Here is a 52,554-nt window from a genome sequence, read left to right as displayed (position 1 = left end):
GCTCCTCCTTCCTCCACCTCCTCGCCCAGGTGAAGCACTCAACCCTCGGCGCCTACGAGCACCAGGACGTCCCCTTCGAGAAGCTCGTCGAGGAGCTGCGCCCCCAGCGCAGCCTCAGCCACACGCCCCTCTTCCAGGTCATGTTCTCCCTCCAGAACACGCCTCAACAGGCGCTTGAGCTGACGGGCCTCTCCATCCGGCCTCTCTCCCTCGACAGCCCTGTCGCCAAATTCGACCTGACCCTTGCGCTCGCCGAGTCCAACGGCGGCTACGACGGCACGCTCAACTACAACTCAGACCTCTTCGACGCCGCGACGGTCCAGCGGATGGCGGGGCACCTGGGGGTCCTGCTTGAGGGCATCGCCACCCATGCGACGCAGCCTCTCTGGCAACTCCCGCTGCTTCCTCTCTCGGAGCGCCAGCAGCTCCTGACGGAATGGAATGACCTGCGCACCCCGCTGAGCCGTGGCCTCATCCACCAGCGCATCTCCGAGCAGGTCGCCCGCACGCCAGAGGCCACGGCCCTGGTCGTCGGTGCCGAGCGCCTCTGCTACCGGGAGCTGGATGCGCGCGCCAACCGGCTCGCGCACCTACTGAAGTCTCTCGGCGTGGGGCCCGACGTTCGAGTCGCCGTCTGCATGAAGCGCTCGACCGAGCTGCTCATCTCCCTCCTCGCCATCCTCAAGGCGGGTGGAGCCTACGTCCCCCTGGACCCCAACTACCCCCGGCAGCGGCTCAACTCCACGCTGAGCAGCGCCACGCCAAGGCTCCTGCTCTCACACCAGGCCCTCCTCGCCTCCCTGCAACTCGACTTCCCGGACGCCAGTGCCATCTGCCTTGACGCACTGCCCTCTCTCTTCGCCACCCTGCCAGCCAGTGCTCCAGACTCCACGGTCAGCGAGGACAACCTCGCCTACCTCATCTACACCTCCGGGAGCACCGGCAAGCCCAAGGGCGTCTCCATCTCCCATGCCAGCGCGGCCGCCTTCCTCGACTGGGCGACTCACACCTTCTCCCCGGCGCAGCTCGCGGGGACGCTGGCTTCCACCTCCATCTGCTTCGACCTCTCGGTCTTCGAGCTCTTCGCGCCGCTCAGCTGCGGCGGCTGCGTTTTGCTCGCCGACGACGCGCTCGCACTCCCAACGCTGCCCGCCGCGCGGGAGGTAACGCTCCTCAACACCGTCCCCTCCGCCATCGCGGAGTTGCTCCGGCTGGGCGCCATTCCCTCCTCCGTTCGCACCATCAACCTGGCGGGTGAGCCGCTCCCGGGCACCCTCGCCCGCGCGCTCTACGTGTCCACCTCCGTCCAGGATGTCTTCAACCTCTACGGCCCCACCGAAGACACCACCTACTCCACCTTCACGCGAGTCCCCGCCGACGTTGTCGAGCCCACCATCGGCGCTCCCCTTACGCAGTCCAGCGCCTACGTCCTCAGCCCCCAGCTCCAGCTCCAGCCCGTTGGAGTTCCGGGTGAGCTCTACCTCGCGGGTGCCGGCCTCGCGCGCGGCTACCTCGGTCAGCCGGACCTCACCGCCGAGCGCTTCGTTCCAGATCCGTTCTCCAGTGTCCCGTGCAGCCGCATGTACCGCACCGGGGACCGCGCCCGCTGGCTGCCCGATGGAGAGCTCGAGTACCTCGGCCGCATCGACTTCCAGGTCAAGCTGCGCGGCTTCCGCATCGAGCTGGGTGAAATCGAAGCCGCGCTCCGGGCCCACCCCGACGTCAGCACCGCCGTCGTCCTCGTCCACGCCTTCTCGGAGAGTGACAAGCGCCTCATCGCCTACGTCGTGGGTTCCGCCTCCGTCGACACCGACGCCCTCCGCCTCTTCCTGCGCGAGCGCCTGCCGGACTTCATGGTGCCGGCCCTCTTCGTCCTGCTTGACGCCTTCCCGCTGACCCCCAACGGCAAGGTCGACCGGAAGGCGCTGCCGACGCCCACTTCCTCCCAGCTTTCCGACTCGCGCGCCTTCGAGGCTCCTCGGACGCCGACCGAAGAGCGGATCGCCTCACTCTGGGCGCAGCTCCTTCGCGTCGACAAGGTGGGCAGGGCGGACGACTTCTTCGCGCTGGGTGGACACTCCCTGCTGGCCACCCAGGTCGTCTCCCGGCTCCGCCGCGAGCTGGGCGTCGAATTGCCCCTGCGTGCCCTCTTCGAAGCGCCGACGCTCGCCGCACTCGCTGCTCACATTGAATCCGGCGCACGTCGTGGTGCTACCGCTCCAGCGCTTCTACCCACCGCTCGCGACGGCCACCTGCCGCTCTCCTTCGCGCAGCAGCGCCTCTGGTTCATCGACCAGCTGGAGCCCGGCAGCGCCGCCTACAACATCCCCACCGCTGTCGTTTTGGAAGGTGACCTCCGGCCTGACGTGCTCCAGCAGGCGCTGGAAGCGCTCACCCTCCGGCACGAGTCGCTCCGCACCACCTTCCCCGCGCACGGTGAGGAGTCGTTCCAACGCATCCTCCCGCGCCTGGAGGTTCAGCTCCCGCTCGTTGACCTGAGCGGGTTGAGGGGTGGCGAGCAGGACGCGGAAACGCGGCGCCTCGTCTCCGAGGAGGCCCAGCGCCCCTTCAACCTCGCTGAAGGCCCGCTCCTGCGCGCCCGCCTCTTCCGCCTCGCTCCCCAGCGACACGTCCTCGTCCTCACCCTCCACCACATCGTCTCCGACGGTTGGTCCATGGGGGTTCTCATCCGTGAGCTCGGCGCGCTCTACCTGTCCCTGGCTCAGGGCACGCCTTCGCCGCTTTCGCCCTTGCCCGTGCAGTACGCCGACTTCGCTGCCTGGCAGCGCGGCTGGCTCCAGGGCCCTGTCCTCCAGGCCCAGCTCGACTTCTGGCGCGACCAATTGGTGGGTGCGCCCCCTGTCCTGGAGCTACCCACCGACAGGCCGCGTCCTGCTGTCCAGACGTACCGGGGCGCCTCCCTGCCCTTCACCCTTCCCCAGCAGCTCGCCTCTCGTCTCAACGCGCTCGCCCAGAGCCATGGCGCCACGCCCTTCATGCTCCTGCTCGCGGCCTGGCAGCTGCTGCTGTCTCGCTACTCCGGGCAGGAGGACGTCAGCGTCGGCTCTCCCATCGCCGGACGCACCCGCTCCGAACTCGAAGGCCTCATCGGATTCTTCGTCAACACCCTCGTCCTTCGCTCTCGCATCGACCCGGGCTCCTCCTTCCTCCACCTCCTCGCCCAGGTGAAGCACTCAACCCTCGGCGCCTACGAGCACCAGGACGTCCCCTTCGAGAAGCTCGTCGAGGAGCTGCGCCCCCAGCGCAGCCTCAGCCACACGCCTCTCTTCCAGGTCATGTTCTCCCTCCAGAACACGCCTCAACAGGCGCTTGAGCTGACGGGCCTCTCCATCCAGCCTCTCTCCCTCGACAGTCCTGTCGCCAAATTCGACCTGACTCTTGCGCTCGCCGAGTCCAACGGCGGCTACGACGGCACTCTCAACTACAACTCAGACCTCTTCGACGCCGCGACGGTCCAGCGGATGGCGGGGCACCTGGGGGTCCTGCTTGAGAGCATCGCCGCGCACCCCGAGCGGTCCGTCTCTTCGCTCTCCTTCCTCTCGGGCTCGGAGCGCCAGCAACTCATCTCGACGTGGAACGACTCCCACCAGCCGTTTCCCTGGGACGGCTGCCTCCACGAGCGCTTCGAGGCCCAGGCGGCTCGCACGCCCGATGCCCTCGCCGTCCTCTCCGACGAAGCCTCCCTCTCCTTCGGCGTGCTCAACCAGCGCGCCAACCAGTGGGCAGCCCTCCTTCGTCAGCGGGGCGTCCGCCCTGAAGTCCGCGTCGCGCTCTGCTTCGAGCGCTCCGCCGACATGCTCGTCGCGCTCCTCGCCGTCCTCAAGGCCGGCGGCTCCTACGTCCCGCTCGACCCCGCCTACCCGCCCCAGCGCCTCGGCTTCATGCTCCAGGACGCGCAACCCCTGCTCGTCCTCTGCCAGCCCCACCTCGCGGAGTCGCTAGCGCCTCACGGCCTCGACGTCCTCTGCCTCGACGACGTCTCCGCCGCCTCCTTCCCTTCCGCCAACCCGGCCCCGCTCGCCTCCGCTGACCACCCGGCCTACGTCATCTACACCTCCGGCAGCACGGGCAAACCCAAGGGCGTTGAAGTCACGCACGCCTCCGTCATGAACCTGCGCGCATCACTCGCGCGCACCGTCTACGCTGGCGTCACCTCGCCCCTTCGCGTCTCGCTCAACGCGCCGCTTGTGTTTGACGCCTCTGTCCAGCAGCTCGTCCAGCTCTCCGACGGGCACTCCCTCTGCGTCATCCCCATGCACGTGCGCGAAGACGTCCGCCTGATGGTGACGTGGTTGGAGCGTCACCAGGTGGATGTCCTGGACTGCTCGCCCTCGCACCTGCGGCTCCTGCTCGATGAAGGACTCGGTGCCCGGCCCATGCGCGTCCTCGTTGGCGGTGAAGCCATCGACGACCCCCTGTGGACGCGACTCGCCTCGCACCCCCACCTCCAGGCCTTCAACGTCTACGGCCCCACCGAGTGCACCGTCGACTCCACCGCCAAGGCCATCCGTGGCGCGGAGCCCCGCCCCTCGCTCGGAGGTCCGCTGGCCAACGCGCGCTTCTATGTCCTCGATGCGCGGCTTCAGCCTGTTCCTGCGGGCGTCCCGGGCGAGCTCTTCATCGGCGGTGCGGGCCTCGCGCGGGGTTACCTCCGCCGTCCCGACCTCACCGCGGAGCGCTTCATCCCCGACTCCTTCAGCGACTCGCCCGGTGCCCGCCTCTACCGCACCGGGGACCGCGTCCGCTGGCTGCCCGATGGAGAGCTCGAGTATCTCGGCCGCATCGACTTCCAGGTCAAGCTGCGCGGCTTCCGCATCGAGCTGGGTGAAATCGAGGCCACGCTCCAGGCTCACCCCGACGTCGGCACCGCTGTCGTCCTCGTCCACGCCTTCTCGGAGAATGACAAGCGCCTCGTCGCCTACGTCGTCCCCACCGCGGATCAGGCGCTGGAAGTGACCACGCTGCGCACCTTCCTTCAGGAGCGGCTGCCCGAATACATGGTGCCCTCCGCGCTCATGGTGCTGGAGGCGTTCCCGCTGACCCCGAACGGGAAGCTGGACCGGAACGCGCTGCCCACGCCCCACGCGTCGAGCACGCGCGCGCACGTGCCCCCGAGAGACGTCGCGGAGCTGGAGCTGGCGCGCCTCTTCGAAGAGGTCCTCGGCGTGCAGCAGGTTGGCGCGCGCGATGACTTCTTCCAACTGGGCGGCCACTCGCTCCTGGCCGTCCGCCTCATGTCGCAGGTCCGCGGGCGTCTGGGCCGCGACCTCCCCATCGCCGCCCTGTTCCAGGCACCCACCGTGGAAGGACTGGCCGCACTGCTGCGGCAGGAACCGAAGCCCTGGTCGCCGCTCGTGCCGTTGCAACCCGAGGGCACCGGGACGCCGTTCTTCTGCGTCCACCCCGTGGGCGGCAACGTCTTCGCCTACGTCGAGCTCGCCCGCCGGCTCGGGCAGGCGCAGCCCGTCTACGGCCTGCAAGCCCAGGGGCTCGATGGCGAGCTGTCACCCCGCGAGTCCCTCACGGACATGGCGCGCGCCTACGTGGATGTCATCCGAACGGTCCAACCGCACGGACCGTACCGGCTCGGCGGCTGGTCGCTCGGCGCGGTCATCGCGTACGAGATGGCCCGGCAGCTTCGCGAACAGGGCGAAGCCGTCGACCTGCTGGCGCTCATCGAGCCCAGCCCGACGGCCCTTGCCATGGGAACCTCCACCGGAGAGGAGTCCTCCGCCGCCGCGCTCTTCGCGCTCGACCTGGCGCGCACCTCGGGCGTTGAGGTCCCGGAGGACGCGACACTGAGCTCCCTCACCCCCGAGGCCGTGCTGGAGACACTGCTCACCCGGGGACGCGAGTCAGGTGTCTTCGTGCCAGAGGTCGGGCTGGATCAACTCCGCACACTCCAGCGCGTCTTCGTCGCCAACCACCGGGCACTGCGGCAACACACCCTGCACCCGTACTCCGGCGCCCTCACCGTGTTCCGCGGAACCGGAACCGAGGCGACGGGGCCCATGAGCGCGGACCGCGGCTGGACGGCCCTCGCGTCAAGCGTGGACGTCGTCGACCTCCCTGGCGACCACTACGGCATCCTGCGTGAGCCCGGGTTGGATGCGCTCGTGAAGGCCCTGGCCTCACTGCTGGATCCCCGCGACACCCCGCCGGACGAGGCGCCCTGACCGCATGACTTCCACGAGCAGGCGCGCCGTCACGAACCCGATTCACGTCTTCAGCCTCATCTGGCTGGGTCAGCTCGTCTCGTCCCTGGGGACCGGGCTGACGCAGTTCTCGGTGGGCGTCTTCGTCTACCAGAACAGCGACTCCGTCACGGAGTACTCGCTGGCGTCCTTCTTCGGGTTCCTCCCGATGATGTTGCTCGCCCCCCTCGCGGGCTCGCTGGTGGACCGGAGGAACCGCCAGCGGGTGATGCTGTTGGCGGACCTGGGCGCCATCGCCACCGTCATGCTGATGTGGGGACTGGTCACCGCGGACCGCTCAGGGCTGTGGAGCTTGCGAAGCTGGCACTTCTACCTGCCGCTCGCGATGGGCTCCGCGTGCAGCACCTTCCGCACGCTGGCCTTCTCCGCCTCCACGGCCCTGTTGATTCCCAAGCAGCACCTGGGCCGGGCCAACGGACTGATTGAGCTGGCCATCGGGGCGGGGCAATTGCTGAGCCCCGTCCTGGCGGGCGTGCTCGTGGTGAAGATCGGGCTCGAGGGCGTCCTGCTCATCAACATCTCAACGTACCTTTGCGCGCTCGGCGCGCTGTTGTGCGTCCTCATCCCGCAGCCACCGTTGGATGAGGACGCCCGGCGCGGGCGGCCCCCCCTTAGAACGGACATCGTCCTGGGCTGGCGCTTCATCCGGGAGCGCCCGGGGTTGCTCGGGCTGTTGGCCTTCAGCTCGGCGGTCAACCTCTTCACGGTGCTGGTGACGGTGTTGATCACCCCCCTGGTGTTGAGCTTCGCGTCGCCCAGCACCCTGGGCTGGGTGGTGACCTGCGCGGGCAGCGGCATGTTGTTCGGAGGCGTGACGATGGGCGTCTGGGGTGGGCCCAAGCGACGCGTCCTGGGCCTGCTGGGCGCCAATCTGGTCGCGGGCATGGCGCTGTGGGCGGCGGCGATGCCCGCGAGCGTGTTCCTCTTCGCGGGCGCCGCGTTCGTCTTCATGTTCACCAGTCCCGTGGCCACCGGCAGCTCGCAAGCCATCTGGCAGACGAAGGTGCCTCCGGCCATCCAGGGCCGCGTCTTCGCCACGCGCCGGATGCTGGCCCTGGCCGCGCCTCCGCTCGCCGCGCTGCTCGCGGGTCCATTGGCCGACCGGGTCTTTGACCCGTGGATGGCCCGGGATGGGCTCCTCGCGGACAGCGTGGGGCGGCTGCTGGGCACCGGTCCAGGCCGTGGCATCGCCTTGCTCTACGTCATCCTGGGGCTCCTGCTGGTGGTCAGCGTCCTGGCGGCCTGCCTCTCCCCAAGGATCCGCGCCGTGGAGGACGAGCTTCCGGATGCGCTGCTGCCTCCGCCCACGCCCCTGCAAGGGCAACACGGCTGAGGTGACAGCCAAAGCCAGGCAGGTGCTCGATCAGCTCGCCCCCAGCTTCATGCCGTGGGGACCGTCCCGCCATCGATGACGAACTCCGTCCCCGTCACCGAACCCGCGCGCGGCGAAGCGACGAAGGCGATGAGGTCGGCCACCTCGCGAGGTTTCGCCGGGCGCCCCACGGGAATGCCACCCCGCGACTGCTTGCCGCCCTCGTAGTCAGTGCCCGTCTGCTTCGCCAGGCGCTCGGCGAGGTGTACGGAGCCCTCCGTCTCGACCCACCCTGGCGAGACGCGCACCACTCGCACGCCTTTGGGAGTCACTTCTTTCGACAGCGCCTTGCTGTACGTGGAGAGCGCCGCCTTCGCCGCCGCGTACGCCGTCGTGGACTCGGGCAGGGCAGCTCGTGCTGGATCGAGGTGACGTGGATGATGACGCCGGAGCCCTGCGCGAGCATCGCCGGCAACAGCGCGCGGTCGAGCCGCACGACGGGCATGAGGTTCAGGTTCAACTCTTTCTGCCAGTGGTCATCCGTGAGTGCCGCGAAGCCGCCGCCCGGGGCGGAGGAGCCTCCCAGCACATTCACGAGGATGTCGATGCCACCGAGGTGCGCCATGGCCTGCCGGGCGACCTCCGCGCTGCCCTCCGCAGTCGTCACGTCCGCCGCGACATAGTGGATGTCCTTCGTGTCGCTCGGCACCGTGCGCGCCCAGGTCCCCCCGAAGGTCGTGTCTGTCTGACAGCTTCCGAGGCGCCTGGTGTTGCCCCCCCCGCCAGACCAGACAAGAGGAGATGGCGCTGGACAGCGACAACGCGCTGTTCCGGTTCCTCAAAATCGCCTGTTTCTTCCAGGCCGACGGCCCTCTCGGCTGAGCATCCTGGAGAAAGGGCTACCCTCCCCCGCTCTTTCCACAGCCAGCAAATGCCAGACCCCGGGTGTTGCCGCAAGCCCCCCCGGCCGTGCTCCACCATCGCCCGTTTCAATCCAGGAACGGGAGGCCGAGATGCACACGGACACGGTAAAACAGCACGCAGTGGTGATTGCTGGAGGGGGCCCGACCGGGCTGATGCTGGCGGCGGAGCTGGCGTTGGCGCAGGTGGACGTGGCCATCGTCGAGCGGCGCACCCGTCAGGAGGTCGCCGGCTCCCGCTCGCGCGGCCTGCACGCGCGCAGCCTGGAGGTGCTCGACCAACGCGGCGTCGTCGAGCGCTTCACCTCGCAAGGGCAAGCGGTCCAGAACGTCGCGTTCGGGCAGGCGCCCCTGGACCTCAGCGACTTCCCGACGCGGCACAACCATGGGCTCGCGCTCTTGCAGGAGCGCTTCGAGGGCATCCTGGCGCAGTGGGTGGGTGAGCTGGCGGTCCCCCTCTACCGTGGGTGCGAGGTGACGGGCTTCGCGCAGGACGACACCGGCGTCGACATCCAGCTGTCCGACGGCCGTGTGCTGCGGGCGAAGTACCTCGTCGGGTGCGACGGGGGACGCAGCCTCGTCCGCAAGCAGGCGGGCATCGGGTTCCCGGGGTGGGACGCGTCCATCAGCTACCTCATCGCCGAGGTCGAGATGACCGGAGCGCCGGAGTTCGGCATCCGCCGGGACGAGAAGGGCACCTATGCCATGGGCCCGCAGGGGGACGGACGCGTAGGCGTCGTGCTGAGAGAGGAGCAGGTCGTCACGGGCGATGCGCCGACCCTCGAAGTTCTGCGCGAAGGGCTCGTCGCGCTCTACGGGACGGACTACGGCCTGCGCAGCGCCACGTACCTCTCACGCTTCACAGACATGACGCGGCAGGCGGCATCCTACCGGGACCGGCGGGTGCTCCTGGCCGGCGACGCGGCCCACATCCACTCGCCCATGGGCGGACAGGGGCTCAACCTCGGCGTGCAGGATGCCGTGAACCTGGGATGGAAGCTGGCCCAGGTCGTGCGCGGCATCTCGCCGGAGAGCCTGCTGGACACGTACCAGGCCGAGCGGCACCCCGTCGCGGCCCGTGCGCTGCGCAAGACCATGGCGCAGACCGCGCTGAGCCGCGGTGACGCGCGGATGGACGCCGTGCGCGAAACGCTGACGGAGTTGCTGCGGATGGACGGGCCACGCAAGCAGTACGCGGCGATGATGTCCGGGCTGGACGTCCACTACGACCTGGGCAACGGACACCCGCTGCTCGGCCGCCGCATGCCGGACCTCGACCTGCTCACCGCCGACGGCCCCCGGCGCGTGTTCCACCTGCTGCACGACGCGAGGCCCGTGCTGCTCGACCTGGGCGAGCCCGGCACGCTCGACGTCACGCCCTGGGAGGACCGGGTCCGGAGGGTCGCTGCTCGCTACACGGGGGCGTGGGAGCTCCCGGTGCTCGGCGCGGTCACGGCGCCCGTCGCGGTGCTGATTCGACCGGACGGACACGTCGCGTGGGTCGGAGCGGGCACGGACCAGGGCCTGCGTGAGGCCCTGACCCGGTGGTTCGGTCCGCCACGTGCGACGTGACGCGTTTCGCGTCCTGGAGCGTCAGAAGTGGCAGGTCCAGTCCGAGCCGCGGTAGCCCGCGACGCCGTTGCAGCTGCACTCCCAGTTCTCGGTGCATGACGGGCTGGACATCGACTGCCGGCCCAGGACATGGGCCGGCCCTTCAGTAGTACTTCGCGCACTCAGCCCAGTTGGGCAGGTAGCACTGCCCCTTGTGGACTTGCCCCACGCCGCCAGGGCACTTTCCCGGCTCCGAGGACTTCACCTTCACCCAGCACTTCGGGCGCTCCTCCAGGTCGGAGGCAAAGTCGTCCTCGTCTGGCTCTGCGTCGAAGGATTGCTCTTCCACGGAGCGGCCTCGAAGCACCCCTACGGCCACCGCCGCTCCGGCGAGGAGGACAGCAACTGCAATCGCCAACACCCTCGTCCGATTCATGCGTCCATGCCCCTGTGGTCTCAGGCCCCCGTCGCCGGGGCCGGCGCCTCGCCACGCGGCAGGACGCCCTGCATCACCAGGCCCAGCACCACCACCAGCGCACAGCCGATGACGTTGAACCAGAGGTAGCCCACGTCGGAGAGGAAGAAGAGGGCAATCACCGTCGCCTGGGCGATGACGGCCGCCGCGAACACGGCATGGCCGCGCACGTGTTTCACGAAGAAGGCCACCAGGAAGAGGCCCAGCACCGTGCCGTAGAAGATGGAGCCCAGGATGTTGATGGCCTGGATGAGGTTGTCCAGCAGCGAAGCGAAGGTCGCGAAGGCCACCGCGACCAGCCCCCAGAACACGGTGAACAGCTTGGACGCCACCAGCACATGCCGGTCCGAGGCGCCGGGCTTGAACACCCGCCGGTAGAAGTCCACCGTCGTGGTGGTCCCCAACGCCGTCAGCTCGCTGGCGATGGAGCTCATGGCCGCGGACAGGATGACGGCGATGAGCAACCCGAACAGCCCGCTGGGCAACCAGCGCTTCACGAAGGCGATGAAGATGTAGTCCGAGTCCTTCGTCTCCGCGCCCGGAAGCGCGCGCGCCACCATGGCCTTGGCCTCCTTGCGGACCGCGCTCGCCTGCTGCTGCGCGCCCTGGAGCAGCGCCCGTGACGCCTCGCCGGCCGCCACGTCGCCCGACTCGACGGCCGCCAGGTAGCGCTCCACCTCCGCGCGCTTGCCGGACTGGAGCTGCTCCCACTTCGCTTCCAGCTCGGCGTACTCGCCCGCCTGCGCCGTGCCCTGCACGCGGGTGCGCAGCGCGTCGTTGAAGAGCAGCGGCGGCGTGCTGAACTGGTAGAAGACGAAGACGAGAATCCCGACGAAGAGGATGAAGAACTGCATCGGGATCTTCAGCACGCCGTTGAAGAGCAGCCCCAGCCGGCTCTCGGAGATGGAGCGGCCCGTCAGGTAGCGGCCCACCTGGGACTGGTCCGTGCCGAAGTACGACAGGGACAGGAACAGACCTCCCGTGATGCCGGACCAGAAGTTGTAGCGGTCCTGCATGTCGAAGTCGAAGCTCACCACGTTCATCCGGCCGAACGCGCCAGCGACGTCCACCGCCTTGCCGAACGACACGTGCTCCGGCAGGCGCCAGAGGATGACCGCGGCGGCCACCACCATGCCGCCCATCATCACCACCATCTGCTGCTTCTGCGTCTGGCTCACCGCCCTGGAGCCTCCCGTCACCGTGTAGAGGATGACGAGCGCGCCCATGACGATGACCGTGGGCTCCAGCGGCCAACCGAGGATGGAGGAGAGGATGATGGCCGGCGCGTAGATGGTGATGCCCGCGGCCAGCCCGCGCTGGATGAGGAAGAGGAAGGCGCCCAAGAGCCGCGTCTTCAGGTCGAAGCGCGACTCCAGGTATTCGTACGCGGTGATGACGTTCAGCCGGTAGTAGATGGGCACGAAGACCGCGCTGATGATGACCATCGCGATCGGCAGGCCGAAGTAGAACTGCACGAAGCGCATCCCGTCCTCGTAGGCCTGCCCGGGGACGGAGAGGAAGGTGACGGCGCTTGCCTGCGTGGCCATGACGGCCAGGCCAATGGTGGGCCACCGCAGCTCACGGCCTCCACGCATGTACTCGTCGCTGGTGGCCTGCCCTCGGGACTTCCAGAGGCCCCACACCACGATGAACGCAATCGTCCCGCCCAGGACCAGCCAGTCGAGCCCCGTCACGCGTACGCCTCGGTGAGTCCCCAGAACACGGCGACGAACAGCACGAAGGCGCCCAGCACCAGGATGTAGATGTTGCGCCAGGAGCCCAGCAGCGGCGGCGCGTCATCGAGCTCCGGCCGGCGCGCGGGGACGGCGTCGGCGGGCTCGGGAGGGGTCAGGTTGGGGGCGGTGTTCATTGAGAAAGGATGTTGGCCAACAGGCGGTAGGCGCCGGGAACCCCGGCGGGGAGCTGACGGAAGAAGGCGAGGCCCGTGTAGATGAAGGTGCCCTTGCCATGACGAGCGACCAGCAGCGCGCCCTGGAGCGGCGCCTCGCCGGCGTCGTGCATGGCGAACACGGGCTGATAGCGAGCGTCCCACGACGACGCGAAGTAGAGGCCACGCTCCTGCACCCAGCCCTCGAAGTCCGCGGCCGTCAGCGCATTGGGCGCGCGCAGCAGCGGTTCATTGGCGCGCAGCGGCGTCATCACCGCCGTCTCATCCGTCACCCGGTCGCGGCCAATCTCCATCGGATAGGGCCCGACGAAGGACGTGAGCGGCCCCACGCGGCTGTTGGTGTTGTACTGCACCACCAGCCGCCCGCCGCCTTCCACGTACTGGAGCAGCCGCTCACGGTGGACGGCCAGGTGAGTGTTGGCGTTGAAGGCGCGCACGCCCACGAGGATGGCGTCGAAGCGCTCCAGCGGCTCCCGGGCCAGCCGCTCCTCGGGAAGCAGCGTCACCTCGTAGCCCACCGCGCTCAGGCTCTCCGCGACGCGGTCGCCCGGGCCGGGGATGTAGCCAATGCGCTTGCCCTTCATGGCCAGGGAGAACGGCACCACCGTGGCCGCGGAGGGCTGGCGCACCGTCAACGGCGGGATGTGGGGATGGGACACGGTATGGGCACTCCAAGACCAGGCGCGGCCCCCCACGTCGACCTCCACGGAGAGGACCCCCTCCTTCGTCGAGCCCGGGGGCGGCGTCACCTGGAAGGTGACGGTGCGCTCGTCTCCGCTTGCCGCGAGCTTGAACCCGACCGACGCGGGCTCCACGCGCCAGCCGGGCGGCGCCACCATCCGCACCGTGCCCGGCACCGGGTCCATCCCCGCGGCCAGCACCACTGGCACGGCGCGGGACTCGCCGTTGGGGAACATGAGCACGTCCTGCGCCAGCGTGGCGGTGACGGGCGGGACGACCTCGAAGTCACGGTAGAGCTCGCCGCGCACCGGATCCGTCCAGGCGTGGACCACCGGACGCACCGCGCGGAAGCGCCGGCCCGCGACCTGGTACTCGAACGTTACCGATAGCGCGGGAACGCCCTCCGGCTGGCCGGTGAGCGCGCGGTCCTCGCCCTTGAGCGTGTAGAGCCCCCCGGTGACAGGCTCCCGGAGCCAGTAGGGCGTGGAGATGGGCGCCGTCGCCGGCAGCGTCACCGTGCGCGACAGCTTCAGGGGCACGTTCGCGCCCAGCACCTTCCCCACGGACTCGGGTTTCTCGCCGGGCAGCGTCAGCCCCACCCACTCGACGGCGGCGGGCGAGCGGTTCAGCGCCACCACATCCAACGCCACGGGCAGCCCCGGGATGCCCGTGGGCGCGGCGGCACGCACCTCCAGGAACAGCCCCGCGCAGTGGGCGATGAGCGCCTCCACCTCATGCAGCTTGGGCGCCTTCCACGGGTGGGTGTCCGGCAGCGCGGTCAGCGCTTCATGGACGCGGACGAGCGCGGGCAGGGAGCGGTGGGGAGCGCGCGCATCGAACGACTTCGTCGCGGCGGCCACCGCGCGGGACACGGCCTCCGAGCCCGCCCAACGCTTCCAGGAGAAGTCGAGCCCCTCGAACACGTCGCGCTTCGGGAGCGTCCCCGCCAGCGGCGTGAAGTACTCGGCGGCGGGGCCCCGGTCCGCGGCCTGGCCGAAGCCCTGGCTCTTGTGCTGGCTGCGGCTCTCCGCGGCCACCTCGCCCCACGAACGCCCGAGCAGCGCGTCGTAGCCGCCCACCTCCAGCTTCACGTAGCGGGACAGGTCCTCATCGGGCTTGAACCACCACGAGGAGGCGTTCTGCAGCAGGCGGTCCGCCTTCCACGGCTTCACCTCCGACAGCTGCTCGGGAAAGCGCTTCGGGTCGGCGGCGGCGATGAAGGCCTCCGCCGCCAGCAGCGCGGAGGCGGTGTGGTGGCCGTGGTTCGGCGGCTCCGTGGTGAAGCGGGTGATGATGACGTCCGGCTGGAAGCGCCGGATGGCGAGCACCACATCCGCCAGCACCGCTTCATGTCCCCAGATGCGCAGCGCCTCTTCCGCGCTCTTCGAATAACCGAAGTCCCGCGCCCGCGTGAAGAGCTGCTCCGCGCCGTCCACGCTCCGCGCGGCGAGCAGCTCATGCGTGCGGATGAGCCCGAGCAGTGCGCCCTGCTCGGTGCCGATGAGGTTCTGCCCTCCATCCCCGCGCGTCACGGACAGGTAACCCGCGCGCAGGCCGCGCTCTCCCACCAGCCACGCGAGCAGGCGCGTGTTCTCGTCGTCCGGGTGGGCCGCGACATAGAGCACACTGCCCGTCACACCGAGCCGCTTCAGGCCCGCCGCGATTTCACCCGCGTGGAGCTGCCGGGCAGGCCGTGCCACCGCCGTCGACCCGAATCCAAGGCTCATGGCCAGCGTCATTCCAAGGAGCAGGTTCCGCATTCGCACGGACCCTATACCAACCCGCGCGGTCCGCATTCATTCCGGGATGACGCCCGGCGCCACGGCCGGACGCGACGTGCGAGCCTGCACTTCCGGTGGCGTGCCCGCCTCGACCTGTTATCACGGCATGCCGTGACGTCCTCGTTCTCGACCGCGTGGCTGCGCGGAGATGCGTCCGCGCTCTCCTTCCTCTCCGATGACTATCGGCACCGTGAAGCGCGCGCCCGGGCCGTGGCCGCCGCCGCGTCGCGCACGGTGTCGCCCGCGCTGCTGGACGTCCTCGCCGCGCAGAACGCGCGCCTCGCGCCGAGTCCCGCCCGGGAGCAGAACCTCGCGCTGCTCGCGCGGCCCGGCACCGTGGCGGTGGTGACGGGACAGCAGATGGGCCTCTTCCTGGGCCCGCTGTACACGCTCTACAAAGCCGCCTCCGCCATCGTCACGGCGCGCGCGCTCCGGGAAGAAACCGGCCGGCCCTGTGTTCCCGTCTTCTGGCTCCAGACGGAGGACCACGACCTTCCGGAGATTGACCACTGTCTCCTCCCACGTCCGGGCGGAGGGCTCTGTCGACTGGCGCTCGAGCTTCCGGAGGCGGCAACGTCTCGAGCGCCCATCGCCCACCGGCACCTGGGCCCGAGCGTCCTCCCCGCCCTGGCCACCCTCCGCGCCGAGCTGGGAGCAGAACCCCACGCGGAGGCGTTCCTCTCCCTGCTGGAGCAGGCCTACCGTCCCGAGGCCACGCTCGCGCAAGCCTTCACCGGCGTGCTGTCGTCCCTCTTCGCCGACGAGGGCCTGGTCTTCCTCGACCCGAGAGACGCACGGCTGGCGCCCCTGGCCGCGCCCGTGCATCGCTTCGCCCTCCAGGAAGCGGGGCCCCTCTCCGCGGCGCTGGCGGCCCGCGCGGAGGCGCTCACCCGCGCGGGCTACGCGGTGCAGGTCCATGTCCGCCCCGGCTCGCCGCTCAGCTTCTTCTCACCGGAGGCGCTCGATGGCCCGCGCTACCGGCTGGACCCGGCGGAAGCAGGCGCCTGGAGTCTGGTGGGCCACCCGGAAGGCAGCGCCCTCACCCAGGACGCGCTGCACGCCGCCCTGGAGCGTGAACCGCTGCGCTTCACCACGTCCGCGCTGCTGCGCCCCCTCCTCCAGGACACCTGGCTCCCCACGGCGGCGTATGTCGGAGGCCCGGGCGAGCTGGCCTACTTCGCGCAACTGGCGCCGCTCTACGCCCACGCGGGCCGGCCAATGCCGCTCGCCATTCCCCGGGCCCGCTTCCGCGTGCTCGATGACCGCGCGCGCCGGTGGCTGGGCAAGGTGGGGCTCCAGCCGGATGAGGTGAACGTGCCGCGCGACACGCTGCTCACGCGGCTGGCCACGCGGAATGCCCCGGAGCCGCTGGAGACGCCCGAGGCCCTGGAGGCCCGCCTCTTCGGCGCATTCTCCTCCGAGCTGGAGCGCGTCGCCGGACAGGTGTCGGCGGTGGACCCAAGCCTCCAGGACGCGCTGCGCCGCACCCAGGGCACGGTGCGGGTCGCGGTGTCCCGACTGACGGGCCGCTACCGCCGCGCGCTCGCCCGGCGCGATGCCACGGCGGCCGAACAGGTGGACCGCCTGCGCACGTTCCTCTTCCCGGAGGACGCGCCCCAGGAGCGTGTCCTGGGGCTGCCCTACTTCGCCTGCCGCATCGGGATGCGTGCCTTCACGAAGCAGGTGCTGGACGCGTGTGTCCCCTTCTCCGGTGACTCGAAGGACCTGACGCCATGAGCGCGACCCCCGCCGCCTACAACATCGACGTCCTCGCCTTTGGCCCGCATCCGGATGACGTGGAGCTGTTCTGCGGCGGGCTGATGGCGAGCATGGCCGCCCGCGGCTACCGCACCGGCATCGTCGACCTGACGCGCGGCGAGAAGAGCTCGCGCGGCACGCCTCGGTCCCGCGCGGAGGAGACAGAGGCCGCCACCCGCGCGCTGGGGCTGGCCCACCGGGAGAACCTGGAGCTGCCCGACGGCTGGCTCAATCCGTGGGCGGGCTTCGACACGCCCGAGCCCGAGCGCGCCCGCACCGCCGCCGTGGCCCGCGTGGTGGAGGCGCTGCGCCGCCTGCGTCCGGAGCTGGTCGTCGTGCCCTGGGAGCAGGAGCGGCACCCGGACCACGAGGCGGCCAGCGCGCTGGTGACGCGCGCCCTCTTCTTCGCGGGCGTGCGCAAGTTCGATACGCAGCCCGCCGCGGAGCCCTTCACGCCGCGGCAGGTCCTCTACTACCCGCTGCGGCACCTGGCCGAGCCTGGCGTCATCATCGACGTCTCCGCCGTCTACGAGCGCAAGCTGGCCGCGGTGCACTGCTACGCCAGCCAGGTGACGCCCCGCCCGGACGCCCCGCCCACGCTGGTGGGCTCACCGCTGTCGCTGTCCTCGCTGGAAGCCCGGGACCGCTTCCATGGCGCGCAGATTGGCGTCACCCACGGCGAGCCCTACATCCTCCGCGAGGCGCTGGGACTGGCCGACCCGCTCGACCACTTCCGAAGGAATAGCTTCGCCCGGCCCCTGTTCTTCCCGGCACGCACATGAACGCCCCGCTCAACGTGGCCATCACCTGCTTTCCGACCTTCGGTGGCAGCGGCATGGTCGCCACGGAGATTGGCCTCGCGATGGCGGACCGGGGCCACCGCGTCCACTTCATCGCCCGGGACCTGCCGGTCCGGCTCCATGGCACGAACCGGAAGGTCGTCTTCCACGAGGTGACGGAGAGCGACTACCCGGCGCTCCAGCAGTCCAGCACGTATCCCATCGCGCTGGCCTCCAAGATGATTGAGGTCGCCAGCTACGAGCGCCTGGACATCCTGCACGTCCACTACGCGGTGCCGCACGCCACCGCCGCGTGGATGGCGCGCGAGGTGCTGGGCCCCAGGGCGCCGCGCGTCGTCACCACGCTGCACGGGACGGACACCACGCTGGTGGGAATCGACCCCAGCTACCTGCCCATCACCCGCTTCTCCATCATGCGCAGCGACGCGGTGACGGTGCCGTCGGCCTACCTGCGCCGCGCGACGTGGCAGGGCTTCGACATCCCAGAGAGCGTCCGCATCGACGTCATCGCCAACTTCGCGGACACCGCGCGCTACGCCCCGGTGCGCGACCGCGCCTGCCTGCGCGCGCTCTTCCCGGACCTGCACGACTCCGAGCCGGTGCTCATCCACGTCTCCAACTTCCGGCCGGTGAAGCGCATCGCCGACGTGGTCGCCATCTTCACGGAGGTCCACCGCCGCCGTCCCTGCCGGTTGGTGATGGTGGGTGACGGTCCGGAGCGCTCGCCCGCGGAGCGGATGCTGCGGGAGATGGGCCTGGAGGGCCGCGTCGCGTTCCTCGGCAAGCAGGACCGCTTCGAGGAGCTGATCGCCGCCTCCGACGTCTTCCTGCTCCCCAGCGAGCAGGAGAGCTTCGGGCTCGCCGCGCTGGAGGCGCTGAGCTGCGGCATTCCCGTGGTGGCCAGCGACCTGGGCGGAATCCCGGAGCTCGTCACGCACGGAGAGACGGGCTTCCTGGCGCCGCTGGGGGACGTCCCCGCCATGGCCCGGCACGTGCTCACGCTGGTCGAGGACGCGGAGCGCTGGCAGGGCTTCTCACGCCGCGCGCGGGCGCGGGTCCTGGAGCACTTCCAGATGGAACCCGCCATCGACCGCTACGAGGCGCTCTACCGCCGGCTCCTGACGGGGCCCCTCCATCGCTGAGGAGCCCCGGGAGCGAAGCGGGCTACTTCTTGTTCTTCCACTCCGCCAGGGCCTTGGAGACCTGGTCGCGGTAGAAGAAGTTCTTGTCCTTCTGCCCCAGGTCCCACGCGGTCTGCGCGGCCTTGCGGGCCTCGGCGTACTTGCCCATCTGCGACAGGACGCTCGCGCGGGTCCAGTGGGCGTACCACGTGGGGTTGGCGGCCACGGCCGCGTCGGCGTGCTTCAGCGCGGCGGCAGGGTCCTTGGCGGTGCCCGCCAGGTAGGAGGCCGCGCTCGTGTGCATGCTGGCCGCGTCCTTCTCCGCCTGCTCGATGTTGGCCTTCGCGAAGGCGGCGGTGTCCACCGTGATGGGCACGGAGACGCGCAGCTTCTCCCACTCCAGGTCCAGCCGCGTGCCGGTGTCCGTGGTGTCGGTGAAGAGGTACGTCAGGCGCTCGCGCGCCGGAATCTCCGCGGTGGTGGCGCTCACCGTGGCCACGTCCTTGGAGGCGTCATAGGGCGCGGCGCCCCGCCACAGGCCCAGGTCCGTGTTCAGCATCACCTTCCAGCCCTTCTGCGAGGGCAGGCTGACGATGGTGTAGGAACCGGCCGGGACGGCCTTGTCGCCGAAGGTGACCGGGTGGCTGAAGGTGATCTTCGTCGCCGCGTTGGCGCCGCTGCGCCACGCCTTGTCATTGGGGACCAGCTCGCCCCAGATCTTCCGGCCCTTCACGCCAGGGCTGGAATATTCGACGGAGATTTCGGAGACACCAACCTGCTGCGACACCTTCGCCGCGGGGCTGGGGGCCGGCAGTTGGAGCTGAGCCAGCGCGGGCGTCGCCGCCAGGGTCATGAGAGCGGAAGCCATACAGCCGAAGAGCGGGTTCTTCATCGTCTTCACTTCGTCCTTTCCGACCCGCGAAGGGTCGCAGAGCCCGCGGAGTGTAGAGACGCGCAGGCCGATGTCCACCACCGCCACCCGTCGTAACGCGCCCTTTCCAGTCGCCCCAAAGAACGCGATGTTCAACTCTTCCCCCTTTTCCCCCCTGGAGCGAGTCGCATGCGCATCCTGACAACGTCCCTCATCGTCGCCACCCTCCTGGTCGGTTGCCAGGACGATCCAGAGCCCACGTCACCGGACTCGGGCACCCAGCTGCAGGACTCGGGCGTTCCCGCACAGGATTCGGGCGTCCCCGGGAATGACTCGGGTGTCCCGGAGAATGACGCGGGCGTCACTGAGGACGCAGGCGTCCCGGAAGACGACGCGGGCACTCCGGAAGATCCGCTCCCCAGCGGTCCCCCGGTTCCGCAGGGCCCGCCCAACGTGCCTGAAAACACGCCGGCCTTCCCCGGGCAGACGCGCGTCCCCGCCATCCAGACGAAGACGCCCCTCAAGACCACGGAGATTGCCTCCGGCTTCAGGAACCCCTGGGCCATCGCCTTCCTGCCGGACCAGCGCATGCTGGTGACGGAGAAGGCCACCGGCTCGCTCTACATCGTCACGCAGCAGGGCGCGAAGTCCTCCGCCGTCAGCGGCCTGCCCGCCGTGGACGCACGCGGCCAGGGCGGCCTGCTCGACGTGGAGGTGGGCCCGGACTACGCCACGAGCGGGCTCATCTACTGGACCTATACCGAGCCCCGTCAGGGCGGCAACGGGCTGGCGGTGGCGCGCGCGCGGCTCGTGGACGGAGCGCAGCCTCGCGTGGAGAACGTCCAGGTCATCTTCCGCATGATGCCCACGCTCGAGTCCACGCTGCACTCGGGGGGACGGATGGTGTTCACCCCGGACAACAAGCTGTTCGTCACGCTCGGGGAGCGCTCCATCCTCGAGGGCCGTGCCCAGGCCCAGGACGTGAAGAGCCACTTCGGCAAGGTGGTCCGCATCAATCCCGACGGCTCCGTGCCCCAGGACAACCCGTACCTGAACACCCAGGGGGCGAAGCCGGAGATCTGGTCCATCGGCCACCGCAACGTCCTGTCCGCGGCGCTCGACAGCCAGAACCGGCTGTGGACGGTGGAGATGGGGCCGCAGGGAGGTGACGAAGTGAACCGCCCCGAGGCCGGCAAGGACTACGGCTGGCCCACGATCGGTTATGGCGAGGAGTACTCCGGCGCGCCCATCCACCAGAGCACCCAGGCTCCGGGCATGGAGCAGCCCGTGTACTACTGGGACCCGGTGATTGCCCCCTCGGGGATGACCTTCTACTCCGGGACCCTTTTCCCCGAGTGGAAGAACGACATGTTCATCGGCGGCCTGGCCGCCAAGACGCTGGTGCGGCTCATGGTGCGCAACGACCGCGTGGTGGGCGAGGAGCACCTCCTCAAGAACCTGGACGCGCGCATCCGCGAGGTGGTGCAGGGCCCCGAGGGCGCCCTCTACCTGCTCACCGACGCCACCAACGGCAAGGTGATCAAGGTCACGCCGCAGTGAAGCATCCGTAGGCCACGGCGCGCTCCCCACTCCCCGAGAGCATCAAACCTCGGGGAGCGCGGGGGCGCGCAGTGGGTTTCAGTCGTCAGGGTCGAGCGTGGCAGGGTCTCCGCGAGGAACCGGGCATTGGACGCGGGATGGGTGGGGTCCTCTGGCGCGGCAATGACAAGCGTGGGCACGGCGGCCTGCGTGAGCTCCGCTCCGCGAGCCATTCCGGAAGGGTCGGCTCGGGCATGGGCCGTCGAAGTATCGTGACGGCCCGCATGCGCGATGACGCGCCGCTCGAGTGCACGGAACTCGTCGGCATCGAAGGGAATCACGCGGCCGTTGAGCCTGCGCCAGTTCTCGACCCGCCACTCCACCTGCTCATCCAGGCCGCGCGGGGTGCGTGACCAGCAGCCACTGCGCCAGGAGGCCCCCGGTGGACCCCATCATGAGCAGAACAGCGGGAGTCTGCTCCGGGCCTCGTGACTCGACCCAGAGCGAGACGCCCTCGGCGACCTGGACGAAGTGTTCCATGTTCCGTCCGCTACGGCGCAGGCATCCAGGCCAGCCCCAGGTTCCTGGCACTGCTCGAGTGCACGGTCTGGATATCGCCGCCGTCGGCCAGATTGGCGCTCCGGACCGCGGTCCCCAGCCAATCCGCCCAGTACACCCGCCCGGCCGTGACATCGATGGCAATCCCATGCACCGTGTACCCCTGGCTGGTCACCAGGGCAGTGGGGCTGGCGCCGTCCAGGCTGGTGACATGGACGCTGACGCCGCGGGTCGAGTAGTACACCTTCCCGCTGCTCGAATCGATCGCCAGGCCCACGCCCAGTCCGTTCAGGCCTGAAGCGACGGTCTCCACGTTGGTGCCATCCAGGTTGAACCGCACGATCCGGGTGTTGTTGTAGGTAATGACATACGCCTTGCCGTTCGGGACATCGAACGCAAGGGCGGACGGGCTATCGATGCCGCCAACGACCTGCGTGGGATTGCTGCCGTCCAGCTCGGTGCGCATGACCCGCTTGCCGTTGAAGTCGGACCAGTACAGCTTGCGGTTCGTCGAGTCGACCGCCAGCCCGCTGGGATAGCCCCCGTTCGCCACGACATCGACCGCGTTCGCCCCATCACTGTCCACTCGAACGATTGCGCTGTCGCGCGTGTAGAAGACGGAGCGGGTGACCGGGTCGGTTGCGACAGAAGACGCCCCGCTGATGCCTGTCTTGAGCTCAATGGCATTTGTGCCATTCACGTCCACCCGCCACAGCGAGCCGGAGGCAGTCATCCAGTAGAGGCGCGCAAGGATGGTGACGTCGACCGTGAAGGTGGTGGAGGTGGTGTCGGAGCCGTCACTCACCGACAGGGTGATGGTGGTGGAGCCGCTGGCGTTGGCGACGGGAACCACCTTGAGGGTGCGGCCGGTGCTGGAGCCTCCGAAGACGAGGTTCGCGGGGGCGTTGGGCACCAGGTCGGGATTGGAGGACGTGGCGATGACCGTGAGGCCGTCGGCGGCGGTCTCCACGTCGCCCACGGTGAAGGCCAGGTCGCCTGTCGAGCTGTCCTGGGGGATGCGCTGTCCGGCCACCGGGGAAATGGTGGGGACGTCGTTCACTGGGGTGATGGTGAGGGTCACCGTGGCCTGGGCGCTCTGGCCCTGGCTATCGGTGGCGCGAAAGACGAGCGCATCTTCGCCATTGTAGTCGGCGCTGGGGGTGTAGGTGAGGGAGCCATTGGCGCTGACCTCACTCACCGTGCCGTGGTCCGGTGCATCGACGATGGTGAAGGTGAGTGCCCCGTTGCCGCTGGCCGGCAGGTCTACCTCGAGGGGCGTGTCTTCCGCCGTCTCGAGGGTGACACCGCGGGCTACCGGCGGGTCTTTGGGCGGCGGGTCATCGTCGCGACATGCGCCGAAGGTGCTGACGGCCAGTCCCACCACCAATCCTGCGCGCAATGCGGCGGCCCATCGTGAAGACAAACAGGACATGAACGTTCCTCGTGGTGAGCCCGGCAAGGGTGCGGTCGACATGAAGTGCCGGGTTATGGGTTTGATGAAACCTTCAAGCGGCGACTCAGCGCCGGGCGGGAGGGACGTTCACCTCCGTCACGCCCCGAGCGTCGAGTTGGAGGACGGTGGGCGCGCGCTCGCACTCCCACGTCGTGACGTTGGCGAAGCACGTGTCCCCTTCACGCCACAGCCCGCCATCCTCGTGGATGTGGCCGAACAGGTGCAGCCGGGGGCGCACGGCGAACACGCGCTCGCGCAGATCCGCGCAGCCCGTGCGTTCCCCCACCGACAAGCCGTCCCCGAAGCCCGCTGGAGGACCATGCGTGATGAGGACGTCGAGGCCCTCGGGGATGGCCGCCCACTTGCTGGCGAGGGCCGTGCCCCGTGGCAGGTTGAAGGCCCAGTCGTTGTAGGCCGGCTGCCAGGGGCTTCCCCAGAAGCGCAGGCCCGCAACGGTGGCCTCGCTGTCCTGCAGGTAGATGACGTCCTCGCCCAGAAGCGCCCGGGCCTCCGCGGGCGAGTCGGCGAAGGCGCAGTCGTGATTGCCCGCGACGATGATCTTGTGACGGTAGGGCAGGCCGCGAATCCACGACGCCACTCGGGCGAGCTCGTCCAGGTCCCCCGCGCGGCACATGTCGCCCGCGTGGACGAAGATGTCGCCCGGGGGCATCACGAGCTCGTCGTGGAAGAGGTGGGTGTCCGCGACGGCGACGATGCGCATCGTCGCAGTATGCCTCAGGACTGCATCGGTTTCCGGAACGCTGCCGGACAGCGGCCACGGCGGCGATGGCGCCGCGCTGACATTGCCCCTCCCCTACCGTCGCGCGGAGACCCAAGGCACTGAAGCAGGGTCGCTCTCCGACAAGACGACAAGCGGCGGGACGCCTTGAAGGAGCACCGGCCGTGGCGTGCGGGGCGGGAGTCCTCGAACGAGGTGTTTCCCGCCCCAGACCTCATGTGGCCCGAGGCGTGAGGCGAGGCCTCACGGGTACGCCGTGACTGTCGGCGGCGTGGTGCTGGTGAAGAAGTCCGGGAAGCTCGCGGTGTAGTGGCTCCCGCTGCCGCTCTCTCCGGAGATGACGCCGGTCTTCGAGCCCGAGACGGTGACCGTGGTGCCGTCCGCGGCAATCGCCACGTTCTCCGACACGATGTTGCCCGCCCCCAGGTAGACGCCCAGTCCACTGGTCCGGATGACGGTCAGCGTGGCCGGGTCCACATGGTGCACGCTGAGGGTGATGGGCGCGCTGCCGCTGAGGCTCGACTTCTGGGTGTAGCTCGCGGCGATTCCCAGCGCGTTCACCGCCACGGACCGCGTCGGCTCATAGACGACGGACGTGCCCAGGGTCACGGTGCCGTAGCCATACGCACACGTCGGGATGGGCTGGCGGAAGAGCTTGATGTCATAGACAGTCGGCGTCACGTTCGGCTGCGGGTAGGCGGAGATGCTGTAGATGCATCCGTTGAACGACGCGGATGTTACCGCTGACTCCTGCTGCGCCAGCGCATCGTCCTGCCCGGTCACCCCATCTCCTCCGCCGCAGGCAGAGACGAGAACGGCGACACAAAGACAACCAGCCCGTTTAAGGAATTGCATCGTGCAATGACTCCTTGGTTCGCGGGGAAGCGCGGGCAAGGTAGCAGCAACACGATTCTCTTCGCCACGACATCCCGACCCATGCCCCCTCCTTCACGCAGAACGAGGCGAGCCCGCATCGCCGGTCCGTGCGTGCCCCCATGGATGCGGCGCCCTGGATGGCGCGCATCAAGGCCGCCAGGGGCGGAGTTGCGCTGAGCCAGGCCACAGGAGACTGGACCGTCGAGCCACCTCATCGGTCACGCTGCTGGCGTTTCCACTCGTCGTACAGCCCCTGCTCGCCCGCCGGGCGCAGCGGCCTCAACGGGAGGGACTGGCCCTGGGGCCCGCGCGCCAGCTGCGCGTAGATGGGCGCCGTGGAGAGACCGAAGGCTTCGCCCTCCTCGTTGGAGTAGGCGAAGAAGGCTCCCTGGATACCGCACAGGTGCATGGCGGCCAGACACATCGGGCAGGGATGACCGCTGGCGTAGATGACGCAGCCGCTCAGACTGGCGCTTCCCAGGCTCTGGCTCGCCTTGCGAATGGCCAGCAGCTCAGCGTGGGCGGTGGGATCCTTCGTCTGGTTGACCTCGTTGACCGCGCGCGCGAGCACCTGGCCATCTCGCACGAGCACGGCCCCGAACGGGCGGCCCCCAGCCTGGACGTTGGCGCGGGCCAGGGCGACAGCCTCGCGCATGAACTCCTCAGTGGACGGCTCCATCAGCGACCTCCTGCGACAATGAGTAACCGCCGCGAAGCAGACGGCATGGCTATCAGGGAGACTCAGCTCACGGCGTCGACTTGATGAAGTCGACGAACGTGCGCAGCGGCACCGGCAGGTGCTTCCGCCCCGCGTAGTAGAGGAAGGGCCCCGAGAAGCTCGGCCACCACCGTTCGAGCACGGGCTCCAGCTCTCCCCGGTCGAGGTAGGGGCGCAGCCAATCCTCCAACAGATAGACGATTCCACCGCCCGCGACCGCGGCCTCCACGGCGAGGTCGGTGCTCGTGTTGAGGCTGAAGAGCAGCGACCCTTTGGGTTCGACGTGGATCGTCTCTCCACGGCGTTCAAACTCCCACGCAGGCACCGGTCCGCTCAGCAAGCGCCCGCGCAGGCAGTCGTGTTCGAGCAGATCGCGAGGATGCTTCGGTCGGCCCCGACGCTCGAGGTATGCGGGCGATGCGGCCGCCGCGTAGCGCTGCATGCGCGGCCCGATGGGCACCACCACCATGTCCTGCTCGAGACGCTCCTCGTAACGGATTCCGGCGTCATAGCCTTCCGCGATCACGTCGATGAGGCGCTCTTCGGCGGTCACCTCCAGGGAGATGTCGGGGTACTTCGCGAGGAACGGCTGCACGATGCGTGGGAGGACGAGGCGCGCGGCGGCGATTGGCACATTGAGCCGCAAGCGCCCCGCGGGTCGGTCACGGAAGGTGTTCACCACGTCCAGTGCGGACCGCACCTCCCCCAGCGCCGGTGCGAGCCGTTCGAGCAACCGCGCCCCCGCGTCCGTCGGAGTCACGCTGCGCGTGTTCCGGTGAAGCAAGCGAACGCCCAGACGGGCCTCGAGGCGGCGGATCGCATCCCCCAAGCGGGAGGCGCTCATGCCCGACGCGCGAGCCGCGCTGCGGAACCCGCCTTCGCGGGCGACCGTCAGGAACGCCGTGAGGTCAGAGAGGTCATCCATCAGTGTGCGGATTTTCGCACGACCTGTGCGGATTGCCACCGGTAGTCGCGCAGTGATTCCTTGCGTACATGAGGTGGGAAACCTCGCTCAACCCAGGAGTCCCACCGTGACCCACCGTCCCATCTCAGGCAGCTATCGCATTGGCAGCCACACCGTTCGCCGCGTGGGTTACGGCGCGATGCAGCTCGCCGGCCCCGGCGTCTTCGGCCCGCCCAGGGACCGCAAGGCGGCGGTCGCGGTGCTGCGAGAGGCCATCGCCCAGGGCGTCGACCATCTCGACACCAGTGACATCTACGGCCCCCACGTCACCAACCAGCTCATCCGGGAGGCGCTGCACCCGTATCGTGACGGTCTGGTGATCGCCACGAAGGTCGGCGCGGTGCGCGGCCCCAACGGTTCGTGGGAGCCTGCGTTCTCCCCCGCGGACCTCGAGCGCTCGGTCCACGACAACCTGCGCAACCTCGGGCTCGAGGTGCTCGATGTCGTGAACTTCCGGGCGATGTTCAGCGCCGCGGGCCCGGTGGAAGGCTCCATCGAGGCGCCGCTCACCGCGCTCGCGGAGCTTCAGCAGCGCGGCCTCATCCGCCACATCGGCCTGAGCAACGTCACGCCAACCCAGGTCGCCGAGGGTCGGAAAATCGCCGAGATCGTCTGCGTGCAGAACCACTACAACCTGACGCACCGGAGTGATGACGCCCTGATTGACGAGCTCGCTGCCAGGGGTACGGCCTACGTGCCGTTCTTCCCGCTGGGCGGGTTCACGCCGCTACAGTCGAGCGCGCTGAACGACGTGGCCGCGCGGCTGGGCGCGACACCGATGCAGGTTGCGCTGGCCTGGCTCCTGCGCCGGTCCCCCAACGTGCTGCTCATCCCGGGCACGTCGTCAATCACACACCTCCGGGAGAACCTTGCCAGTGCCGAACTCACCCTGGGCACGGAGGACATGGAGACATTGAACCGTCTTGCCGGGCAGACCTGACCTCGCCGGCAGGTGAGCGAGCCCCCCCATTCCGCCTATCCTGGGCCCGCGGAGTCGAAGCGTGCATGGGGGAAGCATGGACAAGCACCGGCTGGAAGCGTTCAGCGACGGCGTCATCGCCATCATCATCACCATCATGGTGCTGGAGCTCAAGGTACCGCACGGCAGCAACCTGGCGGACCTGCGGCCCCTGGTCCCCGTCTTCCTCAGCTATGTGCTCAGCTTCGTCTACATCGGCATCTACTGGAACAACCACCACCATCTCTTGCACACCATCAGCCATGTCACCGGCGGCGTGCTGTGGGCGAACCTGCACTTGTTGTTCTGGCTGTCGCTGATTCCCTTCGCCACCGGCTGGATGGGCGAAAACCATTTCTCATCCATGCCGCTGGCGCTCTACGGCTTCGTGCTCCTGATGTGCGCTTTCGCCTGGATGCTGTTGCAAACCCGCCTGGTGGCGATGCAAGGCCGCAAGTCGACACTGGCGCTGGCGGTCGGGCGCGATCTCAAGGGCAGGATTTCACCGCTCTTCTACCTGGCCGGAATCGCCAGCGCCTTCATCAACGGGTATCTCTCCGAGGCCATCTATGTGCTGGCCGCGATGATGTGGCTCGTGCCGGATCGCCGCTTTGAGAAGGCGGCGCCTGAAAGATAGTCCCCGTCTCAAGGAGTAGGGCCGCCGAGCCAGGCCCGCTACCGGCTCAGCTTCACCTGCTCGCCGAGTCGGCCCATCTTGTGCGGGTTGCGCATGGCATAGATCCGGGCGATCCGGCCGCTCTCGACGACGACGCTGATCGCTGTGTCGAGGTTGCCAGCGATGTCGACCCGGAGCGAGGGCGCTCCGTTGATCCATGCGGTCGAGATCCGAGCGTCAGGCGCGAGCGTGGGGAAGCGGGACAGGAGCCGGGCCACGCGATCGACGCCGACAATCGGGCGCCGGACCGCCGTCACCACGCCGCCGAACGAGCAGCCCACCAGGGAAGCCACCGCCATGTGCGCATACGACTTCAGGCTCTCGTCGCACTGGTCCCACTTCTGGAGCTTCTGCCCGAAGCCGCGCCCTCGCGGATGGCGAGAAGCCGCCTCATCCCGTCTTGCGCGACAGGTAATAGACGTTCCCTCCTGGGTCCGTGTGCGTCGCTTCCAGCGTGAGGCCGTGCACGCGCAGCAGGTCGCGATACCCGTCGACGCTGTACGAGTGATAGCGGAACGGCACGCCATTCATCGGCGCGCCATCGATGGAGCTGTGGGCGTCACCCGAGGTGAAGAGGAACGCGGCGCCCGGTTTCAATGCCCTGGCGATGTTGGCGATCGCCTGTTCCTGCTCTTCGTGGCGCAGGTGGAACAGGACGCCCCACGAGATCGCGGCGTCGAACGCCCGCTCCTGAAGCTCACACGACTGGATGGGCGCACAGCGCACCGGGACGTGGGGGAAGTTCGCTTGAAAGCGCGCCAGCAGCTCGCGGGAGCTGTCCACGCCCATCACCTGGCAGCCGTGCTCCAGCAGCACCCGCGTCAGCGGCAGTCCCGTGCCGCAGCCCACGTCCAGCACCGAGGCGCCGGCTGGAAGTGAGGCCGCGAGCGCTGTCACTTCCGGGACGCCCATGGGGCCTGCGCGGTGGGACGCATACCAGTCCGCGATCAGGTCGTACTCGTGCACGCGTCAGCTCCCTTCATCGGAGCCGAAGTCGCGGGCCGCGTGCGCCCTCAGGATTTTCGCGAAGCTCCCACGCTGCCTTGCCCCGGAACGGCGCAGGGAGTCCTGCGCGGAGATCCAGAACGCATCGAGCCGCCTCGAATCCTCGCTCACCACCTCGACGAGCGCCTCCAGGAAATGCCGGACACGCTCCGGCTCCAGTCGCGCGGAGGGCGGCACGGCATCCCACTCCTGCTCCACCACGCTGGTCAGCACCTCCTCTTCAAAGGTGACCACCCGGAGCGTGATGGAGAGTGCGTCGTCCGGACGCTGCTCGGTGGTCACCCAGTGGAGGATGGAGGAGCCTGCCTTGAGCACTGGCAGGCCGTCGAGGCAGTCTTTCAGCGCCTGGGGTGAGAGTTCTTTTCCGGGAAGGGGCGGCTCTGAGACAGCCTCTTCGGGCAAGAGGTCGAGCGCCGGCAGGTCGGGCGTGCCCGTGGGCGAAAAGACGACGGAGCTGATGCGTTCGCCGTCGTCCCCAACGCATGTCGAGAACGCGTCGAGCCGACGCGCCTCCAGGTCGAAGACGTAGACGTAGGCCACGGCCCCGGTCTCGTCCGGTGTGACCCGTGGGCCGGCGCCCTCCTCCGAGTGGCGTTGGCCCTCCGGCGCCTTGGGCCCCGGCATGCAGTGGGACCAGCCCCAGGGGGCCTCATCGATGAGCTGGCGCACCACGGCCTGCATGTCGCCCTGCGCGCGCTGCACGCGCGCCATGAGGTGTTGCCCGAGGCCAGACGGGTAGCCATCCCAGTGATGATAGACCCCACGCCAGGGCCGCTCGGAGACGCGCTCGGGGACTCCCGAGCCCGACGTGTACACAGCGATCGCTCCGGGAGTCGACATGACGCACCAGCCTTGAGCTCAGGGGATGAGGATGTGTGTATCCGTCTTGCCCCGGTCTAAAGCGATGGGACCTTCAGGAAAGCACCATGCCGATCCTACCGAAAGAGCGAGCCCCCCGGCTGATCACGACTCGCCGTGGCGGGAGCCTGACGGACGAAGACCACCACCTGCTGGCGGAGTCGGCTGCTCTCTGCGCGGAGCACGTCCTGCCCTACTTCAAGAAAGCGTGCGCGGGGACGCCCGGCCCCGCCCGCTGGGAGCCAGGAGCCGAAGGGTGAAACGCGGGGACAGGAGCGCTGAGCCCAGAGGCCCCTGCCCCGTCTTCCCTCACCCCGGCTTGGGAGGAATCGTGTCGAACTGCCGCACCCCATCCGCGACGTCGTAGTAGTCGCCCTTGTCGGCCATGTAGATGTGGACCGCGATGCGGGTGTGGGTCGGCGTGTCGAAGGCGCCCATCGCGATTCCAATCCAATCGCGTTGGAGCGGATCCCAGAACAGCGACGAGCCGCAGACGGAGCAGAACCCGCGACGCGCCTTCTCGGACGACTGGAACCAGCCGACCTTGTCCGCGCCCTCGATCGTGACGGCCGAGCGCGGCACGTCGGTCGAGACGAAGTAGTGGCCCGAGTGCTTGCGGCACTTGCCGCAGTGGCAGGCATCAGGGGCGGGCAGCTCGCCCTCCACGGTGAAGCGGACCGCGCCGCACAAGCAGGAACCCCGATGCATGGACGACCTCCTCACAACGTCAGCGAACATCCTCCGGCCACTTGCGCTCCACGCCGGTGGGGTTCTGATTGTACAGCTCCGCGAGCCGGGCCTTCACCTCCTCCACGGTGCCGACGATGACGTAGGACCGCGTCTGGATGTCAGCGGGCACGTCCTTCGACATGCCGAAGGTGACGCCAAGCTTGGTGCAATCGTCCGTGGGGTTGCCGAGGTCGAACTGGTGCAGGCGGTACTGGAGGTCTGACCGCGCCTCGTCCGGAGACCAGATGGCCATGGCATGCTTGCCATCACCGGTGGCGACGATGAGCGGCACGTTGCCCCCCTCGTCCGGGAAGCCCTTTCTCTCCTCAGGGGGCTTCGGGGGCTCCGAATGCACCCGGGGGTACTCGCGCGACTCGCCCGTCGCCGGGTCGAAGCGGTAGTGCCTCTCGAACTCGCCGTTGACGTAGGTGGTGGGGACCTCGGCGTAGAGCTTGTCGTGGGAGGCGGCGAGGTGGATGTGGCTGTCGTATTGGATGACGTTGTCGTGTCCCCCCACACCGACGGTGATGTCCTTGGTGATGACATCCTCGGACACCAGGGTCGTGTTCTTGGCTTTGGGAACGCTGTTGTACGGGCCCGCCTCCTCTCCCGGCTCCAGCCAGTAGGCGGGGTGCACGGAGCTGGTCATGCGGCCGGGCTGCGCGCCGTAGCCCACCACCTCCGTCGTGGAAATGGGGTCCGCGCCGTTCCGGTGGCTTCCCGCCTCGGTGGGCATCAGGGCCTCGTCGTAGCCGTCCAGAGAGAAGGCCACCTGCATCTGCCGGCCATGGTCCTTGTTGTTGATGTACTCCTTGCCGTCGTAGACGAGGCTGGTGACGGCGCCGCCATGACTCGCGGAGGTGCCCATCTGCACCGTCGCGTTGCCGAAGGACGTGTCCCCGTTCAACGGGCCCGTGGTGCCGTAGGGGCCCGTAGGCGTCTGGACGCCCCCTGGGCCCTGCGTCGTCGTCGCGGTCATGTCCCCGCCGGGCCATGAGGTGCCCAGGGGCTGTCCCTCCTTGGAGAAGGCCTGCACCTTGCCGCCAAGGTCGACGAGGTAGCCGTTCTGGAACTCCTGGAAGGGCACCATGTCGGGCTTGCCGGCGGCGACCCGGGCGTCACGGAACGCCTTCACCATCGGGTCATCGAGGAAGGGCGGGCGGGCCTTCACGCCGTCCTCGAGGCCGGAGTTGGGGTAGCCCAGGAGCGAGTTGGTGCCCTGGCGGCCGTGGGTGAAGGTGTTGTCCGAGTAGGCCTTGCAGATGTCGCCATGCACCTCGAAGGACACCCACTGGTTGCGGTCCTCGGGTTTCAGGGACTGGCCCGGAGGCGGACGGCAGAAGGTGTAGAGCTGCATCTGCCGCTCGCCGGTGGCGGGGAAGTCCTGGAAGAAGGCGGGGACGTTCTCGTTGCCGGCCACGGTGGAGCGGCCTGCGGGATACATGGGCGAGCGGGAGCCATGCAGGACCTGGTCGGCGGCGGCGTCCGGCAGGGTCGTGCCGCGCTTGCGGTTGAGCTCGGCCTCGGCATTGTCTCTGAATTGCTCGCACCAGGCCTGCCAATCGCTGACGGACGGGTTGGACACGTCCGGAGGAGCCGTGGTCTGGGACAGGGCCCTGTAAGACGAGGTCGCCGCGGGGCGGGACTGCGGCTCGAAGCTGCTGCGGGAGAACAGCTCGCGCAGCGTGCGCTCGGCGGTGGAGTCCTGGGACGGCGTTGGCTGCGAGGCCGTCTCCGAGACCGAAGACGTCCGGACACCATTCAGAGCCGCTGAGAAACGAGAAATTCCGTCCATGTGAGCCTCCCCCCTGAGGCATGCCGCGAAATTCGCTGCATCTATGACGATGAGTGGGGGAATCCATTGCTGAAGGGCTGAATCAGCGCCAGCCGAACAGGTCTTCAGTGTAAAAGCAGGAATACCTACCTACATGCGCCCGGGAGCAGCAGCGATGCCAGGAACGAATGTCCGAGCGGAGTCTCCCCTTCCGCTCTTCGTCGTATGCGCGGTCTTCTCTCTCCTCGTGGGCTGCTCGACGCAGCCGCCTCTGGAGCTGGAGGTCGCGCGAGCAGCCGCGGTCATGCAAGAGCCCAACTTCGCCGACTCGGTCTTTGTCAGCGGCCTCCAGGGCCCCACCACCATGACCTTCGCGCCCGACGGGCGTCTGTTCATCTCGGAGAAGAATGGCTCGCTGCGGGTGGTCGTGAACGGCCAGCTCCTGGCGACTCCGTTCATGACGCTCGCCGTGGATACCGGCAACGAGCGTGGGCTGATGGGCGTCGCGTTCGATCCCAACTTCGACAACAACCACTATCTCTACGTCTATTACACGTCGGTCGCCGGCAGCATCCACAACCGGGTCAGCCGCTTCACCGCCAACGGCAATGTGGTGGTTCCCGGAAGCGAGCTGGTGCTCGCCGACTTCCCGACGCTCGACGCCGCCAACCACAACGGCGGCGCGGTCCGCTTCGGACTCGACGGCAAGCTCTATGTCTCGGTCGGAGAGAACGCGGTCTCCTCCAACTCGCAGAGCCTGAACACGCCGCTCGGCAAGCTGCTGCGCTTCAACCCGGACGGCAGCATCCCCACGGACAACCCGTTCTATGCGACCGCCACCGGGCTCGCGAAGGCGACCTGGGCGATGGGGCTGCGCAACCCGTTCACCTTCGACGTTCAACCCGGCACGGGAGTCCTGTTCATCAACGACGTGGGCGAAGGCGGCTGGGAGGAGATCAACCGTGGCCAGGCCGGTGCCAACTACGGCTGGCCGATGACGGAAGGCTATTTCACCAACCGCCCGGAGCTCACGCAGCCGTTCTTCGCGTACCCGCATGGCGCTGGCACGGCCGCCGGCAACTGCATCGCGGGCGGTGCCTTCTACAATCCCCCCGTCACGGCCTTTCCCAGCGCGTATGTCGGTCAGTACTTCTTCGCGGACTACACCAACAATTGGATCTCCCGCATCGACCCGAACACCGGTGCGCATTCGCTGTTCGCGACGGCCGTCTCGGGGCCCGTGGACCTCGATGTCGGGCCGGATGGCGCGCTCTACTACCTGGCGCGCGGCGCGGGCCAGGTGGGCCGCATCGCCTATACGGCCTCGCTGCCGCCGAGCATCGCGCAGCAACCGGCGAGCACGTTGGTCTCGGTCGGTTATCCGGCGACCTTCACGGTGTCCGCGAGCGGCGAACCGCCTCTCACCTACCGGTGGCAGCGCAACGGCGTGGACATCCCCGGCGCGACCTCGCCGGGCTATGAGCTGACCGCCGCGCAGCTTGGCGACAGCGGCGCGCGCTTCCGCGTGGTCGTGACCAACGGGCTGGGTTCAACCACCAGCACCGAGGCCGTGCTGACGGTGACGTCCAACAAGCCGCCAGTGGCCACGATCCTCACGCCGGCCACGGGCGCGACCTATATCGCGGCCACGAACCTGACGTTCTCCGGCTCGGCCAGCGACCAGGAGGATGGCGCGCTGCCGCCGAGCGCCATGACCTGGAACATCACCTTCCACCACGACACGCACACGCACCCGGCCATGGCCGACACCACCGGCATCGCGAGCGGGAGCTGGCCCATCCCGAACATCGGCGAGAGCTCGGCCAACGTCTGGTATCGCGTACGGCTGACGGTGCGTGACTCGATTGGCCTCACCCACACGACGTATCGCGACGTCCACCCGGTCACGGTCCCCCTCACGGTGACCAGCGTGCCGAGCGGGCTTCAGGTGCTGATGGACGGGCGGCCGGTCCCGGCGCCGCACGACACGACCGGCGTGGTCGGTGTCGTCCGCTCCGTGGGCGTCGAGTCGCCGCAGTATGCGAATGGGAAGTTCTGGGCGTTCTCGTCGTGGTCGGACGGCGGCGCGCAATCACACACCTTCATCACGCCTGGCAGCGCGGCCACCTACACCGCCTCGTTCGTCGAGACCTCGGGCGGGAGCTGCTATCAGATTCAAAGCGAGCGCAGCGACAAGTGGCTCACCGTCGACACCGCGGGCAAGGTCATCGCCGGCAGCACGACGCAGGCCGGCGGGCAGATCTTCCAGCTCGTTCCGAACGGCACCCAGTACAAGCTCAAGGGCTCCGGGGACGCGTTCCTGACGGTGGTGGCGAACCAGCTCACGATGGGCGCCAACTTCACCAGCGGGGAGTCGTTCACCCAGCTGGCCTGCGGCTACGGTGGGCGCACCCGCGTCGGCTTCCGGGCCTCCGTGGGGAGCGCGCCCCATTGGAAGGAAACCACGACGGGCGGGCCCATCCAGAGTGGTGACGGCGGCAATGGCGGCGCCTGCAATCCGGCCGACGGCGGTGCCTGGGAGGGCTTCTACCTCGAACCGGTGGCCTGCCCGGGCAGCGGCAGCGGCCCCGTGTGCGGCAACGGCGCGGTCGAGAGCGGCGAGCAGTGCGACGATGGCAACACCCAGCCAGGCGATGGCTGCGATGCGACCTGCCAGACCGAGGCCAGCGGTAGCGCGGGCTGCTTCCGCATCCAGAGCGAGCGCACCGACCAGTGGCTTACCGTCGACGGCACGGGCAAGGTGGCCGCCCTCGGCACGACGCAGGCCGGTGGCGCGGTCTTCGAACTCGTCACCAGCGGCGCGAAGTACAAGCTCAAGGGAGCGAGCGGCGCGTACCTGGCGGTGGTCGCGGATCAGCTCACCGTGAATGCCTCGCTCGGCACGGCGGAGGCGTTCACCCGCCACGCCTGCGGCGTCTTCGGCGGGCGCAATCGCTATGGCTTCGAAGCGACGACAGGCACCGCGCGCAACTGGAAGGAGAACACTCCCGGCGCTCCCATCCAGAGCGGCAACGGCGGCAACGTGGGCATCTGCAATCCCGCCGACGCCACCTCGTGGGAAGCCTTCTACCTCGAACCCGCGACCTGCCCCCAGTAGGCCCAACCAGGCCTCCAGCACCGCCTTCGGGCTTCGTGCTGGGGGCCTGGGTTCGCCTGCTCCCTGGGGACCCGCTCACTTGAAAGGCGCTCAGCGCCGGATGCCGGTGAGCGCGAGTCGCAGCACCCGGCGCGCGGTGACTGGATCGTTCTCGTTCGCGACGGCGATCGCGTTCGCAAGCTTCAGCAGGTCCTCCGCGGTGGCGCCCGCGTGAAGCGCACCCACGGCTGACGCCCGCGCCACCAGCACCTTCACCACATTGAGCACCAGGTCGGTGCAGCAGATGTCTTCGGCGGAGAGCCCCTCCGGGCCGGCCAGCAGCGCGGCGGCGAGCCCGCGGTGGGTCGCGGTGTAGACCGTCACCTCCTCCAGCCATTCCGCCAGCTCATCGGCGGGCGCCTTGCCCGGCTGCGCGGCGGCCCGCTCACAGAGCTGCGCGACGCCATCCCGGAACACCACCTCCAGCAGCGCCTGCCGCGACGGGAAGTGCCGGTGCAGGGTCGCCGAGCCCACCCCTGCCTGCCGGGCGATCTCCTCGAGCGACACCTGCGCGCCCTCCCTGGCGACCAGCTCCGCGGCGACCTCCACAATCCGCTCCCGGTTGCGGCGGCCATCCGCGCGCAACCGCTTCACCTGCTCCACGGCGCACTCCTCGTCACAAGACCCTTCTCTTTGACAAACGGGGGCCCCCTCCGTATTTAACCACGATAATAAACGGTGGGGTCCCCCACTTACGAAGGAGCCTCCGATGAGCCGCAGCGAAGCCGTTCTCGTCACCGCCGCCACAGGACGCCAGGGTGGCGCCACCGCCCGGGCATTGCTGGCCGAGGGCCGCACAAAGGTGCGCGTCCTGGTGCGCAACCCGGAGGCGGCGAACGCCAGGGCCCTCGCGGCGGCGGGCGCGGAGGTGGTCGTCGGGGACCTGGACGATCCGGCGTCGTTGCGCGCCGCCTGCGCCGGGACGCGGGCGGTCTTCTCGATGCAGTCCCCCATCGTCTCCGCGACCGGCGTCGACTTCAGCAAGGAGCGCCAGCAAGGAAGGAACCTCGTCGAGGCCGCGCTCGCCGAGGGCGTCGAGACGTTCGTGCACACCGCGACGTCCGGCGTCGGCGCCCACCGCGACGTCGAGGGTTGGGCGGAGGGGCGCTGGAAGTTCCACGAGGAGTACTGGGAGAACAAGCTGGCCACGTGCGACCTGGTCCGCACCGCGGGCTTCAAGCACTGGACCGTCATCCTGCCCGCCACCTTCATGGACCACGCGATGTTGGATCCCGCCGGCTTCGTCGACGGGCGCCGGTTGCTCACGGTGGTCAAGGCCGATAAGCCCATCGGGCTGATCGCCCCCGAGGACATCGGCAAGGCGGCCGCGGCGGCGATCAACGATCCCGCGAGGTTCCATGGCGTGACGCTGGAGCTCGCGGGTGACGTGCTCACCCTTCCTCAAATCACCGAGGTCCTCTCGCGCGTCGACGGCAAGGAGTACGTCGCCCAATCCTCCTCGATTGAAGAGGCCGTCGCGGCCGGCCTGCATCCCGGCGTGGCGCAAGGCATGACGTACATGAACGTCGCCCCGCTGCTGGCACGGCCCGAAATCGCGCGCTCCTACGGCCTTTCGCCCATGAGCTTCGAGGCCTGGGTAAGGCAGCGTCGCGAGATGACCTGACACGGTCGCATGCGTGTCTTTAATTACCCATCTTCCCGCGCGCCCGTTTCTCGTGGTCTTGCAAGGATACCGTGGCATCAGACACCTCCCCCATGATGCCTCGGCTGTCCCCCCACTGAGAAATGGAGTTCGTGATGAAACACATTCTCTTGAGCATGTTCGGGTTCGCGGGCGTCGTCGGCGCCGCGGGCATCCCCTCTGTCGCCGCGGCCCAGGTTCCGTCTCCGTCCTGGGTGGCGCAGCTCGGCGCCAACCTGGATGAGCAGGCCAACGCCGTGGCCGTGGCGGGCGCGAGTGTCTACGTGGTGGGTCAGACGACCAGCCAGCTCGGCGCCGACCCGAAGGTCGGCGGTCAGGACGCGTTCATTGCCCGGTACGACACCGCCGGCAACCTCCAGTGGGTCCGCCAGCTGGGCACCACCGGGAATGACCGCGCCACCGCCGTGGCCACCGACGCGGACGGCAACGCGTACATCGCGGGCACCACCTACGGCGGCTTCGATTTCTATACCAATGCGGGCGGCTTCGACTTCTTCATCGCCAAGTACGACGCCGCCGGCAACCGTCTGTGGTTGCGCCAGAACGGCACGCAGATGGATGACTTCGCCACCGGCATCGCGGTCGGCGCGGACGACACCCTCTACTTCACCGGTTACACCGGCGGCAGCTTCGCCAACGGCGGCAACCCCAACCACTACGACATCATCGCCGGGCTCTACGACACGGCGGGCAACCCGTACTGGCTCCAGCAGTACGGCAGCTCCGCGAGCGACGTGGCGCGTGGCATCGCCGTCACGTCTGGCCACGAGGTCTACATCGTCGGGAACACCTCCGGCAGCCTCGACGGCACCACCTCGTCGGGGAACAGCGACATCTTCCTGCTGAAGCTCAACATCCTGGGCGTCCAGCAGTGGGTCCGGCAGATTGACGCGGGCGACCTGGATGACGCAAAGAGCGTCGCCGTGGGTCCCGACGGCGGCGTCTATCTCGCTGGCGAGACGTTCGGCAGCCTGGATGGCAACACCAACAACGGCACCGTCGACGTGCTGCTCGCCCGCTACGACAGCGCCGGCAACCGCGCCTGGAGCCGCATGCTCGGCGGCGAGCAGCCCGACTACGCGTTCGGCGTCGCCGTCACGCCGGACAACGTCGTGCAGGTCGTCGGCTACACCTCCGGGCTCGACGGCATCCCGTCCGCGGGCGGCTCCGATGCCTTCCTCACCCGCTACGACGCGCTCGGCACGAAGGTGGGCAGCCGGCTCCTGGGCACGTCGCGCCAGGACATCGCCCGCGGCGTGGCCGTGGACGCCTCCGGCAACGCCTACGTCGCCGGACAGACGGCTGGAAGCCTCGGCGGCAACACCAGCGCTGGCGGCAATGACGCCTTCCTCGTCCGCTTCTGAGCGAGGTCTCCGCTGAACCCCCGGCAGGGCCCAACGTGTTCCGGGCCCTGCCGCGGTTCGCGCGTGACTAGCGCCGGTGCTTCGCGATGAGCGCGTTCGCCGCGTCCGGATTGCCCTGGCACTCCAGCAGCGCGCGGAGCATCAGCGGGACGACGATGGTGGCGTCCGACTCGATGACGAACATCGGCGTCGTCTCCGTCAGCTTGTCCCAGGTGATCTTCTCGTTGGGCGTCGCGCCCGAGTACGAGCCGTAGGACGTCGTCGAGTCGCTGATCTGGCAGAAGTAGGCCCACGACTTCACGGGCTTCTGCATGTCGTACTTCGTCGACGGCACGACGCAGATGGGGAAGTCACCGGCGATGCCGCCGCCAATCTGGAAGAAGCCCACGCCCTTGCCCGCGGACAGCTCCTCGTAGCGGTCGTAGAAGTCGGCCATGTACTCGATGCCGGACTTGGCGATGCTCGCGTTGCAGTCGCCCGTCTTCACGTAGGACGCGAAGATGTTCCCGAACGTCGAGTCCTCGTAGCCCGGGACGACGATGGGCAGCTTGCGCTTCGCCGCCTCCATCAGCCAGCAGGCCTCCGGGTCGCCTTCGTACGCGGCAGGCTCCAGCACCTGGATGAGTTCGTAGAAGTACTCGTGCCAGAAGCGGCGCTCGCCCTTCGCGGAGGCGTTCTTCCACATGGGGACGACGATCTTCTCCACCGCCCGGAACGCCTCGTCCTCGGGGATGCTCGTGTCGGTCACCCGGCGCATCCGCTGATCGAGGATGCGCGTGTCATCCTGCTTGGTGAAGTAGCGGTACTCGGGGAAGTCCTTGTACGCCGTGTGCGCGACGAGCCGGAAGAGCGACTCCTCCAGGTTGGCGCCCGTCACGGACAGGCCGTGAATCAGGCCCGAGCGGATGGCGGGCGCGAGCGTGATGCCGAGCTGCGCGGACGACATCGCGCCCGCGACGCTCCAGAACATCCGGCCACCGCTCGACACATGCTCCCAGTAGGACAGGAGCGCGTCGCGCGTCGCGCGGGCGTTGAAGTTCTTGTAGTTCGTGAGGATGAACTCGAGGACGGGCAGTTCGGACGTGGACATGGGGGCCTCCAGAGACAACGGGGTCATGACCCGGGAGGCGCCAGCCGGCGAATGCCACCCGAGGACACCCTACGGTCGCGACAGAACGTCGCACCGCCATCGGAGCGTCAAGTGGCTGCCGGCTGGGTACCACGGCAGGGGGCGCGCGGCTACGGCTTCTACATGGCCAGGATGATGTGGCGCTGTTCAGGGTGCGCTCGCTGACATCATTCGTTGCGCCCACCAAAATACATCCATACCCAACCATCCCGACTGCCCACCAGAGCGTCTTGGATTGCGGGACGCACTGGGAGTACCATCCCCAACGCCTCTCAACCCAAGGAGCATCAGATGCTGCGGACGCTTGTTTCCGGAGTTGCCCTGAGTTTTGCCTTCGTGGTGGGAATGGCTGTCTCCTCTTCTCAGCTCGCCCCGAGCGAGGTCGTGGCGAACGACGAGGCCGTGCTTGTCTCGACCGCGCCCAATAGCGCGGTTCCGGACGAGACCACGGACGAGTCCTCGCGGTTGCTCGGGTGCTGCACGGGTGATGGCTTGTTCTGCATCAACACGGCGGCATGTCAGGCCCGCGGAGCGGGCACCTGCGGCGCGCCCTGTAACTAGCCCTCTGTCGCTGGACCCGACTTGAAGCAGGCGCTGGGCGCTCGATACGTCCAGCGCCTGACCGCGTACGCTGCGCGTCCATGACGCACATGCCGCGGTGGTTCGCGCTGCTGCCCCTTCCCGCCATTCTCCTGGGCGCCTTCGTCGCGCGGCGAAGTGGCGTGCCCGCCACCGCGTTCGCCGTCAACGCACTGGCGGCGGCCCTGGGTGTTGGGGTGGCGGCCCTGGTGGGACGCCTTTCGGACTCGACGGGGTTCATCGCTGGCTGGTGCTGGGGCCCGTACGCCTCCACGCTTCCACCATCCGAACGCGCGCGGGCGAGCGGAGGCCAGGAATGGGCCCTTCCCGCCAGTCTCGTCGTCTACATCGCCGCGACTCTTGGCGTGACGACGTTGGGCAACTTCCCGGTGCCGGTGATGGGGGCCGGGGCGGGCCTCATCCTGGGGTGGTACGCGGCGACAGGCATCCTCGCGGCAGCCTGGGCCACCGCGCGGGTGTCATCCGCCGCGGCATGAAGCCGAGCGTTCCTGAAACGGCCCCGTTCCTCCCGGCACCGCAAGGCCCTCGGCAGCTCAAGCAGGAGGACTTCGCGGATTCGCTCCCGCTGTCGCTCCATGACTTTCCCAAGGAGCTCTCCCGGTATGACGGCCCTGCTGGCGCACCGCCGCCGGGGCGCTGCTGACTCCCATCCTGGCCTCTCCCTTTGGGCTGGCTGTCTTTCAAGAGCCCCCTGCAATGCCTATCTGCGCCGGGCGGTTCCCTGGAGGTAGGTCCGGAAGTCGGCACCGCCGGGAGGGGCGATCTCGAACCTGACGTTGAGCGTTCCGTCTGGGTTCAGCAGATACGACAGGCGGAACCGGGGCGTGCCAGACGCCTCGTCGGTGACGAACTCAGCGCTCGCCGGAGAGCTCTCCGCGCGGGCTGCGTAATGAATGACGTGCCCTTCGTTGTCGAAGTAGCTCGCACGCACCGTCCCCTGCGCTCCCGGATGGAGGACCATCAGGTCCTCGTGCCGCCCGCCCGGCGTGACGGATTCGTTCCGGCGGATCAGCACATGTCCCTGCACGTCTGGTTGGAACGTGAAGGTTCCGGCGGACGCACCGGGCGTACCGCCGCCCTCCGCGTCCCAGGTCCCCAGCAGGAAGGAAAAGGGCTTCAGGGCCTCGGTCAGTTCCGCCGCGGCAGGGACGGCATGCGGCGGCTGTTCGTGGCGCTGCGGGCCCGTGGCACAGGCGGAGAGCGCCTGGAGCACGAATGCACCGCTGAGGAGGGTTCGAAGAATGGACGTCGTCATGGGATGGGCAGCGCTCGAAGCAACAGGGGAGCGCAACCTACGAGCGGACCCATGACGACACCAGGAAGGAACACCCGGACGGAGGGTATGCCCCCGCGCATCACTCCTTGCCGAAGGCCTTGGCGAAGAGCTTCTCGATGCCCGACTTCTCCGGCTCGATGGCGATCGCGGGCGCGGGCACGCCCATCGCGGCGCCGAGGCCCGGACGCAGGCCCGAGGCGATGCCCGGCTTGATGTGGTGACGCAGGTCGACCGCCACGTCCGACTTCACGTGGGTGCCCACGCCCAGGGCGGTGCTCACATCCGCGGACTGCTTGAGGAAGCCATTCTCCAGGCCGAACTTGCCGCCCGCCTGGGCCGACGCGCCCGCCACCGCGCCCGCGGTGACCGAGCCGTGCACCCGGCCCAGGTGCCCGCCCGCCGTGCCGTACACGCCCGCCGTGGCGCCCGCGCCCACCTGGCCGGAGACCATCGCCGTGGCCGTCCTCGGGTCGATGGTGGCCACGCCCTCGGCGAAGGCGGAGGCGGAGGCCTTCGCCTCACCCTTCACGTAGCCGCCCACGTGCCGGTTGAAGTCGTGGCTCGCGCTCGCCGTGACGCCCACGCCCGTCTCCGCCTTGGCCGTCAGCGCGGCCGTGTAGGCGTGCGAGCCCGTGTCGGCCGACACACCGGCCTGGGCCTGCGCCTTGAAGGAGTTGGCCTCGCCGGTGACCTGCGCGCTCGACACGCCCATCCGGCCCGAGTGCGACTTCTGCCAGTCGAAGGAGGCGTTGGGACCCTGCACTTCGGCCTGGGCCGAGTAGTGGTGCACGCCACCGCCGCTGTGGCTGGTGGTGGAGGCCTGCATCGACCCCATGTTGCCGCTCAGCCGGCCACCGCCGAAGGTGTCCTTCTGGTAGGGCGTGGCCGGCTTGTCGATGAACATGGTCTGCTTCGCGGCCGCGGGCGCCGTGAGCTTGTTGTCACCGCCGCTCACCGCCACATCCGTGCCTGAGTTCAGCGACCACGGGCTGTAGGACGGCTGTCCTTCGGGAGCCCCCGCGTGCTTCGGCGGCGTCGCCGTGTTCGCGGCGGGCGTCGTCGCCGTGGGCTTCGTGGCCGTCGTCGCCGTGGGCGTCGTCGCCGTGGGCTTCGTGGCCGTCGTCGCCGTGGGCTTCGTGGCCGTCGTCGAGGCAGGGAGCGTCGACGCGCGCGCCGGCGGCTTGGGCTTGGACGCCGTGGAGGTCGGGAGGGTGGCGGAGCGGGACAGGGACGAACCGATGCGACGGGCCATGGCAGGAACCTCGGGAGTACGTCGAAGGGGGAGCAGGACAGCGATGCCACCCCCTACTGCACCCGTCATGCCGGGCCCTGGTCGAACGGTGGGGCCCGTGATTCCAAGGGGTTGGCGGATGCGACGTCCCAGAAAGAGCCCGAGGACTGGTGACTGCCGTCACCAGGGCCACGACAGCAGTCATCACCCCCGCTTCGCATCCCGGACCCCGCCACTTTTGCAGTGGCGCGTCAAAGGCAGCCCAATCCCTATCTCGCTGGTACAGCCTTTGTATTGGCCAGACATCGGGAGCGCGGGGTGGATGGCGAGACTGATGCTCTTGACCCACTGCGACGGAGCAGAAGAGCGCGTGAAGGACGGGGACACAGAACAAGAGACAGCGGAGCTGGACGCGTGCGAAGCGGTGGTCCAGTTGGAGAACCTCCGGGTGGGGCGAAGCTCCAGCTGAATGCCGTGGACGGCAGCTCCGACGGCCCGGCGCTCTACCAGACGGCTCACCGTGGCCAAGAGCGTCTGCACACGCAAGGGCACGGGGGGAGACGTCGCGTGGACGTGGACGCGCGGTGGCGAAGGCTTCCAGTCGTTCCCCACCCGGGCGGGAGGACTCGACCAGGGAACGCTGCGCGCCGCGCGCTCCGCCCCGTCCCCCGCGCCGGCGAGCCCGGCCCCCCCTGACATCCGGGTTCCCGAACGGAGTAGAGAGGAGGGATGTCCAGCCTCCGCCCCTATCGCGATGTGGCCGACCTCGAAGCCATGGAGCAGCTCGTGGCGAGTGCCTGGGCGGAGCGCGGGCCCCACGTCGAGTGCGCGGTGGGGGACCTGACCTGGAGGCTGCTGCGCAATGCCCAGGTGCGGCCGCGGGAGGACATCGCCCTGTGGGAGCCCGAGCCCGGGCAGCTCGCCGGCTTCGCGTGGGCCTACGGCAACGGCGACGTGGACCTGCTCGTGCATCCACTCACGCACGCGGACGCCTTCGTGCAGGACCTGCTGCCCTGGGTGCGCGCACGTCACGGGAGCACCGCGCCGCCGGCCACCCTGTGGGCGCTGGAGAGCAACGGTCCGCTGCTCGCGGCGCTGCAACGGTCGGGCTGCCTGCGCACCCCGGGCGGGTGCTACCTGCACCTCGAACTGCCGCTCCACGCATTGCCGCCCCCGCCGCCTCCGCTGCCCGCGGGTTACCGGGTGCGCGCGGTGCGAGGCCCCGAGGAAGTCGCAGCCCGCGCCCTCGTCCACCGGCGCGGCTTCGGCACCGAGCGGATGACGACGGAGGTGTACGCGCGGCTCATGGAAGCGCCGCGCTACCAGCCGGCGTTGGACCTCGTCGCCGAGGCGCCCGACGGCAGCCTCGCGGCCTGCGCGCTCGGTTGGTTCGACGAGCGCAACGCGGTGGGCGAGTTCGAACCGACCGCGTGCGCCCCAGAGCACCGGCGCCGCGGGCTCGTGCGCGCGCTCCTGCACGAGGGGCTGGGACGCATGCGCGGGATGGGCGCCCGGCGCGCCATCGTGTACGCCTTCGAGGACAACCCGGCGTCCGTCGCCCTCTATCAGTCCGCTGGCTTCACCGTGGTGGACCGCAACCTGGGCCACAGCGAACCCCCTGCGAAATAGCCCCCGCGGAGCGTTCGTTCTTCCGATAGGAGAGCAACCGACCCTCGAGCGGGAGCAGACCCCATGAGCCGCCTGGCATTCCCCTCTCCTCATCCGCGGCGCATGCGGGCACTCTGGCTCGCGGTGATGGGGGCCGCGGCCAGCCTTACCGCCTGCGCCGCGCCGTCCGCGCTCGCGGTGTCTCCGTCCGGGGTGCCGGCGTTCAGCGAAGACATGCTGACGCCCGGGTTCTGGATCCGCCGCGCGCCGTCTCCTGATGCGGTGCTGCTCGATGCCGAGCAGGTGACGGCGAAGCGCGAGCTCGCGTTCGGTCCGGAGGGCGGCCTGCTCGACCTGAAGGGCCTCCCGGCCACGCTGACACGGGCACAGGTCGCTGGCTGGGTCAGGGCCGCGCAGCAGACGCCCATCCAGGCGGTCATCGACGAACAGGGCCGGCCGGTGACGGAGGCAATGCTCGACGGGCTTCGCCGGAACGCCGCGGCCGAGCACATCCCCGAAGCCACCGCCGCGCGCTACGGCCTCAGCGTGCGGCGCACGCACCTGCGCTCGCTGCCGTCCAGCTGGCGGCTCTTCGCGTCGGAGGACTCACGCGACTACGAAAGCCTCCAGGCCGGCGTCCTGTTCCCGGGTGAGCCGGTCGTCATCGCGCACCAGAGCGCGGACCAGCAGTGGCTCTTCGTCCAGACGACGCAGGGTCCCGCGTGGGTCCAGCGCCGCGACATCGCGGAAGGCACGGCGGACGCGGTGTTCTCCTACGTGGCGAAGGCGCCCGGACGCGTCGTCACGGGGGACCAGGTGCGCACGGTCTTCACGCCGGAAGCGCCGGGGGTGTCCGAGCTCGAACTGGACATGGGGGTCGCGCTGCCGCGGGCCGACGTGGCGCCCGGCGAGCCCGTCAACGGCGCCAGCAGCTATGCATCCTGGCCGGTGCGGCTGCCGGTGCGCGAAGAGGACGGCTCGCTGGCCTTCCGGAGCGCCCTGCTGCGCCGGACCGCCGACACCGCGCCGGGCTACCTGCCGCTGACGCGCGCCAACATCCTCCGCCAGTCCTTCAAGTTCCTCGGCGAGCGCTACGGCTGGGGGCACCAGTTCAATGCACGCGATTGCAGCGGCCTGACCAGCGAGGTGTACCGCAGCATGGGGCTGCTCTTGCCGCCCAACTCCGGGATGCAGGGGAAGAGCGCGGCGCTGAACCACCGCCTCTTCACGGCGAAGGACTCACACGAAGAGCGGGTGCGCGCGCTGGAGCAGGCGGAGGTGGGCGACCTGGTCGTCGTCCCCGGCCATGTGCTGATGATCATCGGCCACGTGGATGGCGAGCCCTACGTCATCCAGGATGTTCCCTTCGCCGTGTTCAAGGACCCGGAGACACAGCAGGTCCGCAAGACGAAGCTGAACCAGGTGTCGGTCACCCCGCTGCTGCCGCTGTACGCCGACGACACGACCCTGTACGTGGACGCGATGACGAGCCTGGTGCACGTCACCCGGCCATAGGCTCAGCCGCCTTCGAGCGCGGCTACGACTGGCGCGTGTTCGCGTACCGTGCCGGCGTCGTGCCCACGATGCGCCGGAAGTGGCGGTTCAGCTGGCTCTGGTCATAGAACCCGGCGCGCGTCGCGACCTCGGACGCGCGAAGGCCGCTTTCGAGCAACTCCTTCGCCCGCGCGATGCGCAGGTGCGTGAGGTACGCGTGCGGCGGCATCCCCACCTGGGCGCGGAACGCGCGGCAGAGATGGAACTTGTCGTAGCCGGCATGGTCCGCGAGGTCATCCAGCGTGATGGCATCCCCCAGGCATTCGCGGAGATACTCCATCGCCCGTCGCACCGGCCGCGTGTGGTCCGGCGTGGCGCCCCTCAAGACCGTGAACGCCTCCACGGCTTCGACCACCGCGACCTCCAGCGTGAGGCGATCCGCGCCCGCGGCGACCGCATCGTGGAGATGCTGGAAGGGAAGGCCCCGCTCGTCGCCAAGCTTGAAGTGGGGATGCGCGACGACCTTCCCCTCGTGGCGGATGCGATCGATGTCGCGCTCGGGCAGCACGACGGCCTGGTAGGTCATCGTCCCATCGTGCGCGACGTCGCGATGCACGTCGCCTGGCTGCTTCAGGTGGATCGCGCCGGGCCCGCCAGTCCAGACCCGGCCACGCCCCCACCACTCGCTGCGCCCGCGCTCGATGCGCATGGACGCGTGGAATTCCTTCATGCCGACGCGAAGCAGGTCGGTCGTCATGCGCACGGCCCGTAGGCCCGGGACCGAGACCGGGATCACGTCGAGGTTGAACATCCCCGCAGTTTAAGGAGCTCCCGCGGCCCTGGCTTGGCGTTTCTTGGCACGAAATCTCCGCCAAGAAGCGCCAAGCGCGCGTGTCACCTGCCCCCGTATCTCCCCGGGCATGCACGACAAACAAGTCGCCCTCGTCACCGGGGCCAACAAGGGAATCGGACTGCGGATCGCCAGGGACCTCGCCGCGCATGGCTTCACGGTGCTCGCCAGCTCACGTGACCTCGCCCGTGGCGAGGCAGCGGCAAGGAGTATCGCCGGTGACGCCCGTGCGCTCGCGCTCGACGTCACGGACGCGGAGTCGATCGCTGCCGCGGCGGAGCACATCCGCGTGGAGCTGGGTCGCCTGGACGTGCTCGTGAACAACGCGGGCATCGCCCGTTCGGGCAGACAGGCGCCCAAGCCGGGCCAGCCGCTGGCGGAGCGCGCGAAGGCGGGCCGTGCGACCGTCGCACCGCTCGACGAGTTCCGCGCGGTGTTCGAGACGAACGTGTTCGGAGTGATCGCCGTCACGCAAGCGATGCTCCCGCTCCTGCGGGAGGCTCCGGCGGGGCGCATCGTCAACGTCTCGAGCGGCGTCGGCTCGCTCACGAACAACTCGAACCCGGCGAACCCGTACCGCGCGATGTATGGCGTCTACTCGTCCTCGAAGACGGCCCTCAATGCAATCACACTCGCCTTCGCCCTGGACCTGGAGGCGACCCGCATCAAGGTGAACGCGGTGTGCCCGGGCTTCACCGCCACGGACCTCAACAACTTCCAGGGTACCCGCACCGTCGAGCAGGCCGCGCGCGCACCCGTACGCCTTGCGCTGCTCGGCCCGGACGGGCCCACGGGCACCTACTCGGACGACCAGGGCGTCATCCCGTGGTGACGCGGGCTCCCACCGCTACAGGGGGCGCAGGGAGGCCCGGTCGATCTCGACGGAGTCCTCCTCGTCCTCGTCCTGGCCGGGAGAGGCTTCGTCGGCGCGGAAGCGCTTCCCGTCGGGCGTGACGAGGAACCAGGAGGTGGCGACCGCCGGGTCGTCCGCGGGAGGCGAGACGAGGACTTCCTCGCCGAGCAGGGCCGCGACCCGGGTGGCCACCTCCACCGACGTGAACCCCGAGGGCACTCGGGTGCGGGAGACATCGACGTAGAGGGTCACATCCGTGCGGAACCCCTTGGACCGGAGCGCGGTTTCGACGAGCACCGCCGCATCCGAGGGGCCGTCCACGTCGAAGCGCGCCACACCTTCGGGAGGCAGACCGAGCGCGCGGCCGATGCTGTCGAAGAGGCGCCCGCCCTCCACGGCTCCCCGCGCGATGAATCCGACAACCTGTCTTTCCGGCTGCATGTCTCTCCCTCTCAACCCGCGGTGTGCGCCTTGAGCGCGGCCTTCCTGTCGCCCTGGGACGTGCCCATCTTGTCCAGGATCTCCTTCGCGCGCGGGGTGTCGTCGAACTTGTTGTAGACCCCCAATGCCTTGAAGGCCGAGCGGTTCAGCTCATGGAACCCGGTGCCACGGATGGGATACAGCGTACCATTGTCATGGGCTCCGTAGGTCCGCCCGTTGAGCGTCCAGGTCACGGCCCCCGAATCGCTGCCCTTCTTCGCCTTGCCGTCGTTGATGTCCTTCACGTCCCGGCTGACATCGACCCGCGACTCGATGACGGTGTTCTTGTCCTTGGCGACGGAGGACTGGTCGACCTTGCGGATGTAGTGCCGGTCCGCGGGCCGTGACGTGGGCTTCGCGGGCTTCTCCGCCCAGGCGGGCGGCGCGATGAGCAGGACCCCGAGCGCCATCAGCACGGTGGCCAGGGTCAAGGGGATGAAAGGCTTCCGGACAGCGGGACGAAGCATCGGATGCTCTCCTGCGGAGGGTGATGCGGCCGTCCGGTCAGCCTCTCACAGTTACTTCGGAGTTGGCTTGCTCTTCGCCCGCGAGGCCTTCGGCTTGCTCTTGCTCTCCAGGTTGATCGCCACCGCGGCCTTCACGAGCGCCTTGAACGCGCGGGCGTCGACCGTCTCCCCTTCCTGGATGTCGATGGCCCGTCGCGTGTTGCCCTCCAGGCTGGAATTGAAGAGGCCCTTGGGGTCCGGGACGCTGGCCCCCTTCGCGAACGTGAGCTTCACGGCCTTCTTGTACGACTCCCCGGTGCAGACAATCCCGTGGTGCGACCAGACCGGGGTGGCCCACTTCCACTCCTCGGTCATCTCGGAGTCGGCCTCCAGGATGAGTGCCCGCATGCGGGCCAGGGTCTCCGCCCTCCAGTCCCCCAGGTCGAGGAGCCGCTGGTCGATGAGCCGGGAAGCGGCAGCTCCAGTGGCCTGCTCACTGCTGCCGCTACCCATGGACGGCCTCCAGCGGGCGGGCATTGGACCGCAGGTTGCGCCAGGAGACGTAGGAGAGCACCCAGAGCACGCTGGTGAACGCCGCGAAGGCCCACGCCTCCGGGCCATCTCCCATCGCGAAGTGGGCGATGAGCGCCGAGACGAGATTGATGGCGAAGCCGGCGTAGGCCCACTCCTTGAGCCGCTCCGGCACCGGCGCGACCAGCACCAGCAATCCGAGGACCTTGGCCCACGCCAGCTCCACGCGGAAGTAGCCGGGGAAGCCGAGGCGGGTGAACCCATCCGCCGCGTCCTTCAGGTTCAACTGCGCGTAGGCGGTGAAGCCCATCTCCAGGCAGAAGAGCGCGGTGGCGATCCAGAAGGTGATGGTCACGGCTTTGGGGGACGTCCTGGCGGCGACGAGCGCCGGCTTCGGCAGGGTCGATTCCATGGTGTGCTCCTTCACTGCTTGGAGTTGTTGGCCTTCCAGGTGGGACTCTGGACCCCGAACTGCTCCGCGTACTCGGAGTTCAAGCGCTGCCAGTCGTACTGCATCGCATCGGGCCCCACGATGCGGCCCAGCGGGTCGCCCGAGAGGAGATGCTCGAGGACGTCGAAGCAGATGTGCCAGCCCGAGGCGCCCCACGCGATGAAGCCGCGGTCGATGTTGTGCCAGAGCGTGAGCCGGGTGCCGTTGGCGCCCGCCGGCTCCAGCTCCCAGCGCAGGTCCTGCTGCCCCCAGCTGTACTCGAGCAGCTTCGGCGCTTCCGCCCGCTTCACACTGGTCTCGGCGACCATGGGCGTCGGCGCACCGACCGTGGAGAGCTTCACCGGCCCCACGCTGGCCATGTTCCGGTCCGCGTCGAACGGCGCCCATTCGGCCAGGTGCGCGGGGTCGGTCAGCGCCTGCCACACCTTCGCCGGGGGATGACGCAGGTCCCGGACGAGGACGAGCGTCCACTTCTCGCCTTCCTTCTGGACCCTGGCTCCGGCCGCGGGGCCCGGTGTGTACTTCGCACGGTGGCTCATCGCTTCTTTCCCTTCTTGGGTTCGGGTTCGGAATCCATCCGGTCGAGATGGCGTTCGAGCGCGTCCAGATGGACCGTCCAGAAGCGCCGGAATGGCGCGAGCCATTCATCGACCTCCATGAGCGGCTCGGGCCGGATGCGATAGACGCGCCGTTGAGCGTCGACGCGCGACTCCACGAAGCCGGCGTCGCGCAGCACGCGCAGGTGCTTGGACACCGACGTCTGGGGCATCCGCAGCTGGTGCTCGATTTCGCCGACGGAGTGCTCCGACGCCGCCAGCAGGCTCAGGATGGCCCGGCGGTTCGGCTCCGCGATGATCGCGAACGATGATTCCATGCCCCGTATATGCCCACGAAGTCATATGCCCGTCAAGGCATATACGACTCCTGGCAAGGAACGCGCTGCATCCATAAGCCGGCGAAGAACTGGTCGCGGCTCACCCGGAAACCGCCCTGCGCACCGCGGGGCGTTGAGAGTGGCGCCGGACGTACGCCACCAGCTCCGGATGCCCGCCGAGCAGCATCAGCGTGTTCGCCAGGTGGAGGATGGAAGCCATCACCACGTCGGCGGCGGTGAAGGCCTCCCCCACGAGGCACTCACGGCCGCCGAGTCCACTCTGGATGAGGTCGAGAGCAGCCGTGAGCCGGGTCCTGAGCTTCGCGACCTCCCCTTCCGAGACGTCGCGCGCGCCTGGTGACTGCGCGTCCCGGTAGAACTCCATCACCAGGGGGTCGAGGCTCAACTCGGCGAAGGCCATCCAGCCGTAATACGGACCGCGCTCCCTGCTCCCCACCGGCGGCGCCAGTTGCTTCTCCGGGAACCGGTCGGCCAGGTGCAGACAGATGGCCAGGGACTCGAGCAGCGTGACGTCCCCATCCACCAGGGCGGGGAGGTCTCCCAGCGGGTGCACCGCCAGGTACTCAGGGGTGGTGTTCTCCTGCCGGGCAAGGTCGAGCCTGACCAGCTCATAGGGCACGCCAAGTTCCTCCAACAGCCAGCGGGGACGGACCGCTCGGGTCCGGGGAGCGAAATAGAGCTTCATGGGTGGCACTCCTGCGGGTTGCGTGAGGCCACACACCATGAGGCCGCCGGAGCGCCCGGACAATGCGGCCCCGGACGAACTCATTGTCAGGTTAATCTTGACGGCCATGATTCCACCGGCCGACATGCTCCTCTTCGCGACGGTCGTCCGCGAGGAGAGCTTCACCCGCGCGGCGCTCAAGCTCGGCATCACCAAGCAGACCGTCAGCGAGCGCATCCGCCATCTGGAGGAGCGGCTGGGCGTGCGGCTCCTCGAACGGACCACGCGGCGCCTGCGCGTGACAGGGGCCGGCGTGACGTACTCCGAGCGCTGCGCCGCCATCGCCGCGCTCATAGAGGAAGCGAACAGCGAGGTGCAGCAGGGCAAGGCGGATCCCACCGGTCTGATCCGGGTCTCCTCGCCGGTGCTCTACGGCCGGCGCTACCTCACCCCCGTCATCTCGAAGTTCCTCGGCCGCTATCCCCAGGCGCGGGTGGAGCTGGTGCTGGCGGACCGCCGTGTCCACCTCATCGAAGAGGGCTTCGACGTCGCCATCCACATCGGTCCGCTCAATGATTCATCGCTCGTGGCGCGAAAGCTGGGAGAGGGCGCGGTCCGCTTCGTGGCGAGCCCCCGCTTCCTGTCGAAGCACGGCATCCCGAACGCCAGGGAGCTTGGCTCCGCGCGCTGCATTGGCTTCAGCGCGTTCGAGACGTGGGAGGCCGAGGGCGTGAAGTCCCGCATCGATCCGGTCCTGATGGTGAATGACAGCGAGCTCGCGTGCGAGGCGGCCATCGCCGGGGTCGGCATCGCGCGGGTGCCGGAGATCCTCTGCCAGGAGGCCATCCGCGACGGCCGGCTGAAGGTCCTCTTCGGCCCCAAGCCGGCGATGCTGCGGCCCATCCACGTCGTCTATCCCAGCCGGTCGAACCTTCCCCCCAAGGTCCGGCTCTTCGTGGATGCCCTGGCCACGCTGGCCGAGCCGACGCCGTCGAAGCCCCGCGGCCGGAAGCGGAAGTAGGGCTCCCCCAGCTGGGAGTCCGGGAAGAGCCTCAGCATGGCCCTTCCGCCCTCGATGCGCGACCGCCACTGCGGGGCCCGGCAGCTGGAAGGCCTTGAGCAGCTTCTGGGCGAAGGACCATGCCTGCTGGATTTGTGCTTCATGCCGCGAGGAAGCAGGCGGGAGCGGATACGGCGCGTTCGCGGTGGGTGCATGGCACCGCCAGCGCGGAGCTGCGGCTGTTCCAAGGGTCCGTCTTCGGCTTGTTCTCGCCCGACACCTCGTGGCGCGTCAGCGGCTTCGCCGACGTGTCCCGCCTCTACTTCGGCTGGGGCTTCGGCGTGGGCACCTGGCACTAGCCCTCCGGCGGCTCGAGCGGCACCGCCGGTCCAATCCAGAGGATGTCCCGGAAGGACAGGAGCCGCTCGCGGTACGAGCCGATGGGGGCGCGCGGGTGGAGGAGGATTCCCTCGTCGGAGACCTCGAGCAGGGCCCCGAGGGCGTACCACGTCCCGTATTGCGTCTGGCGCAGCAGCACCCCCTTGCCGAGGTACGGCGTGAGGTTGGCGCGGTTGATGGCGGGGCCGTGCGTGAACACGG

The 52,554-nt window shown here is 69.0% G+C and carries 47 protein-coding genes and 1 pseudogene (1 of these 48 running past the window's edge); 19 read left to right on the top strand and 29 right to left on the bottom strand.

The genetic code is table 11. The annotated features are described in order from the left end of the window. Both D7V80_RS02595 and D7V80_RS02590 read left to right on the top strand, forming a co-directional pair. Nucleotides 1–6,197: non-ribosomal peptide synthetase (locus D7V80_RS02595; RefSeq protein WP_147446969.1), on the top strand; the 6,197-nt coding region annotated here is incomplete at its 5' end. Between the two features lie 4 nt (nt 6,198–6,201). Continuing rightward, nucleotides 6,202–7,569, top strand: coding sequence for an MFS transporter (locus D7V80_RS02590; RefSeq protein ID WP_120586632.1), 1,368 nt, complete (start codon nt 6,202–6,204; stop codon nt 7,567–7,569). A 47-nt stretch (nt 7,570–7,616) separates the two neighbouring features. On the opposite strand, the pseudogene D7V80_RS43805 reads toward D7V80_RS02590, so the two are convergent. Next, nucleotides 7,617–8,215, bottom strand: a pseudogene (locus D7V80_RS43805) (SDR family oxidoreductase). Nucleotides 8,216–8,561: 346 nt separating this feature from the next. Between D7V80_RS43805 and D7V80_RS02580 the strand changes: the two are divergent. Further along, nucleotides 8,562–10,040: an FAD-dependent monooxygenase gene (locus tag D7V80_RS02580; protein ID WP_120586631.1), complete on the top strand. Its 1,479-nt coding sequence runs from the start codon at nt 8,562–8,564 to the stop codon at nt 10,038–10,040. A gap of 142 nt (nt 10,041–10,182) precedes the next feature. On the opposite strand, the gene D7V80_RS02575 is transcribed toward D7V80_RS02580, so the two are convergent. The 4 genes from D7V80_RS02575 to D7V80_RS02560 form a co-directional block, all read right to left on the bottom strand. Then, on the bottom strand, nt 10,183–10,368 hold the full coding sequence (locus D7V80_RS02575) for a hypothetical protein (RefSeq protein WP_120586630.1): 186 nt from the start codon (nt 10,366–10,368) through the stop codon (nt 10,183–10,185). Between the two features lie 107 nt (nt 10,369–10,475). After that, entirely contained in the window at nt 10,476–12,188 is a 1,713-nt protein-coding gene (locus D7V80_RS02570; RefSeq protein WP_120586629.1) for a sodium:solute symporter, read from the bottom strand. Beyond that, a complete protein-coding gene (locus D7V80_RS02565) occupies nt 12,185–12,364 on the bottom strand; it encodes a hypothetical protein (protein WP_120586628.1) in 180 nt (59 codons plus the stop codon). Before D7V80_RS02565 ends, D7V80_RS02570 begins: the two co-directional genes overlap by 4 nt. Next, a complete protein-coding gene (locus tag D7V80_RS02560) occupies nt 12,361–14,844 on the bottom strand; it encodes a PIG-L family deacetylase (RefSeq protein ID WP_120586627.1) in 2,484 nt (827 codons plus the stop codon). Before D7V80_RS02560 ends, D7V80_RS02565 begins: the two co-directional genes overlap by 4 nt. 84 nt (nt 14,845–14,928) lie before the next feature. Between D7V80_RS02560 and bshC the strand changes: the two genes are divergently transcribed. Genes bshC through bshA form a run of 3 tightly spaced genes read left to right on the top strand, consistent with a single transcriptional unit; the run spans nt 14,929 to nt 18,565 of the window. Continuing rightward, the gene (bshC, locus tag D7V80_RS02555; RefSeq protein WP_199738341.1) at nt 14,929–16,602 is read left to right on the top strand and encodes a bacillithiol biosynthesis cysteine-adding enzyme BshC; all 1,674 of its coding nucleotides are present in this window, start codon (nt 14,929–14,931) and stop codon (nt 16,600–16,602) included. Next, nucleotides 16,599–17,405, top strand: coding sequence for a bacillithiol biosynthesis deacetylase BshB1 (bshB1, locus tag D7V80_RS02550; RefSeq protein ID WP_120586625.1), 807 nt, complete (start codon nt 16,599–16,601; stop codon nt 17,403–17,405). The genes bshC and bshB1 overlap by 4 nt, the downstream gene beginning before the upstream one ends. Next, entirely contained in the window at nt 17,402–18,565 is a 1,164-nt protein-coding gene (bshA, locus tag D7V80_RS02545) for an N-acetyl-alpha-D-glucosaminyl L-malate synthase BshA (RefSeq protein ID WP_120586624.1), read from the top strand. The genes bshB1 and bshA overlap by 4 nt, the downstream gene beginning before the upstream one ends. Nucleotides 18,566–18,587: 22 nt before the next feature. On the opposite strand, the gene D7V80_RS02540 is transcribed toward bshA, so the two are convergent. Continuing rightward, nucleotides 18,588–19,445 carry a DUF2911 domain-containing protein gene (locus D7V80_RS02540; RefSeq protein ID WP_120586637.1) on the bottom strand — a complete coding sequence of 286 codons (858 nt, stop codon included), beginning with the start codon at nt 19,443–19,445 and terminating at the stop codon, nt 18,588–18,590. Between the two features lie 159 nt (nt 19,446–19,604). Here D7V80_RS02540 and D7V80_RS02535 point away from each other — a divergent pair, with 159 nt between their 5' ends. Continuing rightward, a complete protein-coding gene (locus D7V80_RS02535; RefSeq protein WP_120586623.1) occupies nt 19,605–20,975 on the top strand; it encodes a PQQ-dependent sugar dehydrogenase in 1,371 nt (456 codons plus the stop codon). A 529-nt stretch (nt 20,976–21,504) separates the two neighbouring features. On the opposite strand, the gene D7V80_RS02525 is transcribed toward D7V80_RS02535, so the two are convergent. From D7V80_RS02525 to D7V80_RS02505, 5 genes are all read right to left on the bottom strand, one after another. Beyond that, nucleotides 21,505–22,893: an Ig-like domain-containing protein gene (locus D7V80_RS02525; RefSeq protein WP_233585084.1), complete on the bottom strand. Its 1,389-nt coding sequence runs from the start codon at nt 22,891–22,893 to the stop codon at nt 21,505–21,507. 136 nt (nt 22,894–23,029) lie between these two features. Further along, nucleotides 23,030–23,686 (bottom strand): metallophosphatase domain-containing protein, encoded by a 657-nt coding sequence (locus D7V80_RS02520; RefSeq protein ID WP_120586621.1) that lies wholly within the window; start codon nt 23,684–23,686, stop codon nt 23,030–23,032. Between the two features lie 261 nt (nt 23,687–23,947). After that, nucleotides 23,948–24,487, bottom strand: coding sequence for a hypothetical protein (locus D7V80_RS02515; protein ID WP_120586620.1), 540 nt, complete (start codon nt 24,485–24,487; stop codon nt 23,948–23,950). Nucleotides 24,488–24,791: 304 nt separating this feature from the next. Then, complete coding sequence (locus D7V80_RS02510; protein ID WP_120586619.1) at nt 24,792–25,259, bottom strand: nucleoside deaminase; 468 nt, start codon at nt 25,257–25,259, stop codon at nt 24,792–24,794. 67 nt (nt 25,260–25,326) lie between these two features. Further along, nucleotides 25,327–26,223, bottom strand: coding sequence for a LysR family transcriptional regulator (locus D7V80_RS02505; RefSeq protein WP_120586618.1), 897 nt, complete (start codon nt 26,221–26,223; stop codon nt 25,327–25,329). Between the two features lie 106 nt (nt 26,224–26,329). Here D7V80_RS02505 and D7V80_RS02500 point away from each other — a divergent pair, with 106 nt between their 5' ends. Continuing rightward, a complete protein-coding gene (locus D7V80_RS02500; RefSeq protein ID WP_120586617.1) occupies nt 26,330–27,202 on the top strand; it encodes an aldo/keto reductase family oxidoreductase in 873 nt (290 codons plus the stop codon). Nucleotides 27,203–27,278: 76 nt separating this feature from the next. After that, nucleotides 27,279–27,857 (top strand): TMEM175 family protein, encoded by a 579-nt coding sequence (locus D7V80_RS02495; protein ID WP_120586616.1) that lies wholly within the window; start codon nt 27,279–27,281, stop codon nt 27,855–27,857. A gap of 38 nt (nt 27,858–27,895) precedes the next feature. Here D7V80_RS02495 and D7V80_RS42480 read toward each other — a convergent pair whose 3' ends face one another. The 5 genes from D7V80_RS42480 to D7V80_RS02465 form a co-directional block, all read right to left on the bottom strand. Further along, entirely contained in the window at nt 27,896–28,195 is a 300-nt protein-coding gene (locus tag D7V80_RS42480) for a hypothetical protein (protein WP_233585083.1), read from the bottom strand. A 91-nt stretch (nt 28,196–28,286) separates the two neighbouring features. Then, nucleotides 28,287–28,862 (bottom strand): bifunctional 2-polyprenyl-6-hydroxyphenol methylase/3-demethylubiquinol 3-O-methyltransferase UbiG, encoded by a 576-nt coding sequence (locus D7V80_RS02480; RefSeq protein ID WP_120586615.1) that lies wholly within the window; start codon nt 28,860–28,862, stop codon nt 28,287–28,289. Between the two features lie 3 nt (nt 28,863–28,865). Continuing rightward, nucleotides 28,866–29,741 (bottom strand): hypothetical protein, encoded by an 876-nt coding sequence (locus tag D7V80_RS02475; protein WP_120586614.1) that lies wholly within the window; start codon nt 29,739–29,741, stop codon nt 28,866–28,868. 327 nt (nt 29,742–30,068) lie between these two features. After that, nucleotides 30,069–30,467 (bottom strand): GFA family protein, encoded by a 399-nt coding sequence (locus D7V80_RS02470; RefSeq protein WP_120586613.1) that lies wholly within the window; start codon nt 30,465–30,467, stop codon nt 30,069–30,071. 19 nt (nt 30,468–30,486) lie between these two features. Beyond that, on the bottom strand, nt 30,487–32,283 hold the full coding sequence (locus D7V80_RS02465; protein WP_120586612.1) for a hypothetical protein: 1,797 nt from the start codon (nt 32,281–32,283) through the stop codon (nt 30,487–30,489). A 283-nt stretch (nt 32,284–32,566) separates the two neighbouring features. Here D7V80_RS02465 and D7V80_RS02460 point away from each other — a divergent pair, with 283 nt between their 5' ends. Continuing rightward, complete coding sequence (locus D7V80_RS02460) at nt 32,567–35,380, top strand: PQQ-dependent sugar dehydrogenase (protein WP_233585082.1); 2,814 nt, start codon at nt 32,567–32,569, stop codon at nt 35,378–35,380. A 90-nt stretch (nt 35,381–35,470) separates the two neighbouring features. On the opposite strand, the gene D7V80_RS02455 is transcribed toward D7V80_RS02460, so the two are convergent. Next, nucleotides 35,471–36,022: a TetR/AcrR family transcriptional regulator gene (locus D7V80_RS02455; RefSeq protein ID WP_120586610.1), complete on the bottom strand. Its 552-nt coding sequence runs from the start codon at nt 36,020–36,022 to the stop codon at nt 35,471–35,473. Between the two features lie 106 nt (nt 36,023–36,128). Between D7V80_RS02455 and D7V80_RS02450 the strand changes: the two genes are divergently transcribed. Further along, nucleotides 36,129–37,043, top strand: a complete 915-nt coding sequence (locus D7V80_RS02450) for an NmrA family NAD(P)-binding protein (protein ID WP_120586609.1) — start codon at nt 36,129–36,131, stop codon at nt 37,041–37,043. 134 nt (nt 37,044–37,177) lie between these two features. Then, nucleotides 37,178–38,446 carry an SBBP repeat-containing protein gene (locus D7V80_RS02445; protein WP_233585081.1) on the top strand — a complete coding sequence of 423 codons (1,269 nt, stop codon included), beginning with the start codon at nt 37,178–37,180 and terminating at the stop codon, nt 38,444–38,446. 67 nt (nt 38,447–38,513) lie between these two features. Here D7V80_RS02445 and D7V80_RS02440 read toward each other — a convergent pair whose 3' ends face one another. Next, complete coding sequence (locus D7V80_RS02440) at nt 38,514–39,536, bottom strand: deoxyhypusine synthase family protein (protein ID WP_120586608.1); 1,023 nt, start codon at nt 39,534–39,536, stop codon at nt 38,514–38,516. Nucleotides 39,537–40,216: 680 nt separating this feature from the next. Between D7V80_RS02440 and D7V80_RS02430 the strand changes: the two genes are divergently transcribed. Beyond that, the gene (locus D7V80_RS02430) at nt 40,217–40,651 is read left to right on the top strand and encodes a hypothetical protein (RefSeq protein WP_233585080.1); all 435 of its coding nucleotides are present in this window, start codon (nt 40,217–40,219) and stop codon (nt 40,649–40,651) included. Between the two features lie 224 nt (nt 40,652–40,875). On the opposite strand, the gene D7V80_RS02425 is transcribed toward D7V80_RS02430, so the two are convergent. Together D7V80_RS02425 and D7V80_RS02420 are read right to left on the bottom strand one after the other, a co-directional pair. Next, the gene (locus D7V80_RS02425; RefSeq protein ID WP_120586606.1) at nt 40,876–41,430 is read right to left on the bottom strand and encodes a hypothetical protein; all 555 of its coding nucleotides are present in this window, start codon (nt 41,428–41,430) and stop codon (nt 40,876–40,878) included. Nucleotides 41,431–41,530: 100 nt separating this feature from the next. Continuing rightward, nucleotides 41,531–42,703 (bottom strand): hypothetical protein, encoded by a 1,173-nt coding sequence (locus D7V80_RS02420; RefSeq protein WP_120586605.1) that lies wholly within the window; start codon nt 42,701–42,703, stop codon nt 41,531–41,533. A 313-nt stretch (nt 42,704–43,016) separates the two neighbouring features. On the opposite strand from D7V80_RS02420, the gene D7V80_RS43395 reads away from it, so the two are divergent. From D7V80_RS43395 to D7V80_RS02410, 3 genes are all read left to right on the top strand, one after another. Further along, nucleotides 43,017–43,151 (top strand): hypothetical protein, encoded by a 135-nt coding sequence (locus D7V80_RS43395; RefSeq protein WP_255417608.1) that lies wholly within the window; start codon nt 43,017–43,019, stop codon nt 43,149–43,151. A gap of 260 nt (nt 43,152–43,411) precedes the next feature. Next, nucleotides 43,412–44,311, top strand: coding sequence for a GNAT family N-acetyltransferase (locus tag D7V80_RS02415; protein ID WP_120586604.1), 900 nt, complete (start codon nt 43,412–43,414; stop codon nt 44,309–44,311). Nucleotides 44,312–44,374: 63 nt separating this feature from the next. Then, nucleotides 44,375–45,805 (top strand): SH3 domain-containing protein, encoded by a 1,431-nt coding sequence (locus D7V80_RS02410; protein WP_233585079.1) that lies wholly within the window; start codon nt 44,375–44,377, stop codon nt 45,803–45,805. Nucleotides 45,806–45,827: 22 nt separating this feature from the next. On the opposite strand, the gene D7V80_RS02405 is transcribed toward D7V80_RS02410, so the two are convergent. Beyond that, entirely contained in the window at nt 45,828–46,595 is a 768-nt protein-coding gene (locus tag D7V80_RS02405; protein ID WP_120586602.1) for a helix-turn-helix domain-containing protein, read from the bottom strand. A gap of 109 nt (nt 46,596–46,704) precedes the next feature. On the opposite strand from D7V80_RS02405, the gene D7V80_RS02400 reads away from it, so the two are divergent. Beyond that, entirely contained in the window at nt 46,705–47,466 is a 762-nt protein-coding gene (locus tag D7V80_RS02400) for an SDR family oxidoreductase (RefSeq protein ID WP_120586601.1), read from the top strand. Nucleotides 47,467–47,481: 15 nt separating this feature from the next. Here the strand turns inward: D7V80_RS02400 and D7V80_RS02395 are convergent, their stop codons facing one another. The 7 genes from D7V80_RS02395 to D7V80_RS02365 all read right to left on the bottom strand — a co-directional run bounded on the left by D7V80_RS02395 (nt 47,482) and on the right by D7V80_RS02365 (nt 50,975). Then, the gene (locus tag D7V80_RS02395; RefSeq protein ID WP_120586600.1) at nt 47,482–47,928 is read right to left on the bottom strand and encodes a hypothetical protein; all 447 of its coding nucleotides are present in this window, start codon (nt 47,926–47,928) and stop codon (nt 47,482–47,484) included. Nucleotides 47,929–47,939: 11 nt separating this feature from the next. Further along, nucleotides 47,940–48,434 (bottom strand): hypothetical protein, encoded by a 495-nt coding sequence (locus D7V80_RS02390; protein WP_120586599.1) that lies wholly within the window; start codon nt 48,432–48,434, stop codon nt 47,940–47,942. A 51-nt stretch (nt 48,435–48,485) separates the two neighbouring features. Beyond that, a complete protein-coding gene (locus D7V80_RS02385; protein WP_120586598.1) occupies nt 48,486–48,926 on the bottom strand; it encodes a DUF1801 domain-containing protein in 441 nt (146 codons plus the stop codon). Continuing rightward, complete coding sequence (locus D7V80_RS02380; protein ID WP_120586635.1) at nt 48,919–49,356, bottom strand: DoxX family protein; 438 nt, start codon at nt 49,354–49,356, stop codon at nt 48,919–48,921. The genes D7V80_RS02385 and D7V80_RS02380 overlap by 8 nt, the downstream gene beginning before the upstream one ends. A gap of 11 nt (nt 49,357–49,367) precedes the next feature. Further along, nucleotides 49,368–49,934 (bottom strand): SRPBCC family protein, encoded by a 567-nt coding sequence (locus D7V80_RS02375; RefSeq protein ID WP_120586597.1) that lies wholly within the window; start codon nt 49,932–49,934, stop codon nt 49,368–49,370. Beyond that, nucleotides 49,931–50,269, bottom strand: a complete 339-nt coding sequence (locus D7V80_RS02370; protein WP_120586596.1) for a helix-turn-helix transcriptional regulator — start codon at nt 50,267–50,269, stop codon at nt 49,931–49,933. Before D7V80_RS02370 ends, D7V80_RS02375 begins: the two co-directional genes overlap by 4 nt. Before the next feature lie 100 nt (nt 50,270–50,369). Continuing rightward, entirely contained in the window at nt 50,370–50,975 is a 606-nt protein-coding gene (locus tag D7V80_RS02365) for a glutathione S-transferase family protein (protein WP_120586595.1), read from the bottom strand. A 106-nt stretch (nt 50,976–51,081) separates the two neighbouring features. Between D7V80_RS02365 and D7V80_RS02360 the strand changes: the two genes are divergently transcribed. Continuing rightward, complete coding sequence (locus tag D7V80_RS02360) at nt 51,082–51,975, top strand: LysR family transcriptional regulator (RefSeq protein ID WP_199738340.1); 894 nt, start codon at nt 51,082–51,084, stop codon at nt 51,973–51,975. A 119-nt stretch (nt 51,976–52,094) separates the two neighbouring features. Next, nucleotides 52,095–52,313, top strand: a complete 219-nt coding sequence (locus tag D7V80_RS02355) for a hypothetical protein (RefSeq protein WP_147446968.1) — start codon at nt 52,095–52,097, stop codon at nt 52,311–52,313. Here D7V80_RS02355 and D7V80_RS02350 read toward each other — a convergent pair. Then, nucleotides 52,310–52,554 carry the final stretch of a WD40 repeat domain-containing protein gene (locus tag D7V80_RS02350; RefSeq protein WP_120586592.1) on the bottom strand. Its footprint extends 1,864 nt past the window's final position, so the window shows 245 of its 2,109 coding nt (coding positions 1,865–2,109); the start codon falls outside the window, past its right edge; the stop codon is at nt 52,310–52,312. The two genes, D7V80_RS02355 and D7V80_RS02350, sit on opposite strands and share 4 nt — an antisense overlap.

Source organism: Corallococcus sp. CA054B, assembly GCF_003611625.1.
Lineage (GTDB): Bacteria > Myxococcota > Myxococcia > Myxococcales > Myxococcaceae > Corallococcus > Corallococcus coralloides.
Note: the sequence above shows the minus strand (reverse complement) of the source record. Positions and strands in the feature narration are given on the sequence as shown.

What these genes read in the sequence shown, in the direction of transcription:
- D7V80_RS02475 (WP_120586614.1), bottom strand. Translation starts at nt 29,741, where the DNA reads ATGTCGACTCCCGGAGCGATCGCTGTGTACACGTCGGGCTCGGGAGTC.
- bshB1 (WP_120586625.1), top strand. Translation starts at nt 16,599, where the DNA reads ATGAGCGCGACCCCCGCCGCCTACAACATCGACGTCCTCGCCTTTGGC.
- D7V80_RS02560 (WP_120586627.1), bottom strand. Translation starts at nt 14,844, where the DNA reads ATGCGGAACCTGCTCCTTGGAATGACGCTGGCCATGAGCCTTGGATTC.
- D7V80_RS02405 (WP_120586602.1), bottom strand. Translation starts at nt 46,595, where the DNA reads ATGTTCAACCTCGACGTGATCCCGGTCTCGGTCCCGGGCCTACGGGCC.
- D7V80_RS02410 (WP_233585079.1), top strand. Translation starts at nt 44,375, where the DNA reads ATGAGCCGCCTGGCATTCCCCTCTCCTCATCCGCGGCGCATGCGGGCA.
- D7V80_RS02460 (WP_233585082.1), top strand. Translation starts at nt 32,567, where the DNA reads ATGCAAGAGCCCAACTTCGCCGACTCGGTCTTTGTCAGCGGCCTCCAG.
- D7V80_RS02445 (WP_233585081.1), top strand. Translation starts at nt 37,178, where the DNA reads ATGAAACACATTCTCTTGAGCATGTTCGGGTTCGCGGGCGTCGTCGGC.
- D7V80_RS02430 (WP_233585080.1), top strand. Translation starts at nt 40,217, where the DNA reads ATGACGCACATGCCGCGGTGGTTCGCGCTGCTGCCCCTTCCCGCCATT.
- D7V80_RS02420 (WP_120586605.1), bottom strand. Translation starts at nt 42,703, where the DNA reads ATGGCCCGTCGCATCGGTTCGTCCCTGTCCCGCTCCGCCACCCTCCCG.
- bshA (WP_120586624.1), top strand. Translation starts at nt 17,402, where the DNA reads ATGAACGCCCCGCTCAACGTGGCCATCACCTGCTTTCCGACCTTCGGT.
- D7V80_RS02390 (WP_120586599.1), bottom strand. Translation starts at nt 48,434, where the DNA reads ATGCTTCGTCCCGCTGTCCGGAAGCCTTTCATCCCCTTGACCCTGGCC.
- D7V80_RS02590 (WP_120586632.1), top strand. Translation starts at nt 6,202, where the DNA reads ATGACTTCCACGAGCAGGCGCGCCGTCACGAACCCGATTCACGTCTTC.
- D7V80_RS02375 (WP_120586597.1), bottom strand. Translation starts at nt 49,934, where the DNA reads ATGAGCCACCGTGCGAAGTACACACCGGGCCCCGCGGCCGGAGCCAGG.
- D7V80_RS02415 (WP_120586604.1), top strand. Translation starts at nt 43,412, where the DNA reads ATGTCCAGCCTCCGCCCCTATCGCGATGTGGCCGACCTCGAAGCCATG.
- D7V80_RS02535 (WP_120586623.1), top strand. Translation starts at nt 19,605, where the DNA reads ATGCGCATCCTGACAACGTCCCTCATCGTCGCCACCCTCCTGGTCGGT.
- D7V80_RS02565 (WP_120586628.1), bottom strand. Translation starts at nt 12,364, where the DNA reads ATGAACACCGCCCCCAACCTGACCCCTCCCGAGCCCGCCGACGCCGTC.
- D7V80_RS02505 (WP_120586618.1), bottom strand. Translation starts at nt 26,223, where the DNA reads ATGGATGACCTCTCTGACCTCACGGCGTTCCTGACGGTCGCCCGCGAA.
- D7V80_RS02370 (WP_120586596.1), bottom strand. Translation starts at nt 50,269, where the DNA reads ATGGAATCATCGTTCGCGATCATCGCGGAGCCGAACCGCCGGGCCATC.
- D7V80_RS02355 (WP_147446968.1), top strand. Translation starts at nt 52,095, where the DNA reads ATGCCTGCTGGATTTGTGCTTCATGCCGCGAGGAAGCAGGCGGGAGCG.
- D7V80_RS02360 (WP_199738340.1), top strand. Translation starts at nt 51,082, where the DNA reads ATGATTCCACCGGCCGACATGCTCCTCTTCGCGACGGTCGTCCGCGAG.
- D7V80_RS42480 (WP_233585083.1), bottom strand. Translation starts at nt 28,195, where the DNA reads ATGGCGGTGGCTTCCCTGGTGGGCTGCTCGTTCGGCGGCGTGGTGACG.
- D7V80_RS02510 (WP_120586619.1), bottom strand. Translation starts at nt 25,259, where the DNA reads ATGGAGCCGTCCACTGAGGAGTTCATGCGCGAGGCTGTCGCCCTGGCC.
- D7V80_RS02580 (WP_120586631.1), top strand. Translation starts at nt 8,562, where the DNA reads ATGCACACGGACACGGTAAAACAGCACGCAGTGGTGATTGCTGGAGGG.
- D7V80_RS02365 (WP_120586595.1), bottom strand. Translation starts at nt 50,975, where the DNA reads ATGAAGCTCTATTTCGCTCCCCGGACCCGAGCGGTCCGTCCCCGCTGG.
- D7V80_RS02385 (WP_120586598.1), bottom strand. Translation starts at nt 48,926, where the DNA reads ATGGGTAGCGGCAGCAGTGAGCAGGCCACTGGAGCTGCCGCTTCCCGG.
- D7V80_RS02470 (WP_120586613.1), bottom strand. Translation starts at nt 30,467, where the DNA reads ATGCATCGGGGTTCCTGCTTGTGCGGCGCGGTCCGCTTCACCGTGGAG.
- D7V80_RS02395 (WP_120586600.1), bottom strand. Translation starts at nt 47,928, where the DNA reads ATGCAGCCGGAAAGACAGGTTGTCGGATTCATCGCGCGGGGAGCCGTG.
- D7V80_RS02380 (WP_120586635.1), bottom strand. Translation starts at nt 49,356, where the DNA reads ATGGAATCGACCCTGCCGAAGCCGGCGCTCGTCGCCGCCAGGACGTCC.
- D7V80_RS02465 (WP_120586612.1), bottom strand. Translation starts at nt 32,283, where the DNA reads ATGGACGGAATTTCTCGTTTCTCAGCGGCTCTGAATGGTGTCCGGACG.
- D7V80_RS02440 (WP_120586608.1), bottom strand. Translation starts at nt 39,536, where the DNA reads ATGTCCACGTCCGAACTGCCCGTCCTCGAGTTCATCCTCACGAACTAC.
- D7V80_RS02400 (WP_120586601.1), top strand. Translation starts at nt 46,705, where the DNA reads ATGCACGACAAACAAGTCGCCCTCGTCACCGGGGCCAACAAGGGAATC.
- D7V80_RS02520 (WP_120586621.1), bottom strand. Translation starts at nt 23,686, where the DNA reads ATGCGCATCGTCGCCGTCGCGGACACCCACCTCTTCCACGACGAGCTC.
- D7V80_RS02495 (WP_120586616.1), top strand. Translation starts at nt 27,279, where the DNA reads ATGGACAAGCACCGGCTGGAAGCGTTCAGCGACGGCGTCATCGCCATC.
- D7V80_RS02450 (WP_120586609.1), top strand. Translation starts at nt 36,129, where the DNA reads ATGAGCCGCAGCGAAGCCGTTCTCGTCACCGCCGCCACAGGACGCCAG.
- D7V80_RS43395 (WP_255417608.1), top strand. Translation starts at nt 43,017, where the DNA reads ATGCTCTTGACCCACTGCGACGGAGCAGAAGAGCGCGTGAAGGACGGG.
- D7V80_RS02425 (WP_120586606.1), bottom strand. Translation starts at nt 41,430, where the DNA reads ATGACGACGTCCATTCTTCGAACCCTCCTCAGCGGTGCATTCGTGCTC.